This window comes from Bradyrhizobium sp. MI1.7 (assembly GCF_055811795.1).
In genome coordinates this window covers 210,248-266,731 of sequence record NZ_JBVVPO010000003.1, presented here as the reverse complement: position 1 = coordinate 266,731, position 56,484 = coordinate 210,248, and the positions used below count along the sequence as shown (strand labels likewise).

Here is a 56,484-nt window from a genome sequence, read left to right as displayed (position 1 = left end):
GATTGCCCGCGGCGCTCAGGCGGCCGAGGCCGGGAATGGTGATGCCGATCTGCGCGAGACTGATGCGGCGGCGGCGCGTCCAGTCGCGCAGCAAGGTGAGGGCTTCGCGGAACACCCGGCCGACGGTCTCGACGGTCGGCTTCTTCAGCAACGGAACACGCTCGGTGTAGTGCATTTCGCCCGACATGCCGCCAACGCCCACGCTGAGCCACTGGCCGGTCAGCTCAAGGGCTGCGAGCGCCACGGAGCCATCGAGCGACACGAGGCCTGTCGGACCGCCGACATAGGGGGCAGGGCGCCGCACTTCCTCGATCAGGCCTTCGGCTTTCAGATCAAACAGGATGCGCGACAGGCTCGCCTCGGACAGGCGCACGGCCTTGGCCAGCGGCGGCCGGAACGAGCCGCCGGACTGGAGCAAGTGAGTCAAAATGGCAGCGCGCGTCTGCCGCCGACTTCTCGGCTGCTCCGGCATTTCCATCCCTGTCGTCATTCTTACTTAGTGTAAGAATTTGCGCGCGGAGCGTTTCGACTGTCAAGCGATTGCGGACGCGATGAGCCGACTTGTTGTTGTGCGTGGCAGCAAGATGAGGCGAAGAACCGATCAGGCTTTTGGTGCGGTGCCTTCGGCCCACTCCGGTAATTCGGCCTTCGGGTCGTACCAGTTGGCGGAATCTGATCGCCAGATGTGCATCTCGGGCCGTTCTGTGATCGGTGTATCGAGGCAGCCCATCCGCAGCAGGACCGTGTTCTTGCCCTCGCGCGAGGCGACGATGTGTGATCCGCATTGCGAGCAGAAATAGCGGGTTTTGCCGGGCGAGGATTCGAAGCCGCGCAGCAAGTCTTCGCCCTTGGTCCAGCGGAAGCGGTCGCGCGGCACGTTGGTGACGGTGGAGAAGGCCGATCCATGCGTCTTGCGGCAGGTCTGGCAATGGCAGTGCATGATGGTGCCCGGGGTCGCGTCGACCTCGTAGGCAACGCCTCCGCAGAGGCAGCTTCCGGTCAGCATCGGGTTCTCCATATCGTAGGGTGGGCAAAGCGCAGCGTGCCCACCGTTTCTGGCTCGGTCGCGGAGAGGTGGTGGGCACGCCGCGCTTTGCCCATCCTACAAATGTCGCCCGCAAACAAAAACGGCGCCATCACAGGATGGCGCCGTTTCCAAAAGCCCTCAGGCCGATCTTACTTCCGATCCTTGATCGCGACGTAGTCACGGCGGGTGACGCCCGTGTAGAGCTGGCGCGGACGGCCGATCTTCTGCTGCGGGTCCTCGATCATCTCGCTCCACTGGCTGATCCAGCCGACGGTGCGGGCGACCGCGAACAGCACGGTGAACATCGAGACCGGGAAGCCCATCGCCTTCAGCGTGATGCCCGAATAGAAGTCGACGTTCGGGTAGAGCTTGCGGTCGATGAAGTACTGGTCGCTGAGCGCGATCTTCTCGAGCTCGAGCGCCACCTTCAGCATCGGATCGTCGCCATGGCCGGTCTCCTTGAGAACGGCATGACACATCTTCTGCATGATCTTGGCGCGCGGATCGTAGTTCTTGTAGACGCGGTGGCCGAAGCCCATCAGGCGGACTTCGCTGTTCTTGTCCTTCACCTTGGCGATGAATTCCGGAATCTTGTCGACCGAGCCGATCTCGGCGAGCATCGCGAGCGCGGCTTCGTTGGCGCCGCCATGCGCCGGGCCCCAGAGGCAGGCGATGCCGGCGGCGATGCAGGCGAACGGGTTGGCGCCGGAGGAGCCGGCGATGCGCACCGTCGAGGTCGAGGCGTTCTGCTCGTGGTCGGCGTGCAGGATGAAGATCTTGTCCAGCGCGTCAGCCAGCACCGGGTTGATCTTGTACTCCTCGCACGGCACGGCGAAGCACATGTGCAGGAAGTTCTCGGCGAACTTCAGCGAGTTCTTCGGATACACGAAGGGCTGGCCGATCGTGTATTTGTAGGCCATCGCCGCCAGCGTCGGGATCTTGGCGATCATGCGCATCGACGCGATCATGCGCTGCTTCGGATCGTTGATGTCGGTGGAGTCGTGGTAGAACGCGGCGAGCGCGCCGACGGAGGCCACCATCACCGCCATCGGATGGGCGTCGCGGCGGAAGCCCTGGAAGAAGCGGGCCATCTGCTCGTGCACCATCGTGTGATGGATCACGCGGTCGTCGAAATCCTTCTTCTGCGCGGCTGTCGGCAGGTTCCCGTAGAGCAGGAGATAGCAGGTCTCGAGGAAGTCGCCGTTCTCGGCGAGCTGCTCGATCGGATAGCCGCGGTATTCCAGCACGCCGGCGTCACCGTCGATATAGGTGATCTTGGACTCGCAGCTTGCGGTCGAGGTGAAGCCGGGATCGTAGGTGAACAGCCCGGACTGGGCGTAGAGCTTGCCGATATCGACGACATCAGGCCCGACGCTGCCGCTGTGGATCGGGAGATCGTAGTTCTTGTTTCCGACCGTCAGCGTGGCGGTCTTATTGCTTGCTTTTGCGTCCATCAGAGGTCCCCGATGTGTGGTGAAACGGGCCGGACCCGGAAGGCCCCAATGACTTGGTGGGGCAGGCCGGATATTCCAGAAGGTACGGGTGAGATGGGTATATTATTGCTGTGTGCGCTGCAAGATCGCCGCACGCATGGTCGACTTACGTCGTAGCCTGGTCCTTGGCCTGGTCCTTAAGCCGGCCCAGGCTTTCCTGGCGTCCCAGCACGTCCAAAACCTCAAATATACCAGGCGATGTCGACCGTCCCGTCAGCGCCGCCCGCAGCGGCTGGGCGACGGCGCCGAGCTTGAGACTATTTTCCTCGGCAAAAGCGCGCAGCGCGGCCTCCGCATTCGCCGCACTCCACGTCTCGACTTTCTCCAGCGCGGAATGAAGCTGGCCGATCAGCTTGCGGTTCTCGGGCGTCAGCAGCGCTGCCGCCTTGGCATCGAGCTCCAGCGGCCGGTCGGCGAAGATGAAATAGGCGCTGTCGATCAGCTCGATCAGCGTCTTGGCGCGCTCCTTCAGGGCCGGCATGGCCTTGAGAAGCTGCGCCCGCGTCGTGTCGTTTAACTTGGCCTTAAGCTCGTTGCGGCTGGGCACGACGTGGTCGAGCACGTCCTCGAACATCTTCACGAGTGATTGATCGTCGGCGTGGCGGATGTAGTGGCCGTTGAGGTTTTCGAGCTTGGCGAAATCGAAGCGGGCGGCGGCGCGGCCGACGCTGGCGAGGTCGAACGCGGCGATCATCTCCTCGGTCGAAAAGATCTCCTGGTCGCCATGGCTCCAGCCGAGACGGACGAGGTAATTGCGGAGCGCGGCCGGGAGGTACCCCATGGCGCGGTAGGCATCGACGCCCAGCGCGCCGTGGCGCTTCGACAGTTTTGAGCCGTCCGGGCCGTGGATCAGGGGGATGTGGGACATGCTCGGCAGCGTCCAGCCCATGGCGTCGTAGATCTGCTTCTGGCGGGCGGCGTTGATCAGATGGTCGTCGCCGCGGATGACATGGGTGACGCCCATGTCGTGGTCGTCGACCACCACAGCGAGCATGTAGGTCGGATTGCCATCGCCGCGCAGCAGGACGAGGTCGTCGAGGTTCTCGTTCTGCCAGACCACGCGGCCCTGGACCTGGTCCTCGATCACGGTCTCGCCGGTCTGCGGTGCGCGCAGGCGGATGGTGGGCTTGACGTCGGACGGAGCGGTCGCCGGATCACGGTCGCGCCATAGGCCGTCATAGAGGCGGGTGCGGCCCTCGCTGCGCGCCTTCTCGCGCATGGCGGTGAGCTCCTCGGCGGTCGCGTAGCAGCGATAGGCCTTGCCGTCGGCGAGCAGCTGCTCGGCGACCTCGCGGTGACGCGCGGCGCGGCTGAACTGGTAGATGACGTCGCCATCCCAGCCGAGCTCCAGCCATTTGAGGCCGTCGAGGATGGCGCCGATCGCAGCCTCGGTGGAGCGCTCCCGGTCGGTGTCCTCGATCCGGAGCAGCATCTTGCCGCCGTGCTTCTTCGCATAGAGCCAGTTGAACAGCGCCGTGCGGGCGCCTCCGATATGGAGGAAGCCGGTCGGCGAGGGAGCAAAGCGGGTGACGACGGAATCGGTCATTCTTGGCAGGGCCTATGCATTGGAGGCAGTGGTATATAACAGGACCGGAGCATAACTAAAGCCCGGCAGCGGACCGCTAAGCTCTTGGCTCAGCCAAGCGAATTTGGCAGAAGGGCCGCTGATTTCCCTACAGGATTTTCGTAATGACAGAACCGGTGGCGACTGAGGTTGGGCGCGATTTCATTCGTGACATCATCCAGGCCGACCTCGATCAGGGCAAATACCAGGAGATCGTGACCCGGTTCCCGCCGGAGCCGAACGGCTACCTGCATATCGGCCACGCCAAGTCGATCGCACTCAATTTTGGCATCGCCCAGGAGTTTCCGGGCCGCTGCCACCTGCGCTTCGACGACACCAACCCGGTCAAGGAAGAGCAGGAATACATCGATTCCATCCAGGCCGACGTGCACTGGCTCGGCTTCGATTGGGGCAAGAACCTGTTCTTCGCCTCGGATTATTTCGACCGTCTGTACGAATGGGCGGAGAAGCTGATCCGCGACGGGCTCGCCTATGTCGACGACCAGACCCAGGAGGAGATTCGCCTGGCGCGCGGCACGCTGACCGAGCCCGGCAAGAACTCGCCGTTCCGCGACCGCAGCGTGGACGAGAATCTCGACCTGTTCCGCCGCATGAAGGCCGGTGAATTCCCGAACGGCGCGCGCGTGCTGCGGGCCAAGATCGACATGTCCGCGGGCAACATCAACCTGCGCGACCCCGTGCTGTACCGCATCCTGCATGCGCATCATCCGCGCACCGGCACAAAGTGGTCGATTTATCCGAGCTACGATTATGCGCACGGCCAGTCGGACGCGATCGAGGGCATCACGCACTCGATCTGCACGCTGGAGTTCGAGGACCATCGGCCGCTCTACGACTGGTTCATCGAAAAGCTGCCGGTGCCGTCCAAGCCGCACCAGTACGAAATGGCGCGGCTCAACCTGACCTACACGCTGCTGTCCAAGCGCGTGCTGACCCAGCTCGTCCGCGACGGCCATGTCGCCGGATGGGACGATCCGCGCATGCCGACTGTAGCGGGGATGCGCCGCCGCGGCGTGCCGCCGGCGGCCTTGCGCGAATTCGTCAAGCGCATCGGCGTTGCCAAGGCCAACAGCGTCGTCGACGTCGGTATGCTGGAGTTCTGCATCCGCGAGGAGCTGAACCGCACGTCGCAGCGGCGCATGGGCGTGCTGCGGCCGCTCAAGGTGGTCATCGAGAACTATCCGGAAGGGCAGACCGAAGAGCTCGAGGCGATCAACCATCCCGACGATCCCTCGGCCGGCACGCGCAAGATCACGTTCGGCCGCGAGCTCTATATCGAGCAGGACGACTTCATGGAGAACCCGCCCAAGAAGTTCTTCCGCCTGTCGCCCGGCAACGAGGTGCGGCTGCGCTACGCCTATTTCGTCAAGTGCACCGGCGTGATCAAGAACGACGCGGGCGAAGTGGTGGAGCTGCGCTGCACCTACGATCCCGCGACCAAGGGCGGCAACGCGCCCGACGGCCGCAAGGTCAAGGCGACCATGCACTGGCTGCCGGCGGCGAATTCGGTGCCGGCGGAGATCCGCATCTACAACCAGTTGTTCGCCAACCCGAGCCCGGACGCCTCGAACTTCGCGGCCGATCTCAATCCGCAGTCGCTGGAGATCCTCTCCAACGCGCGGATCGAGGCATCGGTTGCGGGAAGCAATTCGACCGAGCCGATGCAGTTCGAGCGTCAGGGCTATTTCGTGCGCGACAAGGACTCGACGCCGGGCAAGCCGGTGTTTTCGCGCACCATCGGCCTGCGCGACACGTTCGCGAAGGAAGTCGCCAAGGGCTGAGGGGATTGGGCCTATGAGCAGTGAAGCCGACGCCATCGTTTCCGCCATCATCGCGAAATGGTGCGCCGGCTTCGCGACGCTAGATGCGACCGCGCTGTCGTCGCTCTATGCGAAGAACGCGTTCTTCTTCGGCTCGAATCCAAGACTCTATCGGGGCAGGGACGGCGTCGCCGACTACTTCAACGGCCTGCCGCGCTGGCGCCAGCCGAGCGCCGTGTTTTCCGAGGTGCGCGCCACGCAAACCAGCCCGGACCTGATCAACATGGCCGCGATCGTGTCGTTTGACCTCGCCGGCGAGAGGGAGGAGTTCTCGGTCAAGATGAGCTGGGTCATCCTCTGCGAGGACGGCGACTGGAAGATCGTCAATCACCACGCCTCGTCGCGCGCGCCGTTGATCTAGCAGTCGCGCTACTCCGCCTCTTTCTCTTTCGTCATTCCGGGCTCGCGCCAAGTGGCGCGCCCCGGAATGGCGATAGCAACGAACTCTGCTCCCGCGCGTTGGGGTGGGTCCAACAAGGAACCCACCATGCAGAACATCGCAGAGCATATGGAAGTCATCGGCGCCGATGGCGTCCACATCGGCACGGTCGACAAGGTCGAGGGCCATCGCATCAAGCTGACCAAGAAGGACAGCGGCGAGGGCAGCCACAAGGGCCACCATCACTTCATCGACAAGGGCCTCGTTGCCGGTGTCGAGGGCAACAAGGTTCGGCTCTCGGCCAAGGCGGACGTCGCCGTGACGATGGAAGAGGAAAAGTAGGGGGCCGTTCGCTCCGTTCCTGATCCGTACCGCTATTCGCGCAGCCGCACGTTCCGGTAGCCTCCTGGCCTGTCGCGTATCGTAAGGTGCAGGGAATGGCGGAGCCGGGCCGGCCAGTTCGGTCCCAGGGGATCGCGGGGACTTGGATTGCGGGGACTTGGCCCGTCGGCCGAGCTGCATCCGCGGGCGGCCTCGCGCCGGCTGGGTTCGACCTCTGGACGTCGCTGGCCGGGACCCTGAGCGAATGGGCGCGCGCCGAGGCCGGCGCCGGGCGGTTGTTGCCATGGGTGCCGGTCGCGTTCGGCGGCGGCATCGCTCTCTACTTTGCCGCCGATCATGAACCGGTGCTGTGGGTCGTTGCCGCGACGGCCATCGCGCTCATGCTTGGCGCCGTGCTGTTGCGGCGGAGCCGGTTGTTTGCGCCGGCGATCATGATCGCGGCGGTCGCGGCCGGCTTTGCCACGGCGACCTGGAAGACGGCGCGGATCGCGCACACGGTGCTGGCAAAGCCGCTTTATTCCGTCTCGCTGTCGGGCTTCGTCGAGACCCGCGACATCCGCGAGCGCACCGACCGCTTCGTGCTGCGCGTCACCGCGATGGAGGCGCAGCGCAGCGACGTCAAGCTCGAGCGCGTGCGCCTCTCCGTGCGCAAGGGGACTGCGCCCGAGGTCGGCAGCTTCGTGCAGTTGAAGGCGCGGCTGTTGCCGCCGTTGTCGCCGGTGCGCCCCGGCAGCTATGACTTTTCGCGCGACATGTTCTTCCAGGGCATCGGCGCCTCCGGCTTCGTGATGGGCACGATTGCGGCATCGGTGCCGCCGGATGCCGGCGGCTTGCGGCTGCGTTATGCCGCCTTCATGCAGGGTCTGCGCGATGCGATCGACGCGCGCATCCGCGCCACGCTCGAGGGCGACAACCGGGCGATTGCGACCGCGCTGCTCACGGGCCGGCGCGACGCGATTACCACGCCCGTCAACGACGCCATGTTCATCTCGGGGCTCGGACATGTGCTCTCGATTTCCGGCTATCACATGGCGGTCGTCGCCGGCGTGGTCTTCTTCGCGGTGCGCGCGCTGCTGGCGTTGATTCCTGGAATGGCGGCCGGCTTTGCCATCAAGAAATGGTCGGCGGCCGCCGCGCTGGTCGCAGCCGCGTTCTATCTGCTGCTGTCGGGTGCGGAGGTCGCCACACAACGCTCGTTCTTCATGACGGCGGTGGTGTTGATCGCGGTCATGGTCGATCGCCGTGCCATCACCTTCCGCACGCTGGCTGTGGCCGCGCTGATCGTGCTCGCGGTCGCGCCGGAGGCGCTGGTGCATCCGAGTTTTCAAATGTCCTTCGCCGCGACGCTCGGACTGGTGGCACTGGTGCAGATCGGCATGCCGAACCTGTTTGCGTCGCCCGATCATTCCGCGACCGCGCGGATTGCAATGTGGGGCGGGCGCGAGATCGCGATGCTATTCCTGGCCTCGCTGATCGCGGGGCTCGCGACCACGCCCTATGCCGCCTTCCATTTTCACCGCGTGACGCCGTTCGGCGTGCTTGCCAACCTCGGGGCGATGCCGGTGGTCTCGGCCCTGGTGATGCCCGCGGGCCTGTTGGGCTTGATTGCAGCGCCGTTCGGACTCGATGGTCCGTTCTGGTGGCTGATGGGGATCGGCATCGACTGGATGGTTGCGGTGTCGCGCTGGGTGGCCGCTTTGCCGGGCGCGGTCGGCCGCATCTCGGCTTTTGGCATAGCACCGCTGATCGCGGCAAGCTTGGGAATCATCGTGATGGGCTTGTTGCGCACGCCGTTGCGCTGGGCCGGCGCGGTGGTGTTGTTGGCCGCGATCCTCTGGGGACTGTGCGCGCGGCAGCCCGATGTCCTGATCGCCGGTGACGGCCAGAGCGTCGCGATGCGGGGCAGGGATGGGCACCTGCATCTGATCAGGTCGAGCAAGGACAGTTTTCTTCTGAAGGAATGGCTCGCCGCCGACGCCGATCCGCGCGATGCCGGCAGTGCCTCACTGGCCGCCGGCGTGTCGTGCGACGAAGCCGGCTGCGTGACGCCGCTCGCCGACGGGCGCCTGGTCGCGCTGGCCTTGCGCATCGATTCATTGGCTGACGATTGCAGCCGGGCCGCGCTGGTGGTGACGGCGCGGCCGGCGCCGCCGGATTGCGCGGCCATGGTTGTCGACCGTCAGCGTCTCGCAAGGCAGGGCGCGCTGGCACTGACGCGAAGCGGCGACGGCTTTGCGGTTCAGGCGGCGAAGACGAGGGGGACAGACCGTCCGTGGTCGCCGGCGGCGGCCGGCGAGGCGGATTTCAGCGCGAGCCTTGCGCCGCAGGCGGCGGCTCCCCGCAACCGCGACGCGACGCCATCGGAAGCGGACCTGCAGGCTGAGGATTGAGCGGACGGGTTACAGATACCAGGCCAGCACGGCGTCGAGCCTGGCATTGCCGATCACCGGCAGGACGACCATCTGGCTCAGTCCAGAGGCGCTGGCCTGCGAGGCCGCGACCGAGCCGTCACGCGCGAGATCGTCGTTGAGCGCGGGCATGCCGGTGGCCCAGGCCCCGCCGATGCTGCCTTCGCCTTTGGCGATGGATTTCGTCGCATAGAGCGCGGCGAGGTCGGTCTGCGCGCTGCAATCGCCGGTGCGGAAGACCAGCGCCGAACGGGCCTCGTCCGGGACCCAGATCTCGAAGCGTCGCGCAATCGGGGTCGCCTGCGCGGAGAGAAATGTCAGCACCCAGGTTTGATCGGTGCCGGTCCGGTAGGGAACGCCGACGCCGAGATTGATTCCGACCTTGGCGGCGTCCTCCCAGCGCAGAAAACTCCTGGCATCGTGCAGGTCCTTGATGATCAGCGGCAGGCCGGCTTTCCAGATGCGGCCGGGCAGGCCGAAGCCACGCGGAAATCTGGTGTGGCGGGAGTTGAATTCGAACATGTCGGCGGTGCCGTAATAGCCGTCGACGAGCCCCATCTCGTGGGAGGTTTCGGCATCGTTGTGCCAGAGCTCGATCGCGCCGACATGGGCCTCGTCGTCGCCGCAGAACAGCACCATGACAGCTTGCAGGAATTCGCCTGAAAACACCGGCACCGCCACGCCGCAGGTCAGCCCGGCGGCGATGGCCTGATCGGTCCGCTTGAAATAGGAATCGGTGAATCTGGTGAGGATCACGGGGTGGCCGCTGGCCCAGGCCTTGCCGGGAAGTCCCTCGTCATATCCGAAGTGCAGATCCTCGCTCACGTCCCTAAACGCGGACAACCCTTCGCCGTAGAGGCCGCCGCCGAATTCCAGCCGCATGCGCGTGCGGTCAGGCACCCAGAGTTCAACGACGCGAATGAAGGTCTTCATCGAACGTGCCCGCCGTCTCAAGCCGCACCAAGCATCGGCCATTTGGCTGCGGAACGGACGTTTAAAATTCAGGCAGGACAGCGCAAACTTCGTGCGGTGGGAGGCACAACGGCTTGGTCCGCCCGATGGCGTTTCGCGGGGCACGAGCAACACCATCTCGCCGGCCTCGGCCGGCGATGGCGATTTTCAATCCTGGCCCGACCTGCCGGCCGGGAATGGCGATGTCAGCCGATCGGCAGGCGGGTGCTGGTTGGCCGGCTGTCGGTGATGGTCTGCGGCTTGTGCTCGCGCTCGCCGAGCGGCTGGGTCACCGGTAGCTGCAGCACGGTCGCACGCTGGCCTTCGACCAGCTGCGTCACCAGCACGGATTTGCCGTCGGGGAATTCGATCGCATCATGATGGCGATCGGGAATGTGCGGATCGATCTTGCCGAACTTGCCGACGCGCGAATTGACGGTGCGCGTCCAGATCCAGCGATTGTCGTAGCGGACGTTGTCGGCGAAGGCGAGCTCCGTTCCCGGGAGCAGGCAGACCGCGACGGTCGGATCGGCCGCGGAGGCAAAGCCGCGCGTCGAGGTGCCGCGGAAGGTTGTCGTGACGATCGTCTCGCCGACTTCGGCGGGACGCGACGCGACGGCATGCAGGCTGTAGTCACACATCGGGTGCTCCTCATGCAGGGATAGCGACCCACGTCTCTTAATCGAGGCGCAGGCCTCTATCAGAGTGGAAATACCAAACGTTCTGCCGGGTTGTAGGCAAATCTACGGCTCGCCGCCGCAGGCCGCAATCACATTAACTTTCCCGAATCCACCAGGAACAAAGCCCGCCCCTTTGCATTCCGCAGGCGCGTGTCAGCGCCCCGCAGGCGCCGACCAGCCGGAATATTGCCAGCCCGGCCGCGACGGTTGGTCGACGGCGTCGAGGGCCTTGCGGACTTGCTCGCTTACGGCGGTATCCTTGCGGGCATGGGGCCGCGATTGCGCGGCCAAGGCTTGCGCGGCCGATGCTGCGATCAGCGCCACAGCAACTGTGCTCAGAACGATCTGGCGCATGACTTCTCCTCGAACCTGAAGGCCGCGAAGCAGGGCTGCTTCGTGTGGCGTGCCGAGGATGTACCGCTGGAGGAGGGGCCGGATAATCTGCGCGAAACCAGAAAGACTATCCAGCGGAAGCGGACAATCGTCCGCTCCAATCCCGGATCGGCGATGCCGATCGAAAGCGCGCGGGGCGCGAAATGACCGATACCGGCACGTTCGGTATCAATACTTCCGGTACAGTCCGATCAGCTTGCCCTGGATCTTCACCCGGTTGGGCGGCAGAATGCGGACCTCATAGGCCGCATTGGCGGGCTCGAGCGCGATCGAGGCGCCGCGGCGGCGGAAGCGCTTGAGCGTCGCCTCCTCGTCGTCGATCAGCGCCACCACGATATCGCCGGTATCGGCGCTCTCGTTGCGCTGGATCAGCGCCATGTCGCCGTCGAGAATGCCGGCCTCGACCATGGAATCGCCGCGCACTTCGAGCGCGTAATGTTCGCCCGAGCCGAGCATGTCAGGCGGTACGCTGATGGTGTGGCTGCGGGTCTGCAAGGCCTCGATCGGCGTACCGGCCGCGATGCGGCCCATCACGGGGACCGCGACGGGGCGCTCGCCCTCGTCCGGCGGCGGGCTCGAAGTCGTGCGGACCTTGCCGAGATTGCCTTCGATGACGCTCGGCGTGAAGCCGCGGCGGCTGCCGGCGGCGGCCTGAAGCTCGGGCAGCTTGATCACCTCGATGGCGCGGGCCCGGTTGGGCAGGCGCCGGATGAAGCCGCGCTCCTCGAGCGCGGTGATCAGGCGATGGATGCCCGATTTCGAGCGCAGGTCGAGCGCGTCCTTCATCTCATCGAAGGAGGGCGGCACGCCGCTTTCCTTCAGTCGTTCGCTGATGAACCGCAGGAGCTCGTATTGTTTGCGCGTTAACATCTCGACCAAAATCCCCCGGTTGATGTCGTTCGATTCCGAGACGCTGAATTCAGCAGTAAGCCGCTACATTCTCGAAACAAATCATGAACGGACACTATATGTTCGATACATGTTCCGCAACTGCTTAATTTACCGTGAACGCGACAAAGTTCGCGGAACGCACGCGAACGAAGCGCTCAGACGGGCAGCCGCAAGACCTCGCAAGGCGTGCCGGCTTCGGCCTTCGACGCGAATGGCGCGCGCACGAGAAGTGCCTGTGCCGCAGCGAGATTCGCAAGCAGCGAGGAATCCTGGTGATTGACCGGAAGGGCGACGAGCGTGCCGTCGTCGCGCAGCTCGAGGCGTGCGCGCAGGTAATCCTCGCGCTGGTCATTGGCGCCGACATCGCGGCCGAGCACCGCGCGTTCGCGGCGGTGATGAATCATCGAACGGCCCGAAAGCGCGCGAATCAACGGCACCATGAACAGGAAGCCGCAAACGTAGGATGACACGGGATTGCCGGGCAGGCCGATCACGCGCATCGCGCCGAGCCGCCCGTTCATCATCGGCTTGCCCGGCCGCATCGCGATCTTCCAGAACGCCATCGAGATACCTTCGTCCCTCAGCGCCTGCTGGACCAGATCGTGGTCCCCGACCGACGCGCCGCCGGTCGTGATCAGGATGTCGGCGCCGCTCTCCCGCGCGCGGCCGATGCCGGCCGTGGTGGCCTCCAGCGTATCGGCGGCAACGCCGAGGTCGATGGTATCGGCGCCCTCGCTGCGGGCGAGCGCGTGCAGGGCGTAGCCGTTGGAATAGACGATCTGGCCGTGGCCCGGCGTCGTACCCGGCATCACCAGCTCGTCGCCGGTCGCGAGGATCGCGACCTTCGGGCGTCGCCGGACTGGCAGTTGCGGGTAATTCATGCCGGCGGCGAGCGCGAGGTCGCGCTCGGTGAGCCGGGCCCCTTTGCGCAGCAGCACGTCGCCTTCCGAGAAGTCGACGCCGGCGGGGCGGATGTGCCGCCCCGTTACGGCAGCTTCCTTGATCGTTATGCGCTTGCCGTCCGCGATCGTGTCCTCCTGGATCACGACCGCATCAGCGCCATCGGGAACGACACCGCCGGTGAAGATACGCACGGCCTCGCCGGCGCCGACCGATCCCGCAAACGGGCGGCCCGCCGCGACCTCGCCAATCAGGGTGAGCTGGGAGTCGATCTTCGCCGCATCGACCGCGCGCACCGCATAGCCGTCCATTGCCGACATCGCCTGCGGCGGCTGCGTGCGCCGCGCGGCGACGTCGCGCGCGAGCACGCGGTGGAAGGCTGCGTCGAGCGCGATCATCTCTTCAGGCAGCGGCTCTGCGCCCGCCAGCACCGCAGCGAGCGCGTCGGAAACCGGCATCAGGGCCACGGGTGAAAACTCCTGCTGGGCCCGTTCGGGCAAATCGGCGGCGAGAGTTCTAGCCGAGTGCAGGCGCAGAGGCAAAACAGTGGCCGCGCAGGATGATTTATCCTGCGTCATCCGCTCTGCGATGAAGGGTGAGCATCAAGTCCGCCGCGGCATGATCCAGAAGGCGAGACAGACCGGTACGAGGATGGCCATGGCGAGGACGAGAAGGACGAGAGCCACGGCCAGCATCGGTCAACTCCCCGGCGGCTTGTACGGACTGACGTCCGGCGCTGCGGGGCCCTGATCCTTGTCAGGCAGCGGGTCGGCCTGGGATTTCAGGTCGGCGGCCTTGCTGATCAGTTTTGCGGAGAGGTCAGAATCCGAGGTGGTTCTGGCGAATTTCATCAGCAGAGAGGCTTGCTTGGTAAGGTAGGTTTTGCCCAACACGACGATAAGCCCGATGTAGAATTCCCAACGGACTCATGAGTCCCGAGAGGGGCAATCGTTCCGGGAACTCCGTATAAAAATGCACAAAGGGTTTTGGTTCCTCGCCCCCAGGCAAAATAGTTCCACTCGCGGCCCGTCGGCTTGCCGGCCAGAGGTCAGATTCCGAGCGCCTTGAGGGCATTCCCGACGTCGCGGGGCGAGGTCACGTGGACCGCGGTCAGGCCGCGCGACCGCGCTCCTTCGATGTTCTCGGCAAGATCGTCGAAGAACACGATACGGTTCGCCGGCACGCCGATCGCGGCCACGACATGGTCGAAGGCCTCCACATCCGGTTTGCGCAGGCCGATGCTGGACGACAGATACAGCTCGCGGAAATGGCCGAGCAGGCCGGCATATTCCTTCGAGAAGTGGTCCACATGCGGCCGGTTGGTGTTGGAGAAGGCGTAGAGCGGCAACTGCTTCGCCGCACGCGGCAGCAGCTCGGCGATGTCGGGCATCTCGCCGGCGAAGATCGCGTTCCAGCCCTCCAGGAACTGCGCGTCCGAAATGCCGATCCCGAGCGAGGCGCGCAGCGAGTCAAAATAGGCCTCGTCGCTGATCTTGCCGACCTCGTGCAGCCGGTAGGCTTCGCTGTCCCGCACGTAGCGCGCGACGATGGCGTCCGGCTTGCAGCCGGCATGTCCCGCCCAGCAGGCGATCGCCTTGGAGAAATCGATGTCGAGCACGACGCGCCCGAGATCGAACAGCAGCGCGTCCGCGCTGCCGGGAGAGAGCGAGCTCATTGCATCCTTTCACTCAATATCGATAGGGGTCATGGTCGAACAGCGGGAACGCGCTGAACACGCTCGGCGCATTCGTTGCAGTCGCCTGGTGCAGGCAGGACTTGTCGACCTCGGCGAATGAGGTGGCGCCCAAGAGGCCGAGGCAGCGCAGCACCTCGTCCTCGAGCAGCTCCAGCATTCGCCTCACGCCGGCCTCGCCGGCCGCCGCCAATGCCCAGCATTGCAGCCGGCCGATGCCGACCATGTCCGCGCCCGCCGCGATCGCCTTGACGATGTCGGTGCCGCGGCAGAAGCCGCCGTCGACCATGATCTTGGCGCGTCCCTTCACGGCGTCGACGATCTCGGGCAGCACATGCATGGCGCCGCGGCCGTGATCGAGCTGGCGGCCGCCATGGTTGGAGACGTAGATCCACTCGACGCCGTGATCGACCGCGATCCGGGCGTCCTCGGCGGTGGCGATGCCCTTCAGGATGAGCGGGATCTTGAACTTGTCCTTGATCATCTTCACGGTCCGCCACTCCAGGCCCTTCTGGTAATCACCGCCGGTGGCGCGCAGGCGGCTCTCGCGAACATAGCGCTTGGCAATGTCACGTTCGCGACGGCTGTAATGGGCCGTGTCAACGGTCAGGCAGAAGGCGGCGTAGGCGTTCTTCTCGCTCCGGCTGACGACATCGGCGACGAAATCGTCGTCGCCGCGCACATAGAGTTGATAGAGCCGCAGCGCATCAGGGGCGGCCTCGGCGGTCTTCTCCAGGCCGGGCTCGGACACCGAGCTCAGCATGTGCGCCGCGCCGAAGGTGCCGCAGGCGCGGGCGACGCTCGCCGCGCCATCCGGATCGAAGATCTCCAGTGCGCCGACAGGGGCCAGCACCACCGGCAGCCGCATCCGGCGCCCGAACAGCTCGACCGAGCCGTCGACCTCGCGGACGTCGCGCAGCACGCGCGGCCGGAAGGCGATCTCGTCCAGCGCCATGCGGTTGCGGCGCATCGTGGTCTCGGTCTCGGCGGCGCCGACGATATAGTCCCAGGCGTTCTGGTTGAGGTTGGCGCGCGCCTTACGGATGAATTCGTGCAGGTTCTGGAATGGCTCGGCGCTGGCGCCGAGTTCGACGTTCCTTTCCGGCCGGATGCGGGGCGCGTCATTCATTGTTGTCCTCCCGAGAATTTGAAGCGTTATTGTCATCGCGTATCGTGTCCGGCCCTCCAAAACCATCCTAAAATCGCATAGCTGCGAGGCGTGGGCCGGCCGGGTCGATTCCCGCCTTGCGCGAAACGGTTTCGGAACGTTGCCAAAAGTTTAGGCCCGGGCGAAGGGATTTTTACGATGTACCCGCCGGCGTGGCGTCCCGGCCTTGAAGAAACCAGAATGGTGTTGTGAACAGCGGGCTGGATCGCCATTTGCATGGCGCCTCACAAGCCCAAAGCAAAGCTCCAGCAAGAAGGCCAGCCTATCCATGCGGAAAAACCTGCTGTTCCCCCTGGGCGCGCTCACGGGAGCGTGTCTAACCCTTCTGGTCGCCAGCCCGCACGGTGGAGTATGGGCGGCACGGGCGGCAGCGAGCGCGGATGATGCCTATTCCCGGCTCAATCTGTTCGGCGAAGTGTTCGAGCGGGTGAAGGCGAGCTATGTCGAGAAGCCCGACAATTCCAAGCTGATCGAGGGTGCGATCACCGGCATGGTGACCTCGCTCGATCCGCATTCACGCTACATGAACGACAAGGCCTGGACCGAGATGCAGGAGACCACCTCCGGCGAGTTCGGCGGGCTCGGCATCGAGGTCACAATGGAGGACGGCTTGGTCAAGGTCGTCTCGCCGATCGACGACACGCCGGCGTCCAAGGCCGGGATCATGTCCGGCGACCTTATCAGCAAGATCGACGGCGATGCCGTGCAGGGCATGACGCTCGAGCAGGCCGTCAACAAGATGAAGGGGCCGGTCGATACCCAGACCAAGCTCACCATCGTTCGCAAGGGCGCCGACGCTCCGCTCGACGTCGCGATCAAGCGCGAGATTATCCATGTGCGACCGGTGCGCTTCCACGTCGAGAACGGCGACATCGGCTATATCCGCGTCACCTCGTTCAACGAGCAGACCACCGACGGGCTGAAGAAGGCGATCGCGTCGATCTCCAAGGAGGTCCCGCCGGAGAAGCTGGTCGGCTACGTGATGGACCTGCGCAACAATCCGGGCGGCTTGCTCGACCAGGCCGTCTCGGTGTCGAGCGCCTTCCTTCAGCGCGGCGAGGTCGTTTCGACCCGCGGCCGCAATCCGGAAGAGACCCAGCGCTTCACCGCCCATGGCGGCGACCTCACCAAGGGCAAGCCGCTGGTGATTCTGGTCAATGGCGGCTCGGCTTCGGCCTCGGAAATCGTCGCCGGCGCGCTGCATGACCACAAGCGTGCCACGATCATCGGCACGCGCTCGTTCGGCAAGGGCTCGGTGCAGACCATCATTCCGCTAGGCGCCGGCAATGGCGCGCTGGCGCTGACCACGGCGCGCTACTACACGCCGTCGGGCCGCTCGATCCAGGCCCAGGGCATCGCGCCCGACATCGAGATCCTCCAGGACGTGCCGCCCGAGCTGAAGGGCCGCATGGACACCATGGCGGAGTCCCAGATGCGCGGCCATCTGCAGGCCGCCGACGGCACCGAGCAGACCGGATCGCAGTCCTACGTCCCGCCGGAAGAGAAGGACGACAAGGCCCTGCATGCGGCCTACGACTTCCTGCACGGCGTGACCGCGAATGCGGTCGCCGCCAAGCCTGCGCCGAAGGCGGCGGTACCGAACTAAGCCTTACGACGTCCAGATATCGCCCGGGAGCGGATGACCGCTCCCGGGCGAATTCGTGCGGTGACGCTTCCAATTGTTGGGAAGACCGCCCTAGCTGGCCTCGCGGCGCCGGCTTCCTTCGCCGCCGCGCTGGGCGAGGCGGCTGCGGTGCAGCGCGAACAGCTCCAGCACCTTGTCGGCCGGTTTTGCGGCACTGAACAGATAGCCCTGCATCTCGGAGCAGCCGAGCGCACGGAGCAGGCGCTGCTGCTCCTCGGTCTCGACGCCCTCGGCCGTGGTGGTCATGCGGCGGGCGGCAGCCAGGTTGACGACGGCCTGCACGATGCTGGCGGAGCCGTCGGGACCGGCGATGTCGCTGACGAAGCAGCGGTCGATCTTGATCTTGTCGAACGGGAAGCGGTGCAGATAGCTCAGCGAGGAGTAGCCGGTGCCGAAATCGTCGAGCGCGATGCGCACGCCGATGGCGCGGAGTTGGTGCAAGATCGCAAGCGCGGCGTCGTCGTCGCGAATCAGCACGGCCTCGGTGATCTCGAGCTCGAGCCGGCTCGCCGGCAAATTGGAGGCGGCAAGGGCCGCCATGATCTTCAGCGCCAGCGTGCCGCTCTTGAACTGCACCGGCGAGACGTTGACGGCGAGGCGGATGTCGTCGGGCCAGTTGGCGGCATCGCGGCAGGCCGTGGCCAGCACCCATTCGCCGATCTCGTTGATCAGGCCGGTGTCTTCGGCGATCGGGATGAACTCGGCGGGCGAGACCATGCCGCGCTCGGGATGGCGCCAGCGCACCAGCGCCTCGCAGCCGGTGATGCGGTCGTCCTTCAGGGCAAGGCAGGGCTGGTAATAGACCTCGAGCCCGCCTTCGAGCCCACCTTGGGCGATGGCGTGGCGCAGATCGATCTCGAGCTGCCGCCGCTCGCGGACCTTGGCATCCATCTCCGGCTCGAAGAAGCGATAGGTGCGGCGTCCGGCGGCCTTGGCGGCATACATCGCCATGTCCGCGTTCTTCAGGATCTGGTCCAGCGCGGTGCCGTGTCGTGGCGCCAGCGCGATGCCGATACTGGCGTCCGTGGTGAGATGATGGCCCATGCAGTCGAACGGCGCGCGGATGGCCTGGAAGACCCGCGCGACGAGCTCGTTGACCTGCTCCAGCGACGTCACCGCGCTCTGCACGATGGCGAATTCGTCGCCGCCGAGCCGCGCCACGAAGTCCTGCGGACCCGCGCAACGGCTGAGGCTCGTCGCGATCGATTTCAACAGCTCGTCGCCGACGAGATGGCCGAGCGCGTCGTTGACGCCCTTGAACTCGTCGATGTCGATGTAATGCACCGCGATCTCTTCGCCACCGGCGATGGCGGCGAGCTCCGCGCGTAGGTGCTCGTGGAACATGGTGCGGTTGGGCAGGTCGGTCAGCGCGTCGTAATGGGCGAGGTGGGTGATGCGTTCCTCGATGCGCCGGCGCTCGGTGACGTCTTCGTGGGTCGCCACCCAGCCTCCGTCCGCGAGCGGCTCGTTGAGGATGTGGATCGAGCGCCCGTCGGAGGTGTCGACCACCATGGAGTTACGCACATGGATGTCGCGCAGCACACGGACGACATAGTCGCCGATGTCGCCACTGAACGAGCCGGTCGCCTTGCGGTGGGCAATGATGTCGTGGAAGCTGGAGCCGGGCTTCACCACCTCGGCTGACAGGCCGTACATCTCGATGTAGCGCTGGTTGCAGATCACCAGCCGCCGCTCGGCATCGAACAGCAGTAGGCCCTGCGTCATGTTGTTGACGGCGCGGTCGAGGCGCTGCTTCTCCAGCGTCAGCCGCTCGCGAGAGGCGCGGTGCTGCTCCAGCAGCTTGCGCACGATCGCGATCAGCACGCCCGCAATGGCGAGCGCGGAGGCGCCCGCAACCGAGATCAGGATGCCGATCTGCTCGCGCCAGTCCGTCAGCGCCGCCGCGCGCGTCGTGGTGGCCATCATCAGGATCGGGAAATGGGGCAGGGCGCGCGAGGAGATCAGCCGGTCTTCTCCGTCGACGGGGCTCGTGATGCGGCCGGCGAAGTGATCGAGCCCGAAGATCCTCTGCTGCTCGAACGGGCCGGTCTTGAAATTCCTGCCCATCTGCTCGTTGGAATGGGGATAGCGAGCGAGCAGCGTGCCGTCGCGATGCAGCATCGAGATCGTAGCGCCGTCGCCGAGCACGACGGAGGCGAAGAACTTCTCGAAATTGGCCGGTTCGATGCCGCGTCCGACCACGCCCATGAACTCGCCGTTCGGTCCCACGATCTTGCGCACGATCAGGATGGTCCAGGCGCCGGAGACGCGGCTGTGCACAGGCTCGATCAGCACGTTCGGCGAGTAGGGATCGTATTTGAAAGTGCGAAAATAGGCGCGATCGGCGACGTTCACTTTGGGGGCCGGCCATGCCGTCGACGAGTTGATCAGATTGCCTTCGGCATCGATGATGTTGACGCCGCCCATGTAGGGCAGCGCCTCGATCTTCGAGCGCAGCATCCGGTGGACGTCCTGGCCGGAGAGGCGTTTGCGATAGTCCTCGGCGCTTGCGATGCCGGTCGCGCGGACGTGGTCGACGAAATCCTTCTGGATGACCGCGAAATCCTGCAACTGCTGATCGAAATGATGAGCGAGCAGCAGCACGGTGTTTTCCAGCTCGCGCCCGCTGTTGCGCAGCGCGCGCTCTCGGAAATTCTGCGCCATCAGGACCGAGCCAATGGCGATGGCCGCGATCAGCAACGTGCCGCCCACCACCAGCCAGCGGATCGGTCCGCTGCGCACGAAGACCTGGTCAAAGAGGCGACTGCCGTATTTCGTCATCATGTCGATCGTTGCCGCGCACACGTCAGGATCGCTTCTTGATCCCGAGAACATCCGTTGGTTTACGGAAACGATATGGAGGCGAAGTTAGGAAGCGCGGTTAATGCGACATGAACGGCCGCGTACAAAAGCAATCGATGCGCGCGACGCAAGACGTGCAGGAATTGCCGGACGCTCTCGCGATGCCGGTCAATTCCTGCCGGTCGTGCCACGGTCAACCAAGGCTTAACCATCTAAGATGTTGGCGATCCTCGAGTCGGCATTGGCACGTGATTTGCGAACATGCCTGCCGACGACACAGAGAGGACACGAACGATGACAAACACCTTGAAGAACTTCCTGGCCGACGAGCGTGGTGCGACCGCGATCGAATACGGCCTGATTGCCGCCGGCATCGCGCTGGCCATCATTTCCGTCGTGAACGGCATGGGCTCCAAGCTCAACGCCAAATTCGGGTCGATCAGCTCCTCGCTGCGCTGATCGCGTCGGCTCCGCTGCGCGCCAGTATCGCCGCCACGATCAGCGCCGCGACGACGTTCGCGGCGGCGCTGATCAGGATCGGCAACGTATAGCTGTGGTTGACGTCGTAGGCGAAGCCGGCCGCACTCGGGCCAACCAGCGTGCCGAACGCCACGCTGGTGTAGAGAATACCGATGATTCCGCTGACGTTGCGTCCGCCAAAATAGTCCATGACCACAGCGGGCAGCACCGCGACCCAGCCGCCGTAAAACACGCCGTAGACGAAGGCGAAAGCGGCGAGGGTCCAGACATCGGCGGCGATGGCCCAGATCGCCATCGCGAACGCCATTCCGACCAGGACCATGATGAGCGAGCGGTCGCGGCCCATCCGGTCGGCGAGCGCGCCGAGAAAGAAGCGGCCTGCGGTGCTGCCGGCCCCGATCACGCCGAGCAGCAGCACCGCAGAGGACGCTGTGACCCCGTGGTCGCGCGCGTAAGGCACGAGATGGACGAACGGGACGAAGGCGCCGAACGAGCAGACCAGACACGATGCGTAGAGGGCGATAAACCGCGTCGACCGGACGGCCTCGCGCACCGAAGCGCCGCCGGCATTGCTTGCGCCCGCGGCCTCGCGAGGCGGATCGCCGTCGGGTCCGAGGCCGCGGTGCTTCGGATCGTTCTCGATCAGCAGCGACGCTCCGCCGCCCAGCACCAGCGCGATCGCGCCCAGCACCAGATAGGCGCCGCGCCAGCCCACCGATGCGATCAACAATGAGGCGAGCGGCGGCATCGCCAGCGTACCGAGCCCGATGCCGCTCACCGCGAGCCCGGAGGCAAAGCCGCGGCGCTTGACGAACCAGCGTTGCACCGCGCCGATCGCGGGAACATAGGCGCAGCCAAGGCCGAGGCCGACGCCCAGCCCGTAGGCGAGATAGACCTCGACAAGGGAACGCGCCGCGCTCGCCGCCGCAAGTCCGACCGCGATCAGGATCATGCCGGCGACGGCCAGCGGACGCGAGCCGAGCCGGTCGGCGAGGGGGCCGCTGACGAGTCCGAGCGCGAAGTACAGAAAGCCCGCAATCGAAAACACGAGCGAGATCGAACCGCGCGAGGCGCCGAAATCGCGCTGGAGCGGCTCCAGAAATGCGCTGAACGTGTAGGCGGAGCCGAAGCCGACGAACATGACGGCAAATGCCGCCGCGACGACGAACCAGCCATGGAAAATGCTTCGCTGAGCGAGCGTGGATTGAATGGTCAATGCTGCCTCCGCGAGGTGAGGGAAGGATGGCGACGGTGCCAGGACGTGGCACGCTGGAACGCCGCGCCGGCGCGCACGAGCATGGCCTCGCCGAGATGAGCGGCGACGAGCTGGAACGCGATCGGCAGTCCGTCGGCCGATGCACCACCCGGTAGCGTGATCGTGGGATGACCGGTCACGTCGAACGGGCAGGTGTATCGCTGCAGCTTCGCGATCAGATCCGGCTGCTCGCCGAGCGTCTGGATCATGGCGAGCGTCACCGGCGGGAACGGGTGTACCGGGATCAGCAGCAGGTCAATGGTCTCGAACAGCGCGGTGACGCGGCCGCGCAGCGCCAGCCGCCGCAGCAGGATCTTCTGATAATCGAGAGCGGAGAGCGCGCGACCGGCCTCGATCAGCGAGGCGAGCATCGGGCCATACTCGTTCTTGCGGGCAGGATAGGTCGCCTCGTGCGCGACCGCAGATTCCACCGCACAATTCGGTGTCCAGTCGGCAATCGCCTGCATGACGTCGGGAAATCTGACATCGACGATGCCGGCGCCGAGCGCACGGAACGCATCGATAGCGTCCGCCAGCACGTGTTGTGTCTTAACGTCCACGTCGTCGCTGTTCCAGGCGGCATCGACGCCGATCCGCAAGCTTCGCACGTCCTGTGCGGCCGCGGCCAGATAGTCGGGCACCGGATTGAACACCGAGGTCGGGTCGTTGGGGTCGTGTCCGGCAATGACGCCGAGCAGCGCGCCCGCATCGGCCGCGCTGCGGCCGATCGGTCCGACATGGTCGAGCGTCGCGGCCAGCTCGAAGGCGCCGTGTCGGCTGACGCGACCCCAGCTCGGCTTCAATCCGGTCAGCCCGTTGGCGGCGCAGGGCCAGCGGATCGAACCGCCGGTGTCGGAGCCGAGCGAGCCGAAGCAAAGCCCGGCAGCGGTTGCGACCGCCGAGCCACTGGACGAAATGCCCGGCCAGTAACTCGCATTCCACGGATTCTTCGGCGGCGTCACCAATGGATGGTGATCGGAATAGGCGCCCTCGGTGAGTTGCAGCTTGCCGAGTATCACGGCGCCTGCGTCCTTGAGCCGGCGCACGACGGTTGCGTCTTCGTGGGGACGAAAGTCGCGATGAAGCATGGTGCCGGCCGCCGTCGGAATGCCCTTGGTCCAGAACAGGTCCTTGAGCGCAATCGGCACGCCATGCAGCGGCCCCCGATACCGGCCCTGTGCGATTTCGGCGTCCGCGGCTTTTGCCTCGGCGATGGCCGTTTCTGCCATCACGTGAACGTAGCTGCCGAGATCCCGGTCCATGGCGTCGATACGGTCGAGTTGCGCGCGCGTCACGTCCAGCGCGGAGATGTCGCGCGCCTTGAGGCGTGCTGCGAGCGCGGTGAGTTCGAGATAGTGCAGGGCGTCGGCCATCGGTTCGGGGTCTCCGTTCTGGTGATCGCAATGGGCGCTCGATCCCGAAGGATTCGACACTAGTATAATTAGGATACAGGTGTCGCTTGCTGTCAACCAGTAAATCTGTTTTACTGGTGTTCCAATCTTTGGTGTCCCGATGTCGAAAGAGTCTCGCAAATTCCAGGTTCCCGACACGCTGGCGAACGTCTACGATTTCGCCAACACGCTCGATGTTCGCCACTTCATGCATTTCGGCGTGGAGCACCCGGAGAGCGATGAGCTTGGCGGGCCGAAGGAACTTGCGGACTGGATGCGGGAACGCGGCCTTGGCGCCGAGGGCGGGCGTGTCACGCCCGCGATGTTTGAGACTGCGCTAAGACTGCGCGGCGCCTTGCGCGCCTATCTGCAATGTGAGCCCGCCGAACGGCCCCGGAACAGGAGCGTTCTCGGCACTCTCAATGAGGCGCTCGCGCCGTTTCCGTTGCGGGTGGAGGCGCGCGCAGGCCGTGGCGCGATGCTGTCGGCAGCGCGCGAGGATGCGCTCGCAGGCCTCTCGGCCATCGCGATCGAGCTTCATGACGCGACGCTTGTGGGAACGCTGGACCGGCTGAAGATGTGCGCGTCGGAGGAATGCCGCCGGGTGTTCTTCGACCGCTCGAAACCATCGACGCGGCGGTGGTGCATGTCGACGCTGTGCGGCAACCGGATGAAGACGCGCGCCTATCGCGAGCGGCAGCGCGAGGCGAAATAGATCACGCGGCGTTCAGGCGCGGTAGTGGCCCGACTTGCCGCCGAGCTTCTCGACCAGATGGATGCCCTCGATGCGCACGCCGCGTTCGACCGCCTTGATCATGTCGTAGATGGTGAGGCAGGCGACCGACACCGCCGTGAGCGCCTCCATCTCGACGCCGGTCGGCCCCGTCACCTTCACGCTGGCGCGGACGAGGCAGCCTGGCAGCTTCGGGTCGGGCTCGATGTCGACGGTGACCTTCGACAGCGCGAGGGGATGACAGAGCGGGATCAGCTCCGAGGTGCGTTTGGCGGCCATGATGCCGGCGATGCGCGCGGTGCCGAGCACGTCGCCTTTCTTGGCGTTGCCCGAGACGATGAGATCAAGCGTCGCCTTGGTCATGATGACGTGGCCTGCGGCGACCGCGAGCCGCTCGGTCGCGGGCTTGTCCGACACGTCCACCATCCGCGCCTCGCCGGAGGCGCCGATATGGGTGAGGGCAGGGCCGGCTTTCGCTTTGGATTGCCTGGCCTTGGCGGGCTTGCGCGCCATGTCAGCGCGTACCCGTCGCGCGCGGCGCGTTCTCGCGCGCGAGCAGCGTGCGCGTGGCGGCGGTCACGTCGGCCTGGCGCATCAGGCTCTCGCCGACCAGGAAGGTCGACATGCCGACGCGCTCAAGCCGGGCGAGATCGGCGGGCGTGAAGATGCCGCTCTCGCCCACCATCAGCCGTTCCGCTGGGATCAGCGGCGCCAGCGTCTCGCTGGTCGCGAGCGTGGTCTCAAAGGTGCGCAAATTGCGGTTGTTGACGCCGATCATCGGCGAACGCAGCTTCAGCGCACGGTCGAGCTCGGCGCGATCATGGATTTCGATCAGCACGTCCATGCCGTAGGCGAGGGCGGCGTCCTCGAGGTCCTTGGCGGTGGCGTCGTCGAGCGCGGCCATGATGATCAGGATGCAGTCGGCGCCATGCGCGCGCGCCTCAATCACCTGATAGCTGTCGAACATGAAATCCTTGCGCAGCACCGGGAGCGACGTCGCCGCGCGCGCTGCCACCATGAAGTCGAGATGGCCCTGGAACGAGGGCGTGTCGGTCAGCACCGACAGACAGGCCGCACCGCCGGCCTCATAGGCCTTGGCGAGCAGCGGCGGATCGAAATCGGCGCGGATCAGCCCCTTCGACGGCGAGGCTTTCTTGACCTCGGCAATCAGCGCGTAATCGCCATTGGCGTGCTTGGCCTTGATCGCGCGCACGAAGCCGCGTGGGGCCCCTTGCGCCTTGGCCCTGGCCTCGACGTCCGAGAGCGGCTGCGCGCGCTTGGCGGCTGCGATCTCGTCGCGCTTGTAGGCTTCGATCTTGGTCAGGATGTCAGACATGTCAGGTTCAGCCGTTCGAGACCGCGATCAGATGCTTCAGCCGCGCGCTCGCGGCGCCGCTGTCGAGCGACTTCGCGCCGATCGCAACGCCCTCCTTGAGGTCCTTGGCGCGGCCGGCCACGACCAGCGCGGCGGCGGCGTTGATCAGCGCGACGTCACGATAGGGGCTCGGCTTGCCGTCGAGCACGCTCTGCAAGGCGATCGCATTGGCGTCGGCGTCACCGCCCCTGAGCGCACCGGGATCGCAGCGCGGCAGGCCGGCGTCCTCCGGCGTCACCTCGAAATTCCGGATCTCGCCATTGTGGAGCGCGGAGACGAAGGTCGGGCCGGTGAGGGTGATCTCGTCGAGACCGTCGGAGCCATGCACCACCCAGGCGGATTCCGAGCCGAGGTTTTTCAGAACCTGTGCCAGCGGCTGCACCCATTGCCGCGAGAACACGCCGACCATCTGGCGCTTAACGCCGGCCGGGTTCGACAAGGGGCCGAGCAGATTGAAGATCGTGCGTGTCGCAAGCTCGACCCGGGTCGGGCCGACGTTCTTCATAGCCGGATGGTGGGCAGGGGCGAACATGAAGCCGATGCCGCATTCGCGCACACAGCGGCCGACCTGCTCGGGCCTGAGGTCGATCTTCACGCCGAGCGACGCCAGCACGTCGGCGGCGCCGGAGCGCGACGACAGTGCACGGTTGCCGTGCTTGGCCACCGGCAGGCCGGTGCCCGAGACGATGAAGGACGCGCAGGTCGAGACGTTGACCGAGCCGGAGCCGTCACCGCCAGTGCCGACGATGTCGACGGCGTCCGCGGGCGCGTCGACTGTGAGCATCTTGGAGCGCATCGCCGAGACCGCGCCGGTGATTTCGTCCACGGTCTCGCCGCGCACCCGCAGCGCCATCAGGAGGCCACCCATCTGCGAGGGCGTGGCCTCGCCGGACATCATGGCGTCGAAGGCGGAAGCCGCTTCGTCACGCGACAGGCTGGCGCCGGTCGCCACTTTTCCAATGATCGATTTCAGGTCGTCCATCGCGTGCTTTCAATTCACTGGTTCGCGCCGGTCACCTGCGCGAAGGCGGCCTGATTAATGGTGGTCCCGATGTCGGTTTCAAGCTTGTTGACGTAGGAGGCGACCTGCTCGTCGGTCAACGCGCGGTCGAGGCTGTCCTTCAGCTTCTTCACCGCGTCGGACGCGGCGTCGACCGCGGGTTCGACGATGTCGGTGACGCGGAAGACGATCACCTCGCCGCCGCCGCTCACGGCGGTCTGTCCGACCCCGTCCTTGGCGGTGCGGAAGGCGGCCGCAACGACGTTGGCGGGCACGCCGGCGGGCGAGTCGTCGCGCTTGAAGCCGGAGGCGGTCTCGACCTTGGCGTTGATCGCGGCGGCCTCGTCAGCGAGCTTGCCGCCCTGTTCGAGCTTCTGCACCATCTCGGTCGCTTTGGTCTTCAGCTTGGCGGCGATCTGGTCCTGGCGCCAGCGCGCCTCGACCTGGTCGCGGACCTCGTCGAGATTGCGGTCGCGCGAGGGCGTGATGGCGAGCACGTCGTACCAGACATAGCCGCCCTTGAACGAGATCGCGTCGTTGTCGACGCCGACATCGGTGTTGAAGGCCTGCGACACCACGTCGAGGCCCTGCGGGATGCTGGTGACTGGCTGGCCGTTCGGGGTACGGCCGGAGCGGTCGACGGCGTCGATGGTCACGGCCGTGAGGCCGAGCTTCTGCGCCGCGTCGATCACGCTGGCGCCGCCGCCGCGCTCGTCTTCCATCTTGTCGCGGAGATCGTTGACCTTGACGCGGGCGCGCTCGGTGGCGATCTCGCGCTTGATGTCGCCGGCAAGGCTGGCGTAGTTCGCCTCATTGCCCGGCTCGATCTTGTCGACCTTGACGATGGACGTGCCGAGACGACCCTGGATCGGCTGGCTGATCTCGCCTGCGGGAAGCGCGAAGGCGGCATCGCCGACCGCGGGGTCGAGCGACGATTTGGTCACGAGCCCGAGGTCGACATCGGAGGTGCTCAGCCCGCGCTCCTTGCCGAGGTCCTCGAACGACATCCCACCGGCGAGGCGCTCGCGTGCGGCCTGCGCCTCGGCGGCGTTGGGGAATACGATCTGATGGATCTGGCGCTTCTCCGGCGTGCCGAGCCGGTCCTTGCGCTGGTCGAACACTTTCTTGGCGTCCTCGTCGGAGACCTCACTCCATTTGCCGATCTCTTCCGGAGAGACCACGACGAAGGAAATCTTGCGATATTCGGGCGCGCGGAACTGGACCTTGTGATCCTCGAAATAGGCGGCGAGGGCTTCGGGCGAGGGAGCGTCGATGGTGCCGGCCTGCGCGGCGTCGAGCCTGACGAATTCGATCGCGCGCTGCTCGTTCTGGAAGCGCGTCAGCACGTCGATCATGGCCTTCGGCGGTTCGAGGCCGGCGCCGATCGTGCCGGTGATCTGCCGGCGCAGCGACACCTTGCGCTGCTCGGAGACGTAGCGCTGCTCGGTATAGCCGAAATTGCGGATCACGGCCTGGAAGCGGTTCGGATCGAAGCTGCCGCCGACGCCCTTGAAGTTGGGGTCGTTCATGATGACCTGGCGGATCTGCTCGTCGGACTGGCCGAGCCCGAGCCGGCGGGCTTCTTCGTCGAGGGCGGCTTCCGCGATCGTCTGCTGGAGCACCTGGCGGTCGAGGCCGAAGGCACGCGCCTGGTCAGGCGTCAGCGGCCGGCCGAACTGGCGGCTGATCTGTTGCAAGCGGTCGGTATAGGTCTGCCGGAACTCGTTCAACGAAATCTCGGTGCTGCCGACCTTGGCCACCGTGGACTGCCCGAAGCCCTTGAAGATGTCGGCGATGCCCCAAACGCCGAAACTGATGATCAACACGCCCATCACCACGGCCATAATGGACTTGCCGAGCCAGTTTGATGAGGCCTTGCGCATTCCTCGAAGCATTTGGTCCAACTTGTTTGGCAGGAGGGGAACGGGAGCGCGTCTTAATGCAGATTCCGCAAAAGCGCGTCACCAAATTGATCAATCATCATAAAGTGGCGGCTTTCCCCCCGCAACCTCAGGCCACGCGGTCCCTCGACGCTGCGGTTAAAAGCCTTAGCTCTCTGGAACTGCCGCGACGGCTCTGCTAGCGCATGCACAAACCTCATTTTGCTGGAAATTGACATGACCGACGCCATCCGACCGCTGATCGCCGGCAATTGGAAAATGAACGGCCTCAAGGGCTCGGCTGCCGAATTCGACGCCATGCTCAAAGGCGCGGCAGAGGTGGCCGCCAAGGCCGACCTGCTGGTCTGCCCGCCCGCGACCCTGATCGCGGCCTTCGCCGACAAGGCGCGCGGCAGCAAGGTCGCGGTGGGGGCGCAGGATTGCCACCCCAAGGCCTCCGGCGCCCATACCGGCGATATCGCAGCCGAAATGCTGGCCGATGCCGGTGCGACCGCCATCATCGTCGGCCATTCCGAGCGTCGCGCCGACCACGGCGAGGGCGATGCCCTGATCCGGCAGAAGGCCGAGGCCGCCTGGCGCGCCGGCATCACCGCGATCGTCTGCATCGGTGAGACGCAGGGCCAGCGCGATGCCGGCCAGACCCTGGACATCCTGCGCGGCCAGCTCGACGGCTCGCTGCCGGACGGCTCGACCGCCGCCAACCTGGTCGTGGCCTATGAGCCGGTCTGGGCGATCGGCACCGGCCTGACTCCGACGGCCCAGGATGTCGAGCAGATTCATGGCTTTATCCGGGAACTCCTGACCTCCCGGTTCAGGGCGGACGGGGCCAGGATGCGCATCCTCTATGGCGGCTCGGTCAAGCCGTCGAACGCGGCCGAGCTGATGTCCGTGAAAAACGTCAACGGCGCGCTGGTCGGCGGCGCCAGCCTGAAGGCGGCCGATTTCCTTGCGATTGCGAAGGGCTGCCCCTAGCTAATCTCAAAGCGCGGCCGTGGCCGATCGGGGGGTGGCAATGCCTCTTCTGATCGTGTAACACCGCGCAACTTCAGGAAAACCCGCGAAGCGCGATCGGCCGCCGTCTCGGCGCTGTCGGCTTGTGACGGAAGGACACTATGCAGACTGTTGTCATCGTCATTCACCTCATGATCGTCGCCGTCATGATCGGCGCCGTCCTGCTCCAGAAGTCGGAAGGCGGCGGCCTCGGAATGGGCGGGGGCGCGGGCTTCATGTCCAGCCGCGGCACCGCGAACCTTTTGACGCGGACCACCGCGATCCTGGCTGGGGGCTTCTTCCTCACCAGCCTGTTCCTGTCCTGGCATGCCGGCTACAACCGGGCGCCTTCGTCGATCATCGGCGCGCCGGCGTCCCAGACCCAGCCGGCCGGAGGCGCCCCGATCGCGCCGCCGACCTCGGGCGGCATCCTGGATTCGCTGAAGAAGGCCGACGAACAGCAGCAGAACCAGGCGCCAGCCGGCCCGCAGGTGCCGCGCTCGCAATAAAGCAGGGGGGCCATGCAGGGCGGCTTCTACCGTCCTGCATCAAAAATCCCCATCAAGGCTCTGTCACCACTCTTAGTTTTGGCTCACCCACAGGCCCGCAAATTATTTGGGGCGGAATACGAATCGCTTTGGCGAATCGAATTCGAGGGATTAGAGGTTAAGTCCCATGGCGCGGTACATATTCATCACCGGCGGCGTGGTCTCTTCGCTCGGCAAAGGTCTGGCTTCAGCGGCACTCGGTGCCCTGTTGCAAGCCCGGGGCTACAAGGTCCGCCTCCGCAAGCTCGACCCCTATCTCAACCTCGATCCCGGAACGATGTCGCCGTATCAACACGGCGAAGTGTTCGTGACCGATGACGGCGCGGAGACCGATCTCGATCTCGGTCACTACGAGCGCTTCACCGGCCGGCCTGCGACCAAGCAGGACAATATCACCACCGGGCGCATCTACCAGGACATCATCTCCAAGGAGCGGCGCGGCGATTATCTCGGCGCGACCATCCAGGTCGTTCCGCACGTCACCAACGCCATCAAGGAATTCGTCCTCTCCGGCAATGACGATTACGACTTCGTGCTGGTCGAGATCGGCGGCACCGTCGGCGACATCGAGGGCCTGCCTTTCTTCGAGGCGATTCGTCAGCTCAAGAACGAGCTGCCGCGCGATCATGCCGTCTACATCCATCTGACGCTGCTGCCTTACATCCCGAGCGCGGGCGAGCTGAAGACCAAACCGACACAGCACTCGGTGAAGGAGCTGCGCTCGATCGGCATCCAGCCGGACATCCTGCTCTGCCGCACCGACCGCGAGATCCCGAAGGAAGAGCGGCGCAAGCTGGGGCTGTTCTGCAACGTGCGCGAAAGCGCCGTGATCGAGGCGCGCGACGTCGACAACATCTACGCCGTGCCCGAGGCCTATCACAACGCGGGCCTGGACGACGAAGTGCTCGCCGCCTTCGGCATCGGCTCGCGGATTCCGCCGGAGCTGCGAAGCTGGCAGCAGATCAACGAGCGCGTCCGCAATCCCGAAGGCAACGTCACCATCGCCATCGTCGGCAAATATACCGGCATGAAGGATGCGTATAAGTCGCTGATCGAGGCGCTCTCGCATGGCGGCATCGCCAACAAGGTGAAGGTCAATCTCGACTGGATCGAGAGCGAGATCTTCGAGAAGGAAGATCCCGCGCCGTTCCTCGAACACGTCAACGGCATTCTGGTGCCGGGCGGCTTCGGCCAGCGCGGTGCCGAGGGCAAGATCCGCGCGGCGCAGTTCGCGCGTGAGCGCGACGTGCCGTATTTCGGCATCTGCTTCGGCATGCAGATGGCGGTGATCGAAGCCGCACGAAACCTCGTCGGCATCGAGGACGCCAACTCCACCGAGTTCGGCCCGACCAAAGAGCCGCTGGTCGGTCTGATGACCGAATGGCTGCGCGGCAACGAGCTCGAGAAGCGCTCCAAGGCCGGCGATCTCGGCGGCACGATGCGTCTGGGCGCCTATCCCGCGGCGCTCAACCGTGGCAGCCGCGTCTCGCAGGTCTATGGCGGCGCGACCGAGATTTCCGAGCGCCACCGCCACCGCTACGAGGTCAACACCGCCTACAAGGACCGCCTCGAGCAGCACGGACTGAAATTCTCCGGCCTCTCGCCCGACGGCGTGCTGCCGGAGATCGTCGAGTACGAGGATCATCCCTGGTTCATCGGCGTCCAGTTCCACCCCGAGCTGAAGTCGCGGCCTTTTGAGCCTCATCCTCTCTTCGCCTCGTTCATTCAGGCGGCGATGGTGCAGTCGCGTCTGGTGTGATGCCTCAGGGCGCGCCGGTGTAGTCGCGCACGAGGTGCATCGGCGCCGGCGCGACCGGCATTGAGGCATCAGGCGCAAGCGTTTCCGTGACGATCTTCATCTGCGGCCGTCGCGTCAGCTTGTAGACGGCGGCCGGCGGCACGTTCAGCAAGGCGCGATCCACCAGCTTTGCCCGCAAGCCGAGCCGGTCGAGCACCGGCCGCGGCACCGGGCAGCTCATCCCGTAGGTGAACTGATAGAACGCGCCTCCCGGGCGGACGTAACGAAACGCACCGCCGATGATGGAGACGACCTTGCGCGTCGACATATTGAGCAGCGGCAGGCCGCTGACCACGGCGCCGACCGGCGCACCGTCATAGAGCCGCTCCGTCGTGAGCCGTCCTGCATCCATCCACAACACGCGCGCGCCGGGAAAACGTATTTGCAGGAGCTTCGTGAAGTCCGAACCGTATTCGATCAGCGTGAGGTCCTGCTGGCGCACGCCGCGTTTCAGAAGCTTGTAGGTGAAAGCGCCGGTGCCGGGGCCGAGCTCGAGGATCGGGCCGGTCGTTGCGGTGATCTCGCGGGTGATGAGATCGGCTAGGGCAGCGCCCGAAGGCGCGATCGCGCCGACCCGCCGCGGGGCCGACATCCAGGACAGGAAGAATGAGAGGAAATCGTTGGGCATGCGCACTCCGGCATTTCGATTGCGCCTCGCAAATCAGAGGTGAGGCGGTCGAAGAGTCGCCTGAGCGCATTGCGACAGCATTGCGCTTGAGACGCAGAGACGAATTGAATCAGCTCTGTTGCAGGGGCGGCAGCGTTATCCTGAAGCACGCACCGCCGTTCGGTCCGTCCAGGACCGAAACGTGACCGCCATGCAGGAGCATGATCTCGTGCACCATGTTGAGGCCGAGGCCGGCGCCGCGATCGAGCGGCGTGAGCCGGTAGAACGGCTCGAAGATCAGCTCGCGCTGATCGGCCGGAATGCCCGCGCCCTCGTCGGTGACCTCGATGCTGGCGGGACGGCTGACGCGAATGACGATCGTGCCGCGGCGAGGGCCGTGCTGGATGGCATTCTGCACGAGGTTGGTCAGCGCGCGTTCGAGCGCGGCCGCATCGCCGAGCACGTCGATCCGCGCCGCCGGCGCGTCGAACGACAGCTCATAGCCAGCCGCGATCGCCAGTGGTGCGAGGTCGGCGGCAACGCCTTGCGCGACGGAGACCAGGTCGACCGGCACGAATGGATGCCCGCAACGGTCGAGCCGCTGGATATCCAGCAATTGCTCTGCAAGCGTCGCGAGCCGCGCCGCATCCTCGATCAGGCGGGTCTTGTCCGGTCCCGACGGCAATGACTCCAGGCGCGTGTTCAGGATCGCGATCGGCGTACGCAGCTCGTGCGCGGCGTCGGCAACGAAGCGCTTGTGGCGGGCGTAACCCTGATCAAGCCGCGCGAGAGCGTCATTGACCGCGGCCACGAGCGGCACCACCTCGAGCGGAATCTGCTCCACCGACAGCCGCGCGCCGCGCTGATGGATATCGATCCGCCGGGCCTGGTCTGCGGTCGCGTCCAATCCTCTGAAAGCGCGCTGCACGACCATCGGCGTCGCGATGAACGTCGCGGTCCCCATCAACAGCAGGCCGGGGAGCGCGATGCCCAGCAACACGAGCGACGTCGTGAACACCGCCTTGGCGCCGCTGAGCTTGCCCTGCGTCGCCGTGATGACCTGCACGTTGCCGGCGGCCGTGTCGATGCGTTTCAACCGCGCCGCCGGCTTGCGTGGGTCGTCCTCGAAGAGCTGCCAGCCGAGCCGCGCCTGGCTGATCTGGTCGAGGGCGCCGCCGATCCCCGCGAATTCAGCCGGCACGGGGCCTTCACTGAGCGAATGCCCCTGCCTGTCGCGAACCAGCAACCAGAGGTCGGGGATCTCCTCGCGCAACGCTTTCAGCTCAGCCGTCGGCCGCAGCGTCAGGCCGCCGGCCGCGTCGCGCGCGAGCGCGCTCTGCACGACGTCGATCACGCGATCTTCGTCCCGTTGGACCAGCACGAAGCCCGTAGCGCACAGCGCGCCGATGATGACGACGACCAAAGCGACGAACAGCGCGGCCTGGAGCGAAAGCAGGCGCCAGCTCAGCCGAGAGCGCAGGCAATATGGGTCGGCGTGCCTGCTCACGGCAGTTTCTTCAGGAGATAGCCGACGCCGCGGATGCCGTGGATCTCCACGTGCGCGTCGGCTTCGGCAAGCTTGCGGCGCAGCCGCGAGACATGCGTATCGAGTGCGTTCGACTGGATCTCGTCGTCGAAACTGTAGACCGCTTCCTCCAGCGCCGATCGCAGCACGGTCCGGCCCATGCGGCGGACCAGGGCTTCGAGCACAAGGAGCTCCCGCCGCGGCAGTTCGAGCGGAGCCCCGTCGACGCTCGCCTCGCGATGGCCGAAGTCGAAGGCGAGGCGGCCGGCGCGAATGATGTCGGGCTGAACCCCGGCGGGCCGGCGCAACACCGCGCGCAGGCGCGCCAGCAATTCCTCCACCGCGAATGGTTTTGCCAGATAATCATCCGCCCCGCTGTCGAGCCCGGCGACGCGATCGGCGAGCTCGCCGCGTGCCGTCAACACGATGATCGGCACACCGTCGGCGCGCGCTCTCAGTTTCGGAATCAGGGCAAGACCGTCGCCGTCGGGCAGCTGGCGATCGAGCAGCACGGCGGCGTGCACGTCGGCGGAAATGGCCTCTTCGGCCTCGGCAAGCGTTGGCACGTGATCGACGATCATGTCGTACCGCTTGAGCGCCGAGGCCAGCGCCCCGGCCATCTCCGCTTCATCCTCGACGAGCAAAATCCGCATGATCCGCACCTGAGCCTCAACCGAAGCGTTGTAGCGGCAGTATCATTGCGGCAGCATTACGGGAACCGGGTGCGATCGGGGCCGGCAAGCCATGCGCCAGACGCCGCGGGCGGTATCGGGCGGGGCCGAAGACACCGTCACGGCCAGCCGTTATAACCCCCGACGTCATCAGGGAGGAACCAGAATGATCTATGAAATGCGCATCTACCGTTGCGTGCCCGGCCGCCTGCCGGCGCTCCTGAAGCGGTTCGAGACGGTCACGCTGAAGCTCTGGGAGAAGCACGGCATCAAGCAGGCCGGGTTCTTCACCACGCTGATCGGCGAATCCAACCAGGAGCTGACCTATTTCCTGGCGTGGGATTCGCTCGCCGACCGCGAAGCGAAGTGGGGCAAGTTCATGACCGACCCGGACTGGATGAAGGCGCGTGCCGAGAGCGAAGCGGACGGCCAGATCGTCGGCAACATCGTCAGCCAGCTCCTGACGCCGACCGCCTTCTCGGCGGTGAAGTAAGGGGCCGCCGGCGCAAGGGCCTCGCACGGAACCCCGGCGCAACCCTGATATTCGGGTGGCCCGGGGCGAATGGGGTTGATCCGACCCTGATGGCGGCTATGGTCGCGCCGAAACGAGGGACATTGGCCTTGAGCTCTTCGAATTCAGCGGCGCCGGTCGTCACCATTGGCACAGTCAGGTTCGGCAACGATCTGCCGATCTCGATCATTGCCGGGCCGTGCCAGCTCGAAAGCCGCCAGCATGCGCTGGAGGTGGCCTCTGCGCTGAGGGAGATCGCCGCGCGGCTGAAGATCGGGCTCGTCTACAAGACCTCGTTCGACAAGGCCAACCGCACCAGCGCGTCGGCAGCGCGCGGTCTCGGGCTCGCACAGTCGCTGCCGATCTTCGCCGAGATCCGCGCCTCCCTCGGCTTGCCGGTCCTGACCGACGTGCATGACGCCGCGCAGTGCGCCGAGGTGGCGCAAGCCGTGGACATCCTCCAGATCCCGGCCTTCCTGTGCCGGCAGACCGATCTGCTGCTGGCCGCCGCCGCGACGGGCAAGGTCGTCAACGTCAAGAAGGGGCAATTCCTCGCGCCCTGGGACATGGCGAATGTCGTGACCAAGATCACGACCGCAAACAATCCCAACGTGCTCGTTACCGAGCGCGGCGCCTCGTTCGGCTACAACACGCTGGTCTCCGACATGCGCGCGCTGCCGATCCTGGCGCGCACCACCGGCGCGCCCGTGATCTTCGACGCCACCCATTCGGTGCAGCAGCCGGGCGGGAAGGGGACGTCCTCGGGCGGCGAGCGTGAGTTCGTGCCGGTGCTGGCGCGCGCAGCCGTCGCGGTCGGCGTTGCCGGCGTCTTCATCGAGACCCATCCCGACCCTGATCGCGCGCCCTCGGACGGGCCCAACATGGTGCCGCTGCGCGAGTTCGAAGGGCTGATCCGCACGCTGATGGCATTCGACGCGGTGACGAAAAGCACAACGCGCTGATGTCCCCGCCTGCGACCGGGCCGTCGTCCGACCAGAAGTTTCCGCCCGCGATCAATATCATCGCGCTCGCGAGCTTCTCGGCGGCGTTGTCCACGCGCGCGCTCGATCCCGTCCTGCCGCATGTCGCGGAAGATTTTTCGATCAGTATCACGACGGCCGCCAGCATCGCGGCCGGCTACGCCTTGATCTACGCGCTGGTTCAGCCGGTGATCGGAGCGGCTGCCGATCTGTTCGGCAAGGCGCGGTTGATGACGCTGTGCCTGGCGCTGCTTGGCGTCTCCTGCATTCTTGGCGCGGTCGCGACCACCTTCTCGGGCCTGTTCGCGAGCCGCATCCTCGCCGGTATCGCCTCCGGTGGCGTGTTTCCGGTCGCACTCGGCCTGACCGCCGACCTCGTTGCACCCGCCAAGCGGCAGGTCGCGATCGGCCGCACGCTTGCGGGTTCGATGACCGGCAATCTGCTCGGTGCGACCGCCTCCGGCGTCATCGGCGAACTCATCGGCTGGCGCGGTGTGCTCATGATGCTCGGCGCGCTCGGCCTGATCGCGGCCGTTGCAGTGGCGGCGGGCTTTCGCGGTGCCGCGCTGACGGCGCCGCCGAAGACCGATCTGAAGGCCTTGCGGCAGGGCTATCGGACCATCTTCGCCAACCCCAACACGCGCTACTGCTACTCGGCGGTCTTCGTCGAGGGCTGCTGCGTATTCGGCCTGTTTCCGTTCATCGCCGCGCTGCTGTTCGATCTCGGCGAGAAGTCGCCGTCGATCGCAGGCATCGTGATCGCGGGCTTTGCGATCGGCGGACTGTTCTACACTTTCACGGTCTCACGCTTCCTGCCGTGGCTCGGCGTCAGGGGCATGATGATTGCGGGCGCGGGCCTCGTCGGACTGCAGCTCGGCGTGCTCGCCTTCGGTCCCGGATGGAAGCTGCAATTCGCCAGCATGCTGGCGATGGGCTGGGGTTTCTACATGATCCACGGCTGCCTGCAGGTGTTCGCCAGCGAGCTGTCGATCGGGGCGCGGGCAACGGCGATGTCGCTGCATTCGTTCTTCTTCTTCATGGGGCAGACCGTTGGCCCGATCGCCTATGGGCTTGGCCTCCAGCACGGTGGCAAGGTCTCGACCCTGCTCACGAGCGCCGCGATCATGGTGGCGCTTGGTCTCGTCTGCGCCCGGCTGCTCAAGCAGCGGGCACCCTCGGACGCACGGGTCTGAGGGGAGTATCGAACTACCGGTTTCCGTATTTTCCCGGAAGAGATTGGTAGCCAAAGCCGTTCAATCTTAAACCAAATCTCATCGTTCGCTCCGTAGATTGCCCGCGAACCGCGTCTTGGCGGCAATATGGATCAGTCGATGCAAAAGCAGCGTTCGGTCGCCCGCATCCTCGGGGCGGTGGTTGGATCTCTCGGTCTCGTCCTCGTCGTCATCTGCGCCTATGCGCTGAAGCTCGCGGTCACCCGCTACTCGGACAGCAACCGCATCGTCTCGCTCGCGGTCGCCAGCCGCGACCTGACCAATACGCTCGTGATTTTCCGCCTGGAGCGCGGTGACACGCTGAGCTATCTGGCGTCGGCTGCCCCCGCGCCCGACAGCGTCATGAGCAGTCTCGCCGAGCAGCGAGCCACCGTGCAGAAGAATTACGCGCAGGCCTTGCAGAGCCTCGCCTCTGCTGAAGCGCCCGGTCTTGCCGAAAAGCTCGACAAGCTCCGCGGCATCTGGGCGCAGCTCGAGGAGTTGCGGCCGCGCGCGGTCACTGCCCTGAAGCAGGAGAAGGCGGCGCGTGACGCGAACCTGCAACCGAGCTGGGCCAAGATCAGCGACGCCTATATGGACGCGATCGGCGACGTCACCGCCCATGTCGACAACGCGATGACGCTGATCGATCCCGTGGTCGATCGCCTCTTGATCGCCAAGCAGGCCTCCTGGCAGGCCCGCGCCAACGCAGGTCAGACCATTCTCGTCCAGTTCTCCTCGATCCTCGCCAACAAGACCTGGACCGCCGCCGATGGCGTAACCTTCGCCGATCTGCGCGGTCGCATCCAGCAGTCCTGGGTGGTCGTGCGCGATCTCAGCCCGAATGTGGCCTCGCCCGAGCTGTTGCAGGCGATCCGTAACGCCGAGCCGGAAATCTCCGGCGCGCTCAGCGACGAACGCAATGCCATTGCGACCAAGCTGCTCGCCGGCGAGCCCGCCGGCGTCGCAGGCATCGACTACCGCGATCGTCAGCTTGTCGGCGCCAACAACGTCGTGATCGTCACACAAACCGCGCTCGCCAACATGATCTCGCGGGCCGAAGACGGTGCCTCGCGCGCCCGCTTCAGCCTGATCCTGTTCGGCCTGCTGGTGCCGGCCTCGCTGGCGCTGACGATCGGCGGGCTGATGCTGATGCGCAACCGCGTTACCCAGCCGCTGACCGCGATCACCGGTGTCATGACCCGTTTCGCGGCGCATGATTTCGCCGGTGAGGTGCCGGGTCTCGGCCGCAACGACGAGATCGGCCGCATGGTCGCGGCGCTCCAGGTGTTCAAGGAGGCCATGATCAACGCCGAGCGCCTGTCCGGCGACCGGGCCGCCGAGCGCGCCGACAAGGAGAAGCGTGCGTCCGAATTGTCCGGCCTCGTGCGGCAATTCGAGAGCCGCATCGGCCAGATGGTACAGACGCTGTCGAGCGCCTCGGGCGAGCTGGAGACGACCGCGCGCTCGATGTCGGGCACGGCAGCCGAGGCCCAGACCCAGGCCGGCTCGGCCTCGACGCTCGCCGACCAGGTCGGCGGCGGCGTGCAGACCGTGGCGGCTGCGGCGGAGGAGCTCAACGCCTCGATCCGCGAGATCAACCGTCAGGTCGAGCAGGCGACGCGCGCCACCGAGCAGGCGGTTGTCACCGTCAAGGAAACCGACAGCACCATGCGCGCGCTTGCCGACGGCGCCGATCGCATCGGCGAGGTCATCGGCCTCATCACCTCGATCGCCGGCCAGACCAACCTGCTGGCGCTGAACGCGACGATCGAGGCAGCCCGAGCCGGCGAGTCCGGTAGAGGTTTTGCGGTGGTGGCGAGCGAGGTGAAGAACCTGGCCTCCCAGACGGCGAAGGCGACCGAAGAGATCAGCGCCCAGATCACGGAGATCCAGGGGGCGACGCAGAAGGCGGTCTCGGCGATCGACGGCATCGTCAAGACCATCGAGGAGGTCTCGAGCATCAACCGCGTCATCGCCGCCGCCATCGAGGAGCAGAACAAGGCCACCGCCGAGATCGCAAACACCGTGCAGCACACGGCGGAAGCGACCTCGACCGTCACCCGCAACATCGCAACCGTGTCGTCAGCGGCGAACGAGACCGGCCGCGCCGCTTCCGGCGTGTTGAAGGCCGCCGCCAACCTGTCGAGCCAGTCGACCTCGCTGACGTCGGAGGTCGACGGCTTCATCAGCAAGGTGAGGGCGGTGGCGTAAGGGCTGCCGCGCGCTCTATCGAATGTCCTTGGCCCCCAGAGACGGCGCTTCGCGCCGCGCTGGGGTGGCACAATCAACGAGGGCGATGCGCGCGGGCGGCGATTGCTTGCGCGCGTTCGAGCAGCGCTTCGGCGCGCTGCACGATCGGAATATCAATCATCTTGCCGTCGATGGCGAAGGATGCGCGGCCCTCGGCAGCCGCCTGCTTGTTGAGCGCAACGACGCGCTCGGCGTCCGCTACCTCCTTGGCGGAGGGGCTGAAACCCTCGTTCAGGATCGGCACCAGCGACGGATGGATACAGGCAGAGCCCACGAAGCCAAAGTCCGCAGAGCGCCTGACGATCCTTGTGTATCCTTCCAGATCGGAGAAATCGGCGACTGAGCCGATGGTGCCGAGCGGCATGATGCCGGCGGCGCGGGCTGCCTGCACGACCTGTTGCTTCGGCATCAACAGGGTTTCTTCCGTCGGCTTGGCGCCGATGGCGGTGGCATAATCTTCCGCACCCAGTGAAATGCCGGCCAGCCGCGGGATCGATCGCGCGATCTCGTGAGCCCTAGAGAGAGGACCGGGCGCCTCGATCAGGCCGACAAACCAGATATTGCCGATGGGCAATCCGCGCTCGATCTCCAGTCTGGTCACCATCTCGTCGAGCAGGCGCAGATGCTCGGCGCCTTCGACCTTGGTGATCTTGATCGCGTCCACGCCGGCGATGACAGCCGCTTCCAGATCGGGCACCGCCAATTCGAGCGGCTGGTTGATCCGCACCATGACATCCGAACTTCCGGTGTCGCGAAAGCGCTTCACGATGCCCGGGATCAGCTTTCGAGCGTTGGCCTTTTCAGCCAGCGGCACGCTGTCCTCGAGATCGATGATCAGCGCGTCCGCGCCGCGCTCGACGGCCTTGACCACGAACCGCTCGACGTTCGCGGGTACGAACAGCGCAGAGCGCCAGACCGGGAATTTTCGTTCAACTGTCATGTGCTGGTTTCCTTCACAACGCCCGAGGCGAGGGCGGCATCGATGTCGTCAGGGCTGAGGCCGGCTTCGGCCAGGATGGTGCGGCTGTGCTGACCGAGGCGTGGCGCAGGCGTCCGGATGCTTCCGGGCGTCTCGGACAGGCGAACCGGGACGGCGTGCATCGGGAACGTTCCCATGTCCTCGTCGGGATAGTCGGCCAGCAGTCCCCGGGCCTGCACGTGGCGATCGTTCATCAAGCGGACGGTGTCGTTGACCGGACCGATCGTGACCTCGGCCGCCTCGAAGAAGGCGACGTTGTCGTCGACCGTTCGTGTCGCGATGAAATCGCCGATGATCTTGTCGAGTTCGGCGACATGGACGAGCCTCTGCTCGTTGGTCTTGAACTTTGGATCCTCGCAGAGCTCCGGGCGGCCGATCGAACGCAGCACCCGCATCGCCATGCCTTGCGTGGATGCCGACAGGCAAACCCAGCCGCCATCGAGCGTGCGGTAGACATTGCGCGGTACCGAGCCGCTCGAGCGGCTCCCGCTGCGCGGTTTGACCACGCCGGTCAAACGGTAATTTGCCGCCTGAGGCCCGAGCGAGTTGACGATCGGGTCGAGCAGCGGCAGGTCGATCACCTGTCCCTTTCCGCCGTTGATCTCGACCTCCCGAAGGGCCGCCATCGCGGCGAACGCTCCGGTGAGACCGGACAGGGCATCGGCCAGATACATAGGCGGCAATACCGGCTCTCGATCGGGGAAGCCGTTCATCTCGGCGAAGCCCGAAAAGCCTTCCACCAATGTCCCGAAGCCGGGCCGGCGATGATAGGGGCCGGTCTGCCCCCATCCCGATATGCGAACGATCACAAGCTTGGGCTCCAGCCGCAGCAGTTCCTCCGGCGAGAGCCCCATCTGCTCGAGCGTGCCGGGACGGAAACTCTCGACCAGCATCGCGGCGCCGGGAATCATCTTGCGGATCAGCGGCACCGCTTCGTCGTGACGGAATTCCAGGCAGATGCTGCGCTTGTTGCGCGAATGGATCTTCCAGTTGGTTTCGACACCCTTGGTGCGCCAGCCGCGCAGCGTATCGCCTTCGCGCGGCTCGACCTTGATAACGTCGGCGCCGAAGTCGGCGAGATGCTGGGTGAGCAGATTGCCTGCGACCAGCCTCGAGAGGTCGATGACGCGGAGCCCTGTCAGCGGGCCGCGGACACCGGGGGTGTAGTCGGCCTGATGCAGTCCGCTTTCGGGAGAGGTGGCGTCAGTGGGATTTGCCATGGTTCCGTTCTGTAAACAGGATGCCGCCGGTGACAGGCAGCCACAGGCGCAACTGGCGGTCAGTCATTGCCTCCTGGGTTTCGATGCGGATCTGATTTCCGCCGACGCTCAATCCGATTTGCCATCGGCCGCCAACATAGGAATGGCTGACCACGTCGGCTTCAACGATCGAACCTCCGATCGCCTGATCGTTGGCCGCCGCCAGGCGCATCTGCTCGGGGCGATAGGCAAACGTGACCTTGTCGCCCAGGGATGGACGTTTGTCGGACTTGATCAGAACGCGCTGACCATCGGCGAGACTGACCAGTGTCTGTCCATCGCCGTCGGGCGCCCCGACCACGTCGCCGTTGAGGAAATTGGTCGTTCCGATGAAGTCGGCGACGAAACTGTCTGCCGGCCGCGTGTAGATCTCTTGGGGCGAGCCGATCTGGCTGATGCGGCCGCCATTCATGACCACGATGCGGTCGGACAGAGCCAGCGCTTCGACCTGGTCGTGTGTCACGTAGATCGTCGTCAGGCCGAGGCGCGTGCGCAGTTCGGCAAGCCAGGTCCGGGCGCGATCGCGCAGCTTTGCGTCGAGATTCGACAGGGGCTCGTCGAGCAGGAGGATTTCGGGCTGGTAGACCAACGTTCGCGCGAGCGCGACACGCTGCTGCTGGCCGCCCGAGAGCTGATGCGGATAGCGGTCCTGAAAGCGCTCCATTTCGACGAGAGCGAGACTCTCCTCGACGCGGCGCTTGCAGTCGGCGGTCGATACCTTGCGCAGCTTGAGCGGAAACACGACGTTGTCATAGACCGTCATGTGTGGCCACAAAGCGTAGCTCTGGAACACGAGCCCGCAATGGCGCGCTTCCGGCGGCAGGAAGATTCCCTTTTCTCTGTCGAAATAGGTCTTGTTGCCGACGCGGATGCGTCCGCTCGTCGGCTGATCCAGTCCGGCAATGGCGCCGAGCGTTGTTGACTTGCCGCACCCTGACGGCCCCAGCAGCGTGACGAACTCGCCATCGGCAACGTGGATGTTGACGTCGTCGATCGCTTTGACCGGTCCGTACCGCTTGTGCAGGTTCTCGATCAGCAACTCAGCCATAAAGCTTCACTCCGAGAAAAGCGCGCGCCGCCGTGACACAGACGCCGATCACCAGGATCTGGATGGTCGCCAGCGCGGACACCAGACCGACCTCGCCCTGCGTCCATGCCTGGAGCAGCGTGGTCCCGATCACTTCGCTGCCGGGAGCGAACAGGAAGATCGCGGTCGTGTATTCCTTGAAGAACGTGATGAAGAGGATGATGAAGCAGGCTACCAGCGCCGGGCGCAGCAAGGGCAAAACGATGCGCCGGCTCGTCGTCCACCAGTCCGCGCCCTGCGTACGGGCGGCGCGATCGAAATCCGGGCTCATCTGCAACAACATCGGAGCAACCGCACCGAGCCCCACAGGAATGAAGTGCATCGTGAAGGCGGCAACCAGAATCCAGATCGTGTTTCGGAGGCCGCCCAAGCCAGGCACGAGCGCAAACGCGTAGAAGAAACCGATGCCGGCGACGACGCCGGGCACTGCACGGGGAAACAGCGCGGCGTAGTGCAGCGCGCCACGCCAGCGGAAGTCGGACCGCAGCACGATGATGGCGATCAGGGCGACCATCGCAGTGGCGACGACGCCACCGACCGAACTGACGATCAGCGAGTTCCAGATCGAACGCGGGTAGACCGGGTATTCGAGCATGTTGGCGAAGTTGCCGAGCGTCAGCACCTCGCTGATCGGCACCATCGGCGACAGCAGGCTCGTGAAGGCGCGCAGCAGCAGCGCGCCGATCGGCATCACGACAGTTGCGGTGATGTAGATCGCCGAGACGATGCAAAGCGGCCAGCGCAGGTTGTTCAGGCGGAAAGGGCGCGGTCGCGTGGCCTTGCCGCCGAGCGTGACGAAGCGCCTTGTGTTACCGAGCAGGCGTCCTTGTAGCCACACCAACACGCAGACGACGGCAAGCATCAGCACGGCAGCTGTTGCCACCAGCCCGTGATCGGGGCGGGCCGACGCCACGCCGTTGTTGTAGAGGAACGTGGTCAGCACAGTGATGCCGGCGGGATCCCCGAACACCAGCGGAATTGCGAGGAGCTCCAGTCCCACAGTGAAGTTCAGCACGGCACTATAGGCGATCGCCGGCATGAGGAGCGGCAGCGTGATCCGCCACAAGGTCCTCAAGGTGCCGGCGCCGGTCACGCGCGCGGCTTCCTCCAAAGTCGGATCGGTGATCGAGGCCGACGACATGCAGTAGATGTAGGCGACCGGTGCTTGCGAGACGCCCGCGATCATCGCCATGCCCGGCAGCGAGTAGAGATTCCAGGGCGCGCCGTCGAAGATCGACTGAACCAGAAGCGTGAGGTAGCCGGCCGGTCCGTAGATCGTGTACCAGCCGAACGACAGTACCAGCGCCGAGAGATAGATCGGCCACAGGAAGAGCTCGCCAAACAACCGCGCAAACGGCATGTCGGTGCGGCCGAACAGCACCGCCGCCAGCGTGCCCAGCGTCTGCGAAATCACGGTGGTGAGGGTGGCGAACACGAACGTGTTCCAGATGACGAGCGCGAAGCCGTCGGTGCGAAGCAGGCGCCCGAAATTGCCCAGCGTCAGTTGCTGGCCGGAATCGTAGAGCGCACGATCCAGGAAAGATTGATAGAGAACGGGCAGGAGAGGCGCTGCGATCAGGACAACAGTCAGCAACGCCATGCCATACTGGATGACCGTGTCGCGGCCGGGCAGCGGCTTCGGCAAGGCGTCCGCGGCCGACGACCCCAGCGCGCTGCTTGCGTCAAGCGACATTGAAGGTCTTTTTCCAGCGCGCGAGGAAGCTGTCGTAGTCCCGCACCGCGTCCCGATCGTAGCCGATGTAGCAGATGTTCTGCTCGCCGACGGCTTCCACGATCGACGAGTAGGTGTGGCGGATTCCGTCGCCCGGCTTCACACCGGGGCGTGCCGGCGTCAGGCCGCCCCGTCCGAATGCGCGCTGACCGTCCTCCGAGACGACGTAGTCGAGCATCAGTTTTGCTGCGTTGACGTTCTTCGATCCCTTCGGAATCGCGATGCCACGCAGCACGACCGGCTGACCGTCTCCGATGAAGCTCCAGCCGAGGATCTTTGCCCGCGCCGGATCGTTCAGGCGCGGCCAGAAGGTGATGGCCGAAACGAAGAAGCCCATGGTGTATTCGCCGGAGGTGACCTTCTCGGTCATTGGGCCGCCGGAACGCTCGAATCGGGGCGAAAGCTTTGCAAGTTGGGCGAACCAGTCCCAGGCCTTTTCGCCGTGCTTCTTCACGAACGCGTAGCTGATGCCGTAGCCGAAAGTTGTTTGATGCACGCCGTAGCTGGTGATGCGGTTGCGCCAGGTCTTCTCGTTTGCGACTGCAAGCTCGACGAACTCGGCAAGTGTCTTGGGACGCTTGCCGTCGGCCACCAGCGTGTTGTTCCAGATTAGCGCCATGGGGTCGGACGAGACGGTGTAGACGCCGGGAAACGGCTTTGACCAATCCGGCCAAGCCTTCGCTTCAGGCGATACGTAGTCTAGGACTTCACCGCGCTCCTGGAAATCGATCCATCCGCCCGGATCGGCCGTCGCGATGAGGTCGCAGGTGCGGCTGTTGGTGCTCCGCTCGGCCAGATATCGCTCGAAGCTCTCGCGGGAGGCGGGGAGATCCAGGGTCTCGACCTTGATCTTCGGGTAGAGCTTGTTGAAGCCCTCGATCACGGGACGCCAGTTTTCCGGCGACATAATCGAGTAAATGAGGAGGCTGCCCTCGTTATGAGCGTCGTCGATGACCTTCTGATAAGTCTCGGGATACCCGTTCGGCGCCGCCTGGGCCGTGCCCCGGAGCCCCATCGTGGCGCCGAGAACCGACATCACCATTAAGCTTCTACGATCGATGCCCGACATCTACTGTTCCTCCGGCCGCCGCGATTTGTTATGCACATTTATTGGCGCCAATTTGTGCGCAATAGTATTGGCAAGTCAAGCGCTCCAAAAAGGGAAGCAGCCATGAAAGTACGGAAGGAGCAGAAGAGGCTGTTGGCGGCGGAACTCGGTGCCGCCATCCTGCAAGGCGACTACCGGCCAGGCGAATGGTTGCGCCAGATCGACCTGGAAGAAGCCTTCGCTGCCAAACGGTTTGACGTCCGGAGTGCGCTGACCCAGCTTGCCGCAAGCGGGATGGTGACGCATGTCGAAAATCGCGGATACCGGGTCGCGCAACCCGACTTGAACGTCGTCCGCGAGATATTGGCGATCCGCACGCTGCTCGAAGTTGAAGCGGCAAGGCAGGCGCTACCGAATATCGGCCCCGACGAACTCAAGAAGATCAAGCAGGCTCAGCAAATCTTCGAAGATGCTGTGGCGCGCGGTAGCAAGGCGGATCAGGCAAATACCAACGCAGCCTTTCACGATGAGATCTATCGCCATGCAACGAACCAATCGCTCGCCAGCCTCATCGTGGAAATCAGAAATCGCGCCAGACCAGGGCCGATTGCCTTGTGGCCCTCGAACGCCGAGCTGCAGAGAAGCGCTGCACACCATGTCGAGATCGTCGATGCGATCGAGTCTCGCGATCTCGCCGCGCTCGTTGCAGCAGTGCGACGACACATCGTCGAATCCGGCGCCAACTATCCGGCGCGCGATCTCGGTCCGGTCAAGAAGACCTCGGCAGCCTCCGATTGACCAGGAGTGGCGAAGCCAATCTGTTGAGGGCGTGTCAGGAGCAGCGCACGGAGTAGGCCTGCCTCAATTCGCGCCCCCAGCCGGGATCGGCTCCATCCCGCTTGCGATGATCGCTTCGCGCGCGGCGGGGGAGGCGAGGAATTTTATGAGGGCATGGCCGGCCTCGGGCTCCTTCGAACCGGCCGCGATCCCGGCCGAGAAGATCGTGATCTTCTGCAATTCGTTCGGCAGCGGTCCCACGATATCGATGCCCTTCACGGGCTTCAGCTCGCTGATCTGCTGGAAGCCGAGCTCGGCCTCGCCGTGCGCGACGATCTCGCCGACCGGCGTTGCCGGAATCTTTCGTGCCTTGTCCTTCATGACATCGGCGATGCCGAGCTTGTCGAACATCTCGGTCGAGACATAGACGCCGCTGGCGCTATCGGAATAGGCGATCGTCTTGGCCGCCAGCAGCGCGCGCTTGACGGCCTCCACCGAGCTGATGTCCGGCTTCGACGCACCCGATTTCACGGCAACGCCGATCGGCGATCTGGTGAGGTCGACCTGGCTGCCGGCCACGACCTTGCCCTTGCCGGCGAGGTCGGTGAGGGCATAGCCCACCATGATTAGGACATCCGCGGGTTCGCCGCGCTCCAGCCGGACCGGGATCGCATTGGTGGTCGTCCCCATCGACGGCCCATATTCCGTCAGCACTTTGTTGCCGGTGGCCTTCTCGAATTCCGGCACGAGCGCCTTGTAGGCAGCCGTCAATCCGCCCGAGATCATCACATGGACCTCGGCAGCTTCGGCCGCGCCGGTCAGCCACAGGACGGTTAGAACGCCGAAGGCAATGTTGCGGAATGTTGCTGATATCGATGTCATCGTCATTCGTCTCCAACTAACCTCGTCCGCGATACGGCGCGACGCCTTGCTCCGGCACCCACAATCCCTTCGGCACGCGGCCGGTCTGCCAGAACACGTCGATCGGGATGCCGCCGCGCGGATACCAGTAGCCGCCGATGCGCAAGAACTTCGGCTTGATCTCGCTCGCGATGCGCTTGCCGATCATGACGGTGCAATCCTCGTGGAATGCGCCGTGATTGCGGAAGCTCGCGATATAGAGCTTGAGCGACTTCGACTCCAGCAGCCACGGGCCGGGGGCGTAATCGATCATCAGATGCGCGAAATCCGGTTGTCCCGTGACCGGGCAGAGCGAGGTGAATTCCGGCACGGTGAAGCGCACCAGATAGTCCGTGCCCTTTTGCGGATTGGGCACGCGGTCGAGCTGGGCTTCTTCCGGTGTGTGCGGCCATTCGACCGCGCGGCCGAGCTGGAGGGATTTCTTCGCCATCGTCGTCACATCCTGTTCGAGCATGATCCGGAAAAGTGGGCAGGTTTTCCGAAAGATCATGCTCAACTAAAAAACCGGAGCGCGATAAGATCACGCTCCAGAGGATGCCGGGATGGACGCAAATGTCGCCGTCGTCAACCGGCCGCGATCGTCTGGATCATGACGATCCGGTCGTTGCCGGACTCGCAGCCCCACAGCTCGCCCGGGCGGCCGTCGAGCTGGCGCACATTGGCATTGGCCTTGTCGCTGGCGAAAACGTTGAACCGCTCTGTCGCGGGATCGAAGCGGACGATGGCATTGGCGGAGAAATCGGTCAGCCAGACCTTGTCCTTGTCGTCGACATAGACGGCATAGGTGCGAGGGCGATCGCCCGGCAGCTTCCAGGTTTTCCAGGAGCCGTTGGCGGGATCGTGCACCGAGACGTGACCGCTGTTCCACTCGCTGACCCAGATCCGGCTTTGCGAATCTGACCAGACCCGCCGCGACCCCTGGCTCGGCGTCGGCGGCTCGACAATGGCAGCATTGCCGGTCGCAAGATCAATCTTCGCGATATGGCTGCCGGCCAGCGAGGCGTACCAGACCTCACCCCTGGGTGTCACCGCGATGCCGTAGGGGCCAACACCCCTGGGCGCCCTGAACACGTCCATCTCGCCCGATCCCGGCTTGAGCCGGCCGTAATAGCCGGACTGGCCGGTGAACCAGTAGGTGCCGTCCTTGTCGAACACGCCGGTGTTGAGATTGGCGTAGGCGAATTTCTCGGGCAGGCGGAACAGCGTGACCTTGAGATCGCCGGGATCGACCCGGGCGATCGCGTTCTGGCCGCCCTCGGTGATCCAGGGGGCACCGTCGGGGCCGATCGTCACGCCGTGCGGCGCGGCGCCCTGGCCGAGGCTGACTGTCTTGAAACTGCCATCCCGGGGGTCGAGCCTGCCCAGCATGCCCTTGCCCTGCGCCGTGAACCAGACTGTGCCGTCGCGAGCGGGGGCGAGGTCGTGCAGGCCGATGCCGGCGCTGATGGGGAAATATTTTGTCCGGAACAGGCCTTCCTGCGCAAAACTTGGGCGAACAGCGAGGAGGGCAGCGCTCGAGGCAAGAAACTGGCGGCGGTTCATGGCGTTACCCCGACTGTTTCAGATTGAGGTTGGACGCGCTGAGCAGGCGACTTCAAGGATAGTCCGAGCCCGCTCACGCGTCAGCCGAAGCACGCCGTCCAAGCGTTCACATTTGCTTGCGGCCCGTGTAAGACCCCCGGCACCGATCAGCCCTAACGAACGGAAGTGCACATCATGACCGCCATCATCGACATCATTGGCCGCGAAATTCTCGACAGCCGTGGCAATCCCACCGTCGAGGTCGACGTCGTGCTGGAAGATGGTGCGCTCGGCCGTGCCGCGGTGCCGTCCGGCGCCTCCACCGGCGCCCATGAGGCGGTTGAACTGCGCGATGGCGACAAGGCCCGCTATCTCGGCAAGGGCGTCACCAAGGCCGTCGGCGCCGTCAATGGCGAGATCTTCGAGGCCCTGAGCGGCCTCGATGCCGAGCAGCAAGCCCAGATCGACCAGATCATGATCGACCTCGACGGTACGCCGAACAAGAGCCGGCTGGGCGCCAATGCCATCCTCGGCGTCTCGCTTGCCTGCGCCAAGGCTGCCGCAAACTCGCTCGACATGCCGCTCTATCGTTACGTCGGCGGCACCTCGGCGCGTCTGTTGCCGGTGCCGATGATGAACATCATCAATGGCGGCGTGCATGCCGACAATCCGATCGACTTCCAGGAGTTCATGATCCTCCCCGTCGGCGCGTCGTCCTTCGCCGAGGGCCTGCGCTACGGCGCGGAAGTGTTCCACACCCTGAAGTCCGAGCTTAAGAAAGCCGGCCACAACACCAATGTCGGCGACGAGGGCGGTTTCGCCCCGAACCTGCCGTCGGCGGACGCCGCGCTCGAATTCGTCATGAACGCGATCGGCAAGGCCGGCTACAAGGCCGGAACCGACATCGTGATCGGCCTCGACTGCGCCTCGACCGAGTTCTTCAAGGACGGCAAATACGTCTATGAAGGCGAGGGCAAGACCCGCTCGATCTCCGAGCAGGCCAAGTACCTCGCAGACCTGGTGTCGCGCTATCCGATCGTGACCATCGAGGACGGCATGTCGGAAGACGACATGGACGGCTGGAAGGAGCTCACCGACCTCATCGGCAAGAAGTGCCAGCTCGTCGGCGACGATCTCTTCGTCACCAACGTCAAGCGCCTGGCCGAAGGCATCAAGGCCGGCCGCGCCAATTCGATCCTGATCAAGGTCAACCAGATCGGTACGCTGACCGAGACGCTCGCTGCCGTCGAGATGGCGCACAAGGCCGGCTATACCTCGGTGATGTCGCACCGCTCCGGCGAGACCGAGGATTCGACCATCGCCGACCTCGCGGTCGCCACCAATTGCGGGCAGATCAAGACCGGCTCCCTTGCGCGTTCGGACCGCACCGCCAAATACAATCAGCTCCTGCGCATTGAGCAACAGCTCGGCAAGCAGGCGCTCTACGGCGGCAAGGCGGCATTGAAGGCGCTGGCATAAGCCGGCGCTCCAGCTAGGACAAGGGAGGATCGACATGAGTGACGGCAAGACCGGACTGCAACTGCGTTCGCTGATCAAGAAGAGCGGTGAACTGGAAATCTCGCTCGTCGACGTGCCGACCCCCGAGCCCGCCGCGGACGAGGTCGTCGTCCGCGTCGAGGCGGCGCCGATCAACCCGTCCGACCTCGGCCTTCTCGTCGGCGCGGCCGATATGAGCACGGCGAAGGCGTCCGGCACCAAGGACGCTCCCGTCATCACCGCGAAGGTGCCGGAGGGCGCGATGCGGGCGATGGCCGGCCGGCTCGACGAAGCCATGCCGGTTGGTAACGAAGGCGCGGGCGTCGTCATCAAGACCGGCTCGTCCGATGCCGCGAAAGCATTGATGGGCAAGACCGTCGCGATGATCGGCGGAGCGATGTACGCGCAGTACCGCACGCTGAAAGTGCGCGAGTGCCTGCCGCTGCCGGCGGGCACCACGCCGGCCGAAGGCGCCTCCTGCTTCGTCAATCCGCTCACGGCGCTCGGCATGACCGAGACCATGCGGCGCGAGGGGCACAAGGCGCTGGTGCACACTGCGGCCGCCTCCAATCTCGGCCAGATGCTGAACAAGATCTGCATCAAGGACGGCATTCCGCTGGTCAACATCGTGCGCAGCAAGGAGCAGGCCGACATCCTGCACAAGATCAGCGCCAAATACGTCGTCGATTCCACCGCACCGAGCTTCCTCGGCGATCTCACCAATGCGCTGGTCGAGACCGGCGCCACCATCGCCTTCGATGCCATCGGCGGCGGCAAGCTGGCCGGCGACATCCTCAACTGCATGGAAGCCGCGATCAACAAGACCGCCAAGGAATACAGCCGCTACGGCTCCAACGTGCACAAGCAGGTCTACGTCTACGGCGCGCTCGATATCCGCCCGATCGAGCTGCCGCGCGGCTTCGGCATGGCCTGGGGCGTCGGCGGCTGGCTGCTGTTTCCGTTCCTGATGAAGATCGGGCAGGCGGACGGAGCCAGGCTGCGCCAGCGCGTCGTCGACGAATTGAAGACGACCTTCGCCAGCCACTACACCAAGGTGGTGTCGCTTCAGGAGGCGCTCGATCCCGCCAACATCGCGGTCTACGCCAAACGGGCCACCGGCGAAAAATTCCTCATCAACCCAAATAAATCTTCGTGATGTGCCACGGCACACCATCCAAAGAAGGACTTGCCTTCTGAGCGAAGCGCGGGAACATTTGCGCCGCAATTGAAAGCGGGGCAACCGCAAGCAAAGAAGGGGACACTTCCATGACTGATCTGAATCGCCGCGACCTGCTCGCGGGCGCTGCCGCTATGGGCGCGGCGGCCGTAACCGAACTTGGACCGACCACCGCCAGTGCCTCGGTGCCGCAAAGCGGGGCACAGGCGCCCGGCTTCTATCGCTACAAGGTCGGCAGCTACGAGTGCACCTCGATCAACGACGGCGCGCGCACCTTCCCGATGCCCGACAAGTTCGTGGTCAACCTGCCGAAGGAGGAAGCGCTGGCCGCGGGTGAGGCGGCGTACATGCCGAAGGGCATGGTCACGGTGCCGTTCAATCCGCAGCTCATCAACACCGGCTCGAAGCTGGTCCTGATCGACACCGGCAACGGTGTTGCCAATCTCGAGCCGAGCAAGGGCGCGGTCGGCCGTACGCTGCAGAACCTCGCCGCTGCTTTCGTCGACCCGAAGAACATCGACGTCGTGCTGCTGTCGCATCTCCATCCTGATCACACCAACGGCATTCGTCTCGCCGACGGCGCGCTCGCGTTCCCGAATGCGGAGATCATGGTGCCGGCGAAGGATTGGGAGTTCTGGGCGAGCGACGAGAACGCGGCCAAGGCTCCGAACGACATGACGAAGAACTACTTCGCCAACGTGAAGAAGACCTTTGCCGGCCTCGAATCCAAGGTCACGAAATACGAGTGGGGCAAGGAGGTCGCCCCGGGCATCACCTCGATCGCGACGCCCGGCCACACGCCGGGTCACACCTCGTTCGCGGTGGCCTCTGGCGACAAGAAGGTGCTGATCCAATCTGACGTCACCAACATTCCGGAGTTCTTCCTGCGCAATCCGGATTGGCACGTGGCGTTCGACAACGACGGCGCGATGGCGCAGGCGACGCGCCACAAATTCTACGACATGGCGGCAGCCGAGAAGGCGACCGTGATCGGCTTCCACTTCACTTTCCCCTCGGTGGGGCATGTCGAGAAGGACGGCGCGAAATACCGCCTGATCCCGTCGGCCTGGAATCCGACGATCTGAACCGAGCCAGGGGTTTGCGAGAAACGTCAGGCCGCCTTCGGGCGGCCTGATTGTTTTTGGATCGTAGCGACCATCTGCTTTCGAGAAACTCAGCGTTTCCAAACAGGACCGGTTCATGCACTTGCATCCATCGACCGGGATCGCTTAAGTGCCGCCCCGGAACTTCCGCTCAAGCCCCCAAGGACAATCCATGGCCTACAACATCGTCGTGATCGCCGGCAGCCTGCGCAAGGACAGCTTCTCGCTGAAGGTCGCCAACGCGCTCGCAAAGCTCGCGCCGGCCTCGCTCAAGCTCGAGGTCATCACGCTGGCAGGCATCTCGTTCTTCAACCAGGACCTCGAGGGCGCGCCGCCCGCGGACTGGCTGTCCTTCCGCGAGAAGCTGCAGAAGTCGGACGGCGTGATCTTCGTCACCCCCGAATACAACCGCGCCATCCCGGGCGTACTCAAGAACGCCATCGACGTCGCTTCGCGCCCCTATGGCAAGAGCTCGTTCAACGGCAAGCCGGTCGGCATCATCTCGAACTCGCCGGGCCCGCTCGGCGGCGTCAGCGCCGCCAAGACGCTGCAGAACATCCTGCCGGGCATTGCCGGCCCGATCCTGCAGCAGCCCGAGACCTATCTGAACGCGGTCGGCGATGCCTTCGATGCGGAGGGGAACCTGACCAAGGAATCTCTGAAGCCCGTACTCCAGGCCTATATCGACGCGTTTGCCGCGCACGTGGCCAAGCACCACGGCTGAGGTCTTTCTTCGTCATGGCCGGGCTTGTCCCGGCCATCAACGTCTTGGCTCGTGGTGACGAAGAAAGTGGATGCCCGGCACAAGGCCGGGCATGACAGCTGGGGGCATGGATTGGAACGCGAAGGGGGAGGCGATTAGCACTCCCTTAACCAACCTGCCGCATCTTCCCAAGATGGTCTCCCGCGCGCGCCTGAAATCGATCCTGACCGGCCTTGCCCTCTATGCGATGGCGGCCGCTATCGTCGGCTATTTCGGCGTCAACGCCTACACCGGCAAATACGGTCTCAACGCCCGCCAGGAGCTCGACCAGGAGATCATCGCGCTGACGAGTGAGCTGGCCCAGCTCAAGCGCGAGCGCGCGAAGAGCGAGCAGCGCGTGTCGCTGCTGCGGACGTCGCGGATCGACCCTGACATGCTGGACGAGCGGGCGCGCTATCAGCTCGACTATGTCAATCCGCACGATCTCGTTCGGATGATCCCGGCGAAGTAGCGCTTTTCGCTGCATTCGAAACCGGCATCGAAAGCCGCTGCCGAAATCCCGCAACCGTGTAGCAATTCTACCGAAAGTCTTAGGCTTGGAACCGGGCTGCCGCCTTGACGGCAACGCAGCAACGGCCCCATGGCTTCTGCCGCCGTCTGCCTGAGTTGACGCAGATCAACCGGGCCATGCCGGCGCAGCCTAGACTGCCACCCGGAGGAAACAGTGATGAATGGGCCAATGTCCCGGCATCACGCGGCCCGCGTCGAGGCCGCCATTGCGTCAGGCCAGGCCGCGCGCTCCGCGCTGGTGGCCTCATGGCGCCGTTCGTCCCGATTGCATCATCTCGATCCCGCCGGTCGCAGCGCGCCGATGCGGCTGAGTGATGTCGAGTTGCGGCAGGCGCGCGAGCGTGTCGCGCCGCTGCTCGCCGCCGCGCAAGGCGCGATGGACCGGCTCTATCAGGCGGTCGGCGCGAGCGGCTGCTGCGTGCTGCTCGCCGACGGCGCGGGCGTGCCGGTCGACCGCCGCGGCACAGCGGTGGACGATGCGACGTTCCAATCCTGGGGCCTGTGGACCGGCGCGCTCTGGAGCGAGGATCATGAAGGCACCAACGGCATCGGCACCTGCGTCGTCGAGCAGCGCCCGCTGACGATCGACCGCGACCAGCATTTCTTCACCCGCAACACGCTTCTGAGCTGCACCGCCGTTCCGATCTACGACCACGAGGCGGCGTTTGCGGGCGTGCTCGACGTCTCCTCCTGCCGCGCCGACCGGACCGATGCGTTTTCCAATCTGATCGCGCTCGCGGCAGGTGAGGCGGCGAGGCGCATCGAGGCTGATCTGTTTCGCCGCGCCTTCGCCCATGCCCGCATCGTGCTGACGCAAGGCGCCGACGGCCAGGCCGGCGGCCTCGTCGCGGTCGATGCGGATGATCTCGTGATCGGCGCGACCCGGTCCGCGCGGGTGGGACTCGGGATTGCGCCCGGCCGTCCCTTGCAGCCGGTGCCCGCGGCTGACCTCCTCGGCGGCGAACCCGCGCATGACCATCTTGCCGGCGGCCAGCGCGCGGTGTTGCAGCGGGCGCTGCTGCGCGCGGACGGCAATGTTTCTGCCGCCGCCAAAGCCCTCGGCGTCAGCCGCGCCACGCTGCACAGGAAGCTGAAGCGGTTCGAGCTGAAGCACTGAGCTGCGGCTCTGTTTTTCTTCCGCGCCCACCAACTCAACCCTCATGGTGAGGAGGCCGCGAAGCGGCCGTCTCGAACCCATGCAGACCTGGCTGTGCCCGCGGCCATCCTTCGAGACGCGCGCAAGAGCGCGCTCCTCAGGATGAGGGCTGAGTGTGTGGGGGAGCTGCGTCACCTGTCGCAGAACTGCGACAGGTTACCCCAGCCATCGCTCCCGCCCGGGCTGACAGGAAAACGCTCCCGCGACATCGTCGGCGCAAGTCGTGAACACGCGACGAATTGCGCAAACAGCAAACATCGGGAGTGATCAATGAACAAGGTGGAATTCCTCGGCGTCACCCAGGTTCCCTTCGCCGAACGCTATGACAATTTCATCGGCGGCAAATTCGTCGCGCCAATCTCCGGCAAGTACTTTGACAACGCCTCGCCGGTGAACGGCCAGATCGTCTGCAAGATCGCGCGTTCCGATGCGCAGGACGTCGAGGCCGCGCTTGATGCGGCGCACGCCGCCAAGGGCGCCTGGGGACGCACCAGCGTCGCCGAGCGCGCCGCGATCCTGAACCGTATCGCCGACCGGATGGAAGAGAATCTGGAGCGCCTTGCGATTGCCGAGACCTGGGACAACGGTAAGCCGATCCGCGAGACCCGCGCCGCCGACCTGCCACTCGCGATCGATCATTTCCGCTATTTTGCCGGCGTGGTGCGCGCACAGGAAGGCTCAATCGGCGAGATCGACCACGACACCATCGCCTATCATTTCCACGAACCGCTCGGCGTGGTCGGCCAGATCATCCCCTGGAACTTCCCGCTGCTGATGGCCTGCTGGAAGCTCGCGCCGGCGCTTGCCGCCGGCAATTGCGTCGTGCTCAAGCCGGCCGAGCAGACGCCGGCCTCGATCATGGTCTGGGCCGAGATCATCGGCGATCTCCTGCCGCCCGGCGTCCTCAACATCGTCAATGGCTTTGGCCTCGAAGCCGGCAAGCCGCTCGCGTCCAGCCCGCGGATCGCGAAAATCGCCTTCACCGGCGAGACCACGACCGGCCGGCTCATCATGCAATATGCCAGCCAGAACCTGATCCCGGTCACGCTCGAGCTCGGCGGCAAGTCGCCGAACATCTTCTTCAACGACGTCACCGCCGAGGACGACGACTTCTTCGACAAGGCGATCGAAGGTTTTGTGATGTTTGCGCTGAACCAGGGCGAGGTCTGCACCTGTCCGAGCCGGGCGATTGTCCACGCCGACATCTACGACCGCTTCATGGAGCGGGCGCTGAAGCGCGTCGCCGCGATCAAGCAGGGCGACCCGCGTGCGGCCGACACCATGATCGGCGCGCAGGCATCTAGCGAGCAGCTCGCCAAGATCCTCTCCTATATCGACATCGGCAAGCAGGAGGGCGCCAAGGTGCTGGCCGGCGGCGGTCGTGCCGAGCTCGGCGGCGATCTTTCCGGCGGCTTCTACGTCCAGCCGACGGTGTTCGAGGGCCACAACAAGATGCGAATCTTCCAGGAGGAGATTTTTGGTCCCGTCGTCTCGGTCACGACCTTCAAGACCGATGACGAAGCGCTCGCGATCGCCAACGACACGCTC

At 65.2% G+C, this 56,484-nt stretch carries 52 protein-coding genes (2 of these 52 only partly in view); 23 read left to right on the top strand and 29 right to left on the bottom strand.

The genetic code is table 11. The annotated features are described in order from the left end of the window. The 4 genes from AC0L3X_RS05765 to gltX all read right to left on the bottom strand — a co-directional run. On the bottom strand, positions 1–478 hold the start of the coding sequence (locus AC0L3X_RS05765) for an ROK family transcriptional regulator (RefSeq protein ID WP_175618087.1). The gene continues 701 nt to the left of window position 1, outside the view; the window shows 478 of its 1,179 coding nt (coding positions 1–478); it begins with the start codon at positions 476–478; its stop codon lies beyond the left edge, outside the window. Between the two features lie 123 nt (positions 479–601). Then, on the bottom strand, positions 602–1,006 hold the full coding sequence (locus AC0L3X_RS05760; protein ID WP_166096939.1) for a GFA family protein: 405 nt from the start codon (positions 1,004–1,006) through the stop codon (positions 602–604). Positions 1,007–1,176: 170 nt separating this feature from the next. Then, positions 1,177–2,481, bottom strand: coding sequence for a citrate synthase (gene gltA / locus AC0L3X_RS05755; protein WP_071913479.1), 1,305 nt, complete (start codon positions 2,479–2,481; stop codon positions 1,177–1,179). Positions 2,482–2,626: 145 nt separating this feature from the next. Further along, positions 2,627–4,066: a glutamate--tRNA ligase gene (gene gltX, locus AC0L3X_RS05750; protein WP_283016653.1), complete on the bottom strand. Its 1,440-nt coding sequence runs from the start codon at positions 4,064–4,066 to the stop codon at positions 2,627–2,629. A 143-nt stretch (positions 4,067–4,209) separates the two neighbouring features. On the opposite strand from gltX, the gene AC0L3X_RS05745 reads away from it, so the two are divergent. The 4 genes from AC0L3X_RS05745 (at position 4,210) to AC0L3X_RS05730 (ending at position 9,036) form a co-directional block, all read left to right on the top strand. After that, positions 4,210–5,886 (top strand): glutamine--tRNA ligase/YqeY domain fusion protein, encoded by a 1,677-nt coding sequence (locus tag AC0L3X_RS05745; RefSeq protein ID WP_166096937.1) that lies wholly within the window; start codon positions 4,210–4,212, stop codon positions 5,884–5,886. A gap of 13 nt (positions 5,887–5,899) precedes the next feature. Next, positions 5,900–6,286: a YybH family protein gene (locus AC0L3X_RS05740; RefSeq protein WP_283016652.1), complete on the top strand. Its 387-nt coding sequence runs from the start codon at positions 5,900–5,902 to the stop codon at positions 6,284–6,286. A gap of 126 nt (positions 6,287–6,412) precedes the next feature. After that, positions 6,413–6,646 (top strand): DUF2171 domain-containing protein, encoded by a 234-nt coding sequence (locus AC0L3X_RS05735; RefSeq protein WP_028149639.1) that lies wholly within the window; start codon positions 6,413–6,415, stop codon positions 6,644–6,646. Positions 6,647–6,741: 95 nt separating this feature from the next. Further along, complete coding sequence (locus AC0L3X_RS05730; RefSeq protein ID WP_283016651.1) at positions 6,742–9,036, top strand: ComEC/Rec2 family competence protein; 2,295 nt, start codon at positions 6,742–6,744, stop codon at positions 9,034–9,036. 9 nt (positions 9,037–9,045) lie between these two features. Here AC0L3X_RS05730 and AC0L3X_RS05725 read toward each other — a convergent pair whose 3' ends face one another. Further along, positions 9,046–9,987, bottom strand: coding sequence for a GAF domain-containing protein (locus tag AC0L3X_RS05725; RefSeq protein WP_208071179.1), 942 nt, complete (start codon positions 9,985–9,987; stop codon positions 9,046–9,048). A gap of 224 nt (positions 9,988–10,211) precedes the next feature. Continuing rightward, positions 10,212–10,646, bottom strand: a complete 435-nt coding sequence (locus AC0L3X_RS05720) for a hypothetical protein (protein ID WP_166096930.1) — start codon at positions 10,644–10,646, stop codon at positions 10,212–10,214. Between the two features lie 246 nt (positions 10,647–10,892). On the opposite strand from AC0L3X_RS05720, the gene AC0L3X_RS05715 reads away from it, so the two are divergent. Further along, positions 10,893–11,225: a hypothetical protein gene (locus AC0L3X_RS05715; RefSeq protein ID WP_283016650.1), complete on the top strand. Its 333-nt coding sequence runs from the start codon at positions 10,893–10,895 to the stop codon at positions 11,223–11,225. A 21-nt stretch (positions 11,226–11,246) separates the two neighbouring features. Here the strand turns inward: AC0L3X_RS05715 and lexA are convergent, their stop codons facing one another. The 5 genes from lexA to AC0L3X_RS05690 form a co-directional block, all read right to left on the bottom strand. Then, positions 11,247–11,948: a transcriptional repressor LexA gene (gene lexA, locus AC0L3X_RS05710; protein WP_166096924.1), complete on the bottom strand. Its 702-nt coding sequence runs from the start codon at positions 11,946–11,948 to the stop codon at positions 11,247–11,249. Between the two features lie 176 nt (positions 11,949–12,124). Beyond that, positions 12,125–13,336, bottom strand: a complete 1,212-nt coding sequence (locus AC0L3X_RS05705) for a molybdopterin molybdotransferase MoeA (RefSeq protein ID WP_135213798.1) — start codon at positions 13,334–13,336, stop codon at positions 12,125–12,127. 231 nt (positions 13,337–13,567) lie between these two features. Then, the gene (locus AC0L3X_RS05700; protein WP_244623050.1) at positions 13,568–13,720 is read right to left on the bottom strand and encodes a hypothetical protein; all 153 of its coding nucleotides are present in this window, start codon (positions 13,718–13,720) and stop codon (positions 13,568–13,570) included. Between the two features lie 197 nt (positions 13,721–13,917). After that, positions 13,918–14,544 carry an HAD family hydrolase gene (locus AC0L3X_RS05695; RefSeq protein ID WP_135213796.1) on the bottom strand — a complete coding sequence of 209 codons (627 nt, stop codon included), beginning with the start codon at positions 14,542–14,544 and terminating at the stop codon, positions 13,918–13,920. Positions 14,545–14,557: 13 nt separating this feature from the next. Beyond that, positions 14,558–15,691: an alpha-hydroxy acid oxidase gene (locus AC0L3X_RS05690; RefSeq protein ID WP_135213795.1), complete on the bottom strand. Its 1,134-nt coding sequence runs from the start codon at positions 15,689–15,691 to the stop codon at positions 14,558–14,560. Positions 15,692–15,998: 307 nt separating this feature from the next. Here AC0L3X_RS05690 and AC0L3X_RS05685 point away from each other — a divergent pair, with 307 nt between their 5' ends. Further along, entirely contained in the window at positions 15,999–17,336 is a 1,338-nt protein-coding gene (locus tag AC0L3X_RS05685) for a S41 family peptidase (RefSeq protein WP_028149630.1), read from the top strand. Positions 17,337–17,426: 90 nt separating this feature from the next. On the opposite strand, the gene AC0L3X_RS05680 is transcribed toward AC0L3X_RS05685, so the two are convergent. Further along, entirely contained in the window at positions 17,427–20,159 is a 2,733-nt protein-coding gene (locus tag AC0L3X_RS05680) for a bifunctional diguanylate cyclase/phosphodiesterase (protein ID WP_283018881.1), read from the bottom strand. Between the two features lie 312 nt (positions 20,160–20,471). On the opposite strand from AC0L3X_RS05680, the gene AC0L3X_RS05675 reads away from it, so the two are divergent. Then, positions 20,472–20,636 (top strand): Flp family type IVb pilin, encoded by a 165-nt coding sequence (locus AC0L3X_RS05675; protein WP_028149628.1) that lies wholly within the window; start codon positions 20,472–20,474, stop codon positions 20,634–20,636. On the opposite strand, the gene AC0L3X_RS05670 is transcribed toward AC0L3X_RS05675, so the two are convergent. Together AC0L3X_RS05670 and AC0L3X_RS05665 are read right to left on the bottom strand one after the other, a co-directional pair. After that, positions 20,617–21,873: an MFS transporter gene (locus AC0L3X_RS05670; protein WP_354123711.1), complete on the bottom strand. Its 1,257-nt coding sequence runs from the start codon at positions 21,871–21,873 to the stop codon at positions 20,617–20,619. The two genes, AC0L3X_RS05675 and AC0L3X_RS05670, sit on opposite strands and share 20 nt — an antisense overlap. After that, positions 21,870–23,285: an amidase gene (locus tag AC0L3X_RS05665; protein ID WP_283016648.1), complete on the bottom strand. Its 1,416-nt coding sequence runs from the start codon at positions 23,283–23,285 to the stop codon at positions 21,870–21,872. Before AC0L3X_RS05665 ends, AC0L3X_RS05670 begins: the two co-directional genes overlap by 4 nt. A gap of 139 nt (positions 23,286–23,424) precedes the next feature. Between AC0L3X_RS05665 and AC0L3X_RS05660 the strand changes: the two genes are divergently transcribed. Then, positions 23,425–24,018 (top strand): CGNR zinc finger domain-containing protein, encoded by a 594-nt coding sequence (locus AC0L3X_RS05660; protein ID WP_063983054.1) that lies wholly within the window; start codon positions 23,425–23,427, stop codon positions 24,016–24,018. 12 nt (positions 24,019–24,030) lie between these two features. On the opposite strand, the gene moaC is transcribed toward AC0L3X_RS05660, so the two are convergent. The 4 genes from moaC to AC0L3X_RS05640 are packed head-to-tail and all read right to left on the bottom strand — an operon-like array spanning position 24,031 to position 28,306. Beyond that, complete coding sequence (gene moaC / locus AC0L3X_RS05655; RefSeq protein ID WP_208087070.1) at positions 24,031–24,549, bottom strand: cyclic pyranopterin monophosphate synthase MoaC; 519 nt, start codon at positions 24,547–24,549, stop codon at positions 24,031–24,033. A 1-nt stretch (position 24,550) separates the two neighbouring features. Then, complete coding sequence (gene trpC, locus AC0L3X_RS05650) at positions 24,551–25,372, bottom strand: indole-3-glycerol phosphate synthase TrpC (RefSeq protein WP_354123712.1); 822 nt, start codon at positions 25,370–25,372, stop codon at positions 24,551–24,553. 7 nt (positions 25,373–25,379) lie between these two features. Then, positions 25,380–26,393, bottom strand: coding sequence for an anthranilate phosphoribosyltransferase (gene trpD / locus AC0L3X_RS05645; protein ID WP_166341966.1), 1,014 nt, complete (start codon positions 26,391–26,393; stop codon positions 25,380–25,382). A 14-nt stretch (positions 26,394–26,407) separates the two neighbouring features. Continuing rightward, entirely contained in the window at positions 26,408–28,306 is a 1,899-nt protein-coding gene (locus AC0L3X_RS05640) for a peptidylprolyl isomerase (RefSeq protein WP_283016645.1), read from the bottom strand. 222 nt (positions 28,307–28,528) lie between these two features. On the opposite strand from AC0L3X_RS05640, the gene tpiA reads away from it, so the two are divergent. The 3 genes from tpiA (at position 28,529) to AC0L3X_RS05625 (ending at position 31,609) form a co-directional block, all read left to right on the top strand. Then, complete coding sequence (gene tpiA / locus AC0L3X_RS05635) at positions 28,529–29,284, top strand: triose-phosphate isomerase (protein ID WP_208071191.1); 756 nt, start codon at positions 28,529–28,531, stop codon at positions 29,282–29,284. A gap of 140 nt (positions 29,285–29,424) precedes the next feature. After that, positions 29,425–29,811: a preprotein translocase subunit SecG gene (gene secG / locus AC0L3X_RS05630; protein ID WP_063983061.1), complete on the top strand. Its 387-nt coding sequence runs from the start codon at positions 29,425–29,427 to the stop codon at positions 29,809–29,811. 166 nt (positions 29,812–29,977) lie between these two features. Beyond that, positions 29,978–31,609, top strand: coding sequence for a CTP synthase (locus AC0L3X_RS05625; protein ID WP_014494987.1), 1,632 nt, complete (start codon positions 29,978–29,980; stop codon positions 31,607–31,609). Between the two features lie 4 nt (positions 31,610–31,613). Here AC0L3X_RS05625 and AC0L3X_RS05620 read toward each other — a convergent pair whose 3' ends face one another. From AC0L3X_RS05620 to AC0L3X_RS05610, 3 genes are all read right to left on the bottom strand, one after another. Then, positions 31,614–32,276, bottom strand: coding sequence for a class I SAM-dependent methyltransferase (locus AC0L3X_RS05620; RefSeq protein WP_063983062.1), 663 nt, complete (start codon positions 32,274–32,276; stop codon positions 31,614–31,616). A 109-nt stretch (positions 32,277–32,385) separates the two neighbouring features. Continuing rightward, the gene (locus AC0L3X_RS05615; RefSeq protein ID WP_063983063.1) at positions 32,386–33,762 is read right to left on the bottom strand and encodes a sensor histidine kinase; all 1,377 of its coding nucleotides are present in this window, start codon (positions 33,760–33,762) and stop codon (positions 32,386–32,388) included. After that, positions 33,759–34,433, bottom strand: coding sequence for a response regulator transcription factor (locus AC0L3X_RS05610; RefSeq protein ID WP_063983064.1), 675 nt, complete (start codon positions 34,431–34,433; stop codon positions 33,759–33,761). The genes AC0L3X_RS05615 and AC0L3X_RS05610 overlap by 4 nt, the downstream gene beginning before the upstream one ends. Before the next feature lie 184 nt (positions 34,434–34,617). Here AC0L3X_RS05610 and AC0L3X_RS05605 point away from each other — a divergent pair, with 184 nt between their 5' ends. The 4 genes from AC0L3X_RS05605 to AC0L3X_RS05590 all read left to right on the top strand — a co-directional run bounded on the left by AC0L3X_RS05605 (position 34,618) and on the right by AC0L3X_RS05590 (position 39,367). Then, complete coding sequence (locus AC0L3X_RS05605) at positions 34,618–34,944, top strand: NIPSNAP family protein (protein ID WP_063983065.1); 327 nt, start codon at positions 34,618–34,620, stop codon at positions 34,942–34,944. A 128-nt stretch (positions 34,945–35,072) separates the two neighbouring features. Next, the gene (kdsA, locus tag AC0L3X_RS05600; protein ID WP_063983066.1) at positions 35,073–35,924 is read left to right on the top strand and encodes a 3-deoxy-8-phosphooctulonate synthase; all 852 of its coding nucleotides are present in this window, start codon (positions 35,073–35,075) and stop codon (positions 35,922–35,924) included. Continuing rightward, complete coding sequence (locus AC0L3X_RS05595; protein ID WP_283016642.1) at positions 35,924–37,135, top strand: MFS transporter; 1,212 nt, start codon at positions 35,924–35,926, stop codon at positions 37,133–37,135. Before kdsA ends, AC0L3X_RS05595 begins: the two co-directional genes overlap by 1 nt. 138 nt (positions 37,136–37,273) lie before the next feature. Next, the gene (locus AC0L3X_RS05590; RefSeq protein WP_354141847.1) at positions 37,274–39,367 is read left to right on the top strand and encodes a methyl-accepting chemotaxis protein; all 2,094 of its coding nucleotides are present in this window, start codon (positions 37,274–37,276) and stop codon (positions 39,365–39,367) included. A gap of 73 nt (positions 39,368–39,440) precedes the next feature. Here AC0L3X_RS05590 and AC0L3X_RS05585 read toward each other — a convergent pair whose 3' ends face one another. Genes AC0L3X_RS05585 through AC0L3X_RS05565 form a run of 5 tightly spaced genes read right to left on the bottom strand, consistent with a single transcriptional unit; the run spans position 39,441 to position 45,499 of the window. Then, the gene (locus AC0L3X_RS05585; protein WP_135213780.1) at positions 39,441–40,346 is read right to left on the bottom strand and encodes an HpcH/HpaI aldolase/citrate lyase family protein; all 906 of its coding nucleotides are present in this window, start codon (positions 40,344–40,346) and stop codon (positions 39,441–39,443) included. Beyond that, on the bottom strand, positions 40,343–41,605 hold the full coding sequence (locus AC0L3X_RS05580) for a CaiB/BaiF CoA transferase family protein (RefSeq protein ID WP_028156065.1): 1,263 nt from the start codon (positions 41,603–41,605) through the stop codon (positions 40,343–40,345). The genes AC0L3X_RS05585 and AC0L3X_RS05580 overlap by 4 nt, the downstream gene beginning before the upstream one ends. Then, positions 41,589–42,692: an ABC transporter ATP-binding protein gene (locus AC0L3X_RS05575; RefSeq protein ID WP_135213779.1), complete on the bottom strand. Its 1,104-nt coding sequence runs from the start codon at positions 42,690–42,692 to the stop codon at positions 41,589–41,591. The genes AC0L3X_RS05580 and AC0L3X_RS05575 overlap by 17 nt, the downstream gene beginning before the upstream one ends. Beyond that, positions 42,685–44,424, bottom strand: a complete 1,740-nt coding sequence (locus AC0L3X_RS05570; RefSeq protein ID WP_283016641.1) for an ABC transporter permease — start codon at positions 44,422–44,424, stop codon at positions 42,685–42,687. Before AC0L3X_RS05570 ends, AC0L3X_RS05575 begins: the two co-directional genes overlap by 8 nt. Continuing rightward, positions 44,414–45,499, bottom strand: coding sequence for an ABC transporter substrate-binding protein (locus AC0L3X_RS05565; protein WP_283016640.1), 1,086 nt, complete (start codon positions 45,497–45,499; stop codon positions 44,414–44,416). The genes AC0L3X_RS05570 and AC0L3X_RS05565 overlap by 11 nt, the downstream gene beginning before the upstream one ends. A 135-nt stretch (positions 45,500–45,634) precedes the next feature. On the opposite strand from AC0L3X_RS05565, the gene AC0L3X_RS05560 reads away from it, so the two are divergent. Beyond that, a complete protein-coding gene (locus AC0L3X_RS05560; RefSeq protein WP_354131580.1) occupies positions 45,635–46,309 on the top strand; it encodes a GntR family transcriptional regulator in 675 nt (224 codons plus the stop codon). A 63-nt stretch (positions 46,310–46,372) separates the two neighbouring features. Here the strand turns inward: AC0L3X_RS05560 and AC0L3X_RS05555 are convergent, their stop codons facing one another. The 3 genes from AC0L3X_RS05555 to AC0L3X_RS05545 all read right to left on the bottom strand — a co-directional run bounded on the left by AC0L3X_RS05555 (position 46,373) and on the right by AC0L3X_RS05545 (position 48,751). Then, the gene (locus AC0L3X_RS05555; protein ID WP_283016638.1) at positions 46,373–47,170 is read right to left on the bottom strand and encodes a substrate-binding domain-containing protein; all 798 of its coding nucleotides are present in this window, start codon (positions 47,168–47,170) and stop codon (positions 46,373–46,375) included. Between the two features lie 16 nt (positions 47,171–47,186). After that, positions 47,187–47,663, bottom strand: a complete 477-nt coding sequence (queF, locus tag AC0L3X_RS05550; RefSeq protein ID WP_041960296.1) for a preQ(1) synthase — start codon at positions 47,661–47,663, stop codon at positions 47,187–47,189. A 110-nt stretch (positions 47,664–47,773) separates the two neighbouring features. Then, entirely contained in the window at positions 47,774–48,751 is a 978-nt protein-coding gene (locus AC0L3X_RS05545; protein WP_283016637.1) for a Vgb family protein, read from the bottom strand. A 174-nt stretch (positions 48,752–48,925) separates the two neighbouring features. Between AC0L3X_RS05545 and eno the strand changes: the two genes are divergently transcribed. The 7 genes from eno to adh form a co-directional block, all read left to right on the top strand. Continuing rightward, complete coding sequence (gene eno / locus AC0L3X_RS05540; protein ID WP_085404746.1) at positions 48,926–50,209, top strand: phosphopyruvate hydratase; 1,284 nt, start codon at positions 48,926–48,928, stop codon at positions 50,207–50,209. 34 nt (positions 50,210–50,243) lie between these two features. Then, positions 50,244–51,383 (top strand): zinc-binding dehydrogenase, encoded by a 1,140-nt coding sequence (locus AC0L3X_RS05535; RefSeq protein ID WP_473316297.1) that lies wholly within the window; start codon positions 50,244–50,246, stop codon positions 51,381–51,383. Between the two features lie 110 nt (positions 51,384–51,493). Continuing rightward, positions 51,494–52,489 carry an MBL fold metallo-hydrolase gene (locus tag AC0L3X_RS05530; protein WP_473316296.1) on the top strand — a complete coding sequence of 332 codons (996 nt, stop codon included), beginning with the start codon at positions 51,494–51,496 and terminating at the stop codon, positions 52,487–52,489. A 190-nt stretch (positions 52,490–52,679) separates the two neighbouring features. Further along, on the top strand, positions 52,680–53,231 hold the full coding sequence (locus AC0L3X_RS05525; protein WP_071913540.1) for an NADPH-dependent FMN reductase: 552 nt from the start codon (positions 52,680–52,682) through the stop codon (positions 53,229–53,231). 172 nt (positions 53,232–53,403) lie between these two features. Further along, entirely contained in the window at positions 53,404–53,721 is a 318-nt protein-coding gene (locus tag AC0L3X_RS05520; protein ID WP_028149600.1) for an FtsB family cell division protein, read from the top strand. Positions 53,722–53,937: 216 nt separating this feature from the next. Next, the gene (locus AC0L3X_RS05515; RefSeq protein WP_283016635.1) at positions 53,938–54,897 is read left to right on the top strand and encodes a helix-turn-helix domain-containing protein; all 960 of its coding nucleotides are present in this window, start codon (positions 53,938–53,940) and stop codon (positions 54,895–54,897) included. Between the two features lie 309 nt (positions 54,898–55,206). Next, a protein-coding gene (gene adh, locus AC0L3X_RS05510) for an aldehyde dehydrogenase (RefSeq protein ID WP_071913544.1) crosses the window boundary here: on the top strand, positions 55,207–56,484 show its 5' portion. Its footprint extends 240 nt past the window's final position; 1,278 of the gene's 1,518 nt are visible here — the first part of the coding sequence; it begins with the start codon at positions 55,207–55,209; its stop codon lies beyond the right edge, outside the window.

Bases quoted from the DNA above. Each gene is read 5' to 3' on its own strand.
- AC0L3X_RS05695 (WP_135213796.1), bottom strand. From the start codon at position 14,544: ATGAGCTCGCTCTCTCCCGGCAGCGCGGACGCGCTGCTGTTCGATCTC.
- AC0L3X_RS05740 (WP_283016652.1), top strand. From the start codon at position 5,900: ATGAGCAGTGAAGCCGACGCCATCGTTTCCGCCATCATCGCGAAATGG.
- AC0L3X_RS05530 (WP_473316296.1), top strand. From the start codon at position 51,494: ATGACTGATCTGAATCGCCGCGACCTGCTCGCGGGCGCTGCCGCTATG.
- AC0L3X_RS05640 (WP_283016645.1), bottom strand. From the start codon at position 28,306: ATGCTTCGAGGAATGCGCAAGGCCTCATCAAACTGGCTCGGCAAGTCC.
- AC0L3X_RS05690 (WP_135213795.1), bottom strand. From the start codon at position 15,691: ATGAATGACGCGCCCCGCATCCGGCCGGAAAGGAACGTCGAACTCGGC.
- AC0L3X_RS05535 (WP_473316297.1), top strand. From the start codon at position 50,244: ATGAGTGACGGCAAGACCGGACTGCAACTGCGTTCGCTGATCAAGAAG.
- AC0L3X_RS05675 (WP_028149628.1), top strand. From the start codon at position 20,472: ATGACAAACACCTTGAAGAACTTCCTGGCCGACGAGCGTGGTGCGACC.
- AC0L3X_RS05545 (WP_283016637.1), bottom strand. From the start codon at position 48,751: ATGAACCGCCGCCAGTTTCTTGCCTCGAGCGCTGCCCTCCTCGCTGTT.
- AC0L3X_RS05700 (WP_244623050.1), bottom strand. From the start codon at position 13,720: ATGAAATTCGCCAGAACCACCTCGGATTCTGACCTCTCCGCAAAACTG.
- moaC (WP_208087070.1), bottom strand. From the start codon at position 24,549: ATGGCGCGCAAGCCCGCCAAGGCCAGGCAATCCAAAGCGAAAGCCGGC.
- AC0L3X_RS05745 (WP_166096937.1), top strand. From the start codon at position 4,210: ATGACAGAACCGGTGGCGACTGAGGTTGGGCGCGATTTCATTCGTGAC.
- AC0L3X_RS05580 (WP_028156065.1), bottom strand. From the start codon at position 41,605: ATGGCAAATCCCACTGACGCCACCTCTCCCGAAAGCGGACTGCATCAG.
- queF (WP_041960296.1), bottom strand. From the start codon at position 47,663: ATGCTCGAACAGGATGTGACGACGATGGCGAAGAAATCCCTCCAGCTC.
- AC0L3X_RS05730 (WP_283016651.1), top strand. From the start codon at position 6,742: ATGGCGGAGCCGGGCCGGCCAGTTCGGTCCCAGGGGATCGCGGGGACT.
- AC0L3X_RS05760 (WP_166096939.1), bottom strand. From the start codon at position 1,006: ATGCTGACCGGAAGCTGCCTCTGCGGAGGCGTTGCCTACGAGGTCGAC.
- AC0L3X_RS05590 (WP_354141847.1), top strand. From the start codon at position 37,274: ATGCAAAAGCAGCGTTCGGTCGCCCGCATCCTCGGGGCGGTGGTTGGA.
- AC0L3X_RS05525 (WP_071913540.1), top strand. From the start codon at position 52,680: ATGGCCTACAACATCGTCGTGATCGCCGGCAGCCTGCGCAAGGACAGC.
- AC0L3X_RS05555 (WP_283016638.1), bottom strand. From the start codon at position 47,170: ATGACATCGATATCAGCAACATTCCGCAACATTGCCTTCGGCGTTCTA.
- AC0L3X_RS05625 (WP_014494987.1), top strand. From the start codon at position 29,978: ATGGCGCGGTACATATTCATCACCGGCGGCGTGGTCTCTTCGCTCGGC.
- AC0L3X_RS05620 (WP_063983062.1), bottom strand. From the start codon at position 32,276: ATGCCCAACGATTTCCTCTCATTCTTCCTGTCCTGGATGTCGGCCCCG.
- AC0L3X_RS05560 (WP_354131580.1), top strand. From the start codon at position 45,635: ATGAAAGTACGGAAGGAGCAGAAGAGGCTGTTGGCGGCGGAACTCGGT.
- AC0L3X_RS05725 (WP_208071179.1), bottom strand. From the start codon at position 9,987: ATGAAGACCTTCATTCGCGTCGTTGAACTCTGGGTGCCTGACCGCACG.
- AC0L3X_RS05720 (WP_166096930.1), bottom strand. From the start codon at position 10,646: ATGTGTGACTACAGCCTGCATGCCGTCGCGTCGCGTCCCGCCGAAGTC.
- gltX (WP_283016653.1), bottom strand. From the start codon at position 4,066: ATGACCGATTCCGTCGTCACCCGCTTTGCTCCCTCGCCGACCGGCTTC.
- AC0L3X_RS05595 (WP_283016642.1), top strand. From the start codon at position 35,924: ATGTCCCCGCCTGCGACCGGGCCGTCGTCCGACCAGAAGTTTCCGCCC.
- eno (WP_085404746.1), top strand. From the start codon at position 48,926: ATGACCGCCATCATCGACATCATTGGCCGCGAAATTCTCGACAGCCGT.
- AC0L3X_RS05575 (WP_135213779.1), bottom strand. From the start codon at position 42,692: ATGGCTGAGTTGCTGATCGAGAACCTGCACAAGCGGTACGGACCGGTC.
- tpiA (WP_208071191.1), top strand. From the start codon at position 28,529: ATGACCGACGCCATCCGACCGCTGATCGCCGGCAATTGGAAAATGAAC.
- AC0L3X_RS05735 (WP_028149639.1), top strand. From the start codon at position 6,413: ATGCAGAACATCGCAGAGCATATGGAAGTCATCGGCGCCGATGGCGTC.
- lexA (WP_166096924.1), bottom strand. From the start codon at position 11,948: ATGTTAACGCGCAAACAATACGAGCTCCTGCGGTTCATCAGCGAACGA.
- AC0L3X_RS05660 (WP_063983054.1), top strand. From the start codon at position 23,425: ATGTCGAAAGAGTCTCGCAAATTCCAGGTTCCCGACACGCTGGCGAAC.
- secG (WP_063983061.1), top strand. From the start codon at position 29,425: ATGCAGACTGTTGTCATCGTCATTCACCTCATGATCGTCGCCGTCATG.
- trpD (WP_166341966.1), bottom strand. From the start codon at position 26,393: ATGGACGACCTGAAATCGATCATTGGAAAAGTGGCGACCGGCGCCAGC.
- AC0L3X_RS05520 (WP_028149600.1), top strand. From the start codon at position 53,404: ATGGTCTCCCGCGCGCGCCTGAAATCGATCCTGACCGGCCTTGCCCTC.
- AC0L3X_RS05685 (WP_028149630.1), top strand. From the start codon at position 15,999: ATGCGGAAAAACCTGCTGTTCCCCCTGGGCGCGCTCACGGGAGCGTGT.
- AC0L3X_RS05605 (WP_063983065.1), top strand. From the start codon at position 34,618: ATGATCTATGAAATGCGCATCTACCGTTGCGTGCCCGGCCGCCTGCCG.
- trpC (WP_354123712.1), bottom strand. From the start codon at position 25,372: ATGTCTGACATCCTGACCAAGATCGAAGCCTACAAGCGCGACGAGATC.
- AC0L3X_RS05515 (WP_283016635.1), top strand. From the start codon at position 53,938: ATGAATGGGCCAATGTCCCGGCATCACGCGGCCCGCGTCGAGGCCGCC.
- AC0L3X_RS05585 (WP_135213780.1), bottom strand. From the start codon at position 40,346: ATGACAGTTGAACGAAAATTCCCGGTCTGGCGCTCTGCGCTGTTCGTA.
- gltA (WP_071913479.1), bottom strand. From the start codon at position 2,481: ATGGACGCAAAAGCAAGCAATAAGACCGCCACGCTGACGGTCGGAAAC.
- AC0L3X_RS05610 (WP_063983064.1), bottom strand. From the start codon at position 34,433: ATGCGGATTTTGCTCGTCGAGGATGAAGCGGAGATGGCCGGGGCGCTG.
- AC0L3X_RS05665 (WP_283016648.1), bottom strand. From the start codon at position 23,285: ATGGCCGACGCCCTGCACTATCTCGAACTCACCGCGCTCGCAGCACGC.
- AC0L3X_RS05565 (WP_283016640.1), bottom strand. From the start codon at position 45,499: ATGTCGGTTCTCGGCGCCACGATGGGGCTCCGGGGCACGGCCCAGGCG.
- AC0L3X_RS05570 (WP_283016641.1), bottom strand. From the start codon at position 44,424: ATGTCGCTTGACGCAAGCAGCGCGCTGGGGTCGTCGGCCGCGGACGCC.
- AC0L3X_RS05680 (WP_283018881.1), bottom strand. From the start codon at position 20,159: ATGATGACGAAATACGGCAGTCGCCTCTTTGACCAGGTCTTCGTGCGC.